The sequence below is a fragment of the Variovorax sp. 770b2 genome, from assembly GCF_900115685.1.
In the GTDB taxonomy this organism is placed as follows: domain Bacteria; phylum Pseudomonadota; class Gammaproteobacteria; order Burkholderiales; family Burkholderiaceae_C; genus Variovorax.
Genome location: NZ_FOXJ01000001.1, coordinates 2,384,344 through 2,439,157, shown reverse-complemented (window position 1 = coordinate 2,439,157; position 54,814 = coordinate 2,384,344). Strand labels below are relative to the sequence as shown.

The window sequence follows — 54,814 nt, the reverse complement described above, 5'->3', positions numbered from 1 at the left end:
TCCGGCATTCTGCGGCAGCAGCACTGCTTGCTGCGCCTGCGCCGTCTCGCGCAGGAAGCTCCACACGGCCTGCATGCGCCCCAGGTGCTTGGTCTCTGCCGGCATCGACATCCAGAACGTGCGCGTGAAGTTCGCCTGGCCCCGCAGCACCGGCTTCAGCGCGCTGTCTTTCTCTGCCACGAACGCCGGCAGCACCGCGATTCCCGCACCCGCCACCACGGCCCGGTGCTGCGCGAGCACGCTGGTGCTGCGCAGCGCGAACGCATCGGGCCGGTGCAGCTCGTCCAGGTACTGCAGCTCCTTGCTGAACAGCAGGTCGTCCACGTAGCTGATGAAGGTGTGGCCGCGCAGGTCTTCGCGCGTCTTGACCGGCTTGTGCGCGGCGAGGTACTGCTTCGATGCATAGAGCCGCAGCGTGTAGTCGGTGAGCTTGGTCACCACCACCGGCCCGCGCGCCGGGCGCTCCAGCGAGATCACGATGTCGGCCTCGCGCCGCGACAGGTGCACCAGCCGCGGCATCGCCAGCAGGTCGATGGTGAGCTTGGGGTGCCGCGCCGCGAAGAGCGCGAGCTGCGGCGCGAGCACCACCGTGCCGAAGCCCTCGGTGGCGCCGATGCGCACGAGGCCCGACAGGCCCTCCTGCGAGGCAGGCGCAGTGCTCTCCACGGCCTGGAAGGCGCTCTCCATCGCCTCGACCTGCGGCTGCAGCCGGCGGCCCGCTTCGGTGAGCCGGTGGCCGCCCGATTCGCGCGAGAAGAGCGGGGCGCCGACTTCCTTTTCGAGTGACTGGATGCGCCGGGCGACCGTGGTGTGGTCCACCTCCAGCCGGCGCGCCGCGCTCATCAGCGTGCCCGAGCGGGCCAGTTCGAGAAAGTAGCGCAGGTTGTCCCAGTCCATGTGCTCGCGTGCCTCCTGGTTGTCGCCGGATCGGGATCTGCATTTTTGCAAAGCCGTGGCGCATATTTGTCTATTGTCATCGCAAATCTGCAAAGCTAGGATGCGGGCTGCACCGGTCCGAACCGGCATCGCCTTCCCGAGATTCACAGGAGACAAACCCCCATGGACGCCACCACCACCCCTTCGACCCAGATCGCCACCGTCAAGCTCTTGATCGGCGGCAAGCTCGTCGAATCCAAGACCACCGAATGGCGCGACATCGTCAACCCGGCCACCCAGCAGGTGCTGGCCCGCGTGCCCTTCGCGACGCAAGCCGAACTCGATGCCGCCGTGGCCTCCGCCAAGGAAGCCTTCAAGACCTGGCGCAAGACCCCCATCGGCGCGCGCGCCCGCATTTTCCTGAAGCTGCAGCAACTCATCCGTGAACACATGGGCGAGCTGGCGGCCATCCTCACCGCCGAACAGGGCAAGACCCTGCCCGACGCAGAAGGCGACGTGTTCCGTGGCCTCGAAGTGGTGGAGCACGCCTCCAACATCGGCAACCTGCAACTGGGCGAGCTGGCCAACAACGTGGCCAATGGCGTGGACACCTACACGCTGCTGCAGCCGCTGGGCGTGTGCGCCGGCATCACGCCGTTCAACTTCCCCGCCATGATCCCGCTGTGGATGTTCCCGATGGCCATCGTCACCGGCAACACCTTCGTGCTGAAGCCCTCCGAACAGGACCCGATGGTCACCATGCGCCTGTGCGAACTGGCGCTCGAAGCCGGCATTCCGCCCGGCGTGCTGAACGTGGTGCACGGCGGCGAGGCCATCGTCAACGGCATCTGCGACCACAAGGACATCAAGGCGATCAGCTTCGTCGGTTCGACCAAGGTCGGCACGCACGTCTACAACCGCGCGACGCTGGCCGGCAAGCGTGCGCAATGCATGATGGGCGCGAAGAACCACGCCATCGTGATGCCCGACGCGAACAAGGAGCAGACGCTCAATGCGCTCGCCGGCGCGAGCTTCGGTGCGGCCGGCCAGCGCTGCATGGCGGTGTCGGTGGCGGTGCTGGTGGGCGAGGCGCGCAACTGGGTGCCCGAGCTGATTGCCAAGGCGAAGACGCTGAAGATCGGTGCCGGCACCGAGAAGGGCGTGGACGTGGGCCCGCTGGTTTCCTGCGCAGCCTATGACCGCGTCAACAGCCTCATCGAACGCGGCGAGGCCGACGGCGCCAAGCTCGTGCTCGACGGCCGCAAGCCCACTGTGCCCGGCTACGAGAAGGGCAACTTCGTCGGCCCGACGATCTTCACGGGCGTGAAGCCCGGCATGACGATCTATGACCAGGAAGTGTTCGGCCCGGTGCTGTGCGTGGCCGATGCCGAGACCATCGACGAAGCCATCGAGATGATCAACAGCAACCCGAACGGCAACGGCACGGCCATCTTCACGCAGTCGGGCGCCGCGGCGCGCCGCTTCCAGGAAGACATCGATGTCGGCCAGGTCGGCATCAACGTGCCGATTCCGGTGCCGGTCCCGATGTTCTCGTTCACCGGCTCGCGCGCTTCCAAGCTCGGCGACCTCGGCCCCTACGGCAAGCAGGTCATCATGTTCTACACGCAGACCAAGACCGTGACGGCACGCTGGTTCGACGACAGCACCGTCTCGCACGGCGTCAACACCACGATCAGCCTCAAATGAGGCACGGGCTTCGCGTCGCGGCCTGGGGTGCCGTTGCTGCGTTCGCATTGCTCGCCGGCGGCGCGCAAGCCGCCGACGCCGGTCCGGACGACTGCGATCCCAACGGGAACCAGCAGCAGATGAACGCCTGCGCGGCGCGCGATTTTCGTGCAGCGGATGCCGTGCTCAACATCCGCTACGGCGAAGCGATGAAGACGCTCTCGCCGCAGATGCGCGTCGCGCTGCGCACCGAGCAGCGCGCCTGGCTCAAGGGCCGCGACCCCGCTTGCAAGCGGGCCGCGAAAGCGAACGAAGGCGGCTCGATCTGGCCGCTGGTGTTCAGCGCATGCCTGGAGAAATCGACCCGCAAACGGACCGACGAACTGGATCGCTGGAAGGGTCGCGAACAATGAACTTCGAACTGTCCGAAGAACAGAACGCCTTTGCACAGACCGCGCGCGACTTCGCACGGGCCGAGTTCGCGCCCCATGCGGCGCAGTGGGACGCGGAAGCCATCTTTCCGAAGGAGGCCATCGCCAAGGCCGGCGAGCTGGGCTTTTGCGGGCTCTATGCGCCCGAGCGCGTGGGCGGTCTCGGCCTGCCGCGGCTCGATGCGGCGCTGGTGTTCGAGGAGATGGCCGCGGTCGACCCCTCGACCACGGCCTTCATCACGATCCACAACATGGCGACGTGGATGCTGGGCACCTGGGCGACCGACGCGGTGGCCGCGCAATGGGGCGAAGACCTCACGAGCGGTCGCAAGCTCGCGTCGTACTGCCTCACCGAACCGGGCGCCGGGTCGGATGCCGGTTCGCTCAAGACGCGCGCCGAACTGCAGGGCCACGAATACGTCATCAATGGCGGCAAGGCCTTCATCTCGGGCGCGGGCGCGACCGATGTGCTGGTGCTGATGGCGCGCACGGGCGGCGGCGGCGCGGGCGGCATCTCGGCCTTCGCGGTGCCGGCCGATGCGCCCGGCGTGAGCTACGGCAAGAAGGAACACAAGATGGGCTGGAACAGCCAGCCCACGCGCACCATCAACTTCGACAACGTGCGCATCCCGGCCGAGAACCTCTTGGGCAAGGAAGGCGAGGGCTTTCGCATCGCCATGAAGGGGCTGGACGGCGGGCGCATCAACATCGCGACCTGCTCGGTGGGCGCGGCGCAGGGCGCGCTCGATGCGGCGCGCCGCTACCTGCACGAGCGCCAGCAGTTCGGCAAGCCGATCGCCAGCTTCCAGGCGCTGCAGTTCAAGCTGGCCGACATGGCGACCGAGCTGGTCGCCGCGCGGCAGATGGTGCGGCTTGCCGCATCGAAGCTGGATGCGGGCCATGCCGACGCCAGCACCTACTGCGCCATGGCCAAGCGCTTCGCGACCGATGCGGGCTTCAACATCTGCAACGACGCGCTGCAGCTGCACGGCGGCTACGGCTACCTCAGCGAGTTCCCTTTGGAACGCTTGGTGCGCGATACCCGCGTGCACCAGATCCTGGAAGGCACCAACGAAATCATGCGCGTGATCGTTGCGCGAAAATTGCTGGAAGGGGACAGCGATATCCGCTGACGCCCCGCATCCGGAACCCCTCAAGACAATGACCGACTCCGTAGTTCTCTTCGACGAAATCAAGACCGCCGGCGGCCAGCGCTTCGCCACCGCCACGCTCAACGCCCCCGCGTCGCTCAACGCACTTTCCGTGGACATGGTTCGCCTGCTCACGCCCAAGCTGCGCGAGTGGGCGAAAGACGACGGCATCGTCGGCGTGCTGTTGCAGGCGGCCGGCGAGAAGGCCTTCTGCGCGGGCGGCGACCTGCGCCAGCTCTACCAGACGCTGCTGGAATGCGGCCCCGCGCGCAACACCTACGCCGAGGACTTCTTCCGCGAAGAGTACGAGCTCGACTACCTGATCCACACCTTTCCCAAGCCCTTCCTCTGCTGGGGCCACGGCATCGTGATGGGCGGCGGCGTGGGCCTGATGTCGGGCTGCTCGCACCGCGTGGTGACGACGCAGAGCCGCATCGCGATGCCCGAGATCGCCATCGGCCTGTACCCCGATGTGGGCGGCAGCTGGTTCCTGCGCCGCACGCCCGGCCGCACCGGGCTGTTCCTGGCGCTCACGGCCGCGAACCTGAACGCCGCCGATGCCATCTTCTGTGGCCTGGCCGACGTGCTGGTGCCGCAGGAGCGCAAGAACCAGGTGCTCGACGCCGTCGCCTCCGCGCCATGGGCGGGCGAGAGCAAGGCCGATCGCGCCACGCTCTCGCGCATCCTCGCGAAGGCGGGCGAGGGCGCCGAGCTGCCGGCGTCGAAGGTGCGCGAGCACTACGACGCCATCAACGCGCTGATGGCCGGCGACGACCTTCTCGACATCGCCAACCGCCTGCGCGGCCTGCAGAGCGAAGACCCGTGGCTGCAGTCCGCTTCCAAGACTTTCGTGAAGGGCGCGCCGAGTTCGGCCGCGCTGAGCTTCGAGCTCTGGCAGCGCGTGCACCGCATGTCGCTGGCCGAGGTGTTCCGGCTCGAGTACTGGGCGTCGCTGGGCTTCTGCGCGCACAAGGACTTCGCCGAGGGCATCCGCGCGGTGCTCATCGACAAGGACCGCAACCCGCGCTGGAACCCCGCGACGATCGAAGAGATCACGCCCGCCTTCATCGACGACCACCTGCGCCCGCGCGGCGAGATGCCGGCCGAACTCGCATCGCTGGTCTGACACCGCATTCACAAAGACAACGGAGACAAACACATGAAGATCGCATTCATCGGCCTGGGCAACATGGGCGGCCCGATGGCCCTGAACCTGCTCAAGGCCGGCCACACGCTCAGCGCCTTCGACCTCTCGGCCGACGCCTGCAGGAAGTTCGGCGCCGAGGGGCTGCCGATTGCCAAGTCGGCCGCAGAGACCGTGGCCGACGCCGAAGTCGTCATCAGCATGCTGCCGGCCAGCGCGCACGTCGAAGGCCTGTACCTGGGCGGCGTGGGCAAGCCCGGGCTGCTCGACAGCATCCGCGCCGGCACGCTCGTGATCGACAGCAGCACCATCGCCGCCGCCACCTCGCGCAAGGTGGCCGAAGCGGCGGAGGCCAAGGGCATCGCGATGATCGATGCGCCCGTCTCGGGCGGCACCGGCGGCGCGATCGCCGGCACGCTGACCTTCATGGTCGGTGGCGAGACGCGCGACCTGGAGCGCGCGCGCCCGGTGCTCGAGAAGATGGGCGCCAACATCTTCCACGCGGGCGCGGCAGGCGCGGGGCAGACTGCCAAGATCTGCAACAACATGCTGCTCGGCATCCTCATGATCGGCACCTCCGAGGCGCTGGCGCTCGGGGTGGCCAACGGGCTCGATCCGAAGGTGCTCTCCGAAATCATGCGCCGCAGCTCGGGCGGCAACTGGGCGCTCGAGAAGTACAACCCGATGCCCGGCGTGATGGAGGCATCGCCCGCCTCGAAGAACTACGTGGGCGGCTTCGGCACCGACCTGATGCTCAAGGACCTGGGCCTGGCGCAGGAGAACGCGGCGGCCGTGCGCGCCGCCACGCCCCTGGGCGGCCTCGCGCGCAGCCTGTATGCGGCGCACAGCCTGGCGGGCCACGGCGCGCTGGACTTCTCCAGCGTGCTGAAGCTGGTGCAGAAGGCGTCCTGATCAGGTGCCGGCGAGGGGCGCAGCGGGAAGGGCATCGAGCTCCTCCTGCAGGTCGATCGCCCACGGCGGCCCGGCCGCCTTGCAGTAGCTGGCCACCACCTCCCGGATGATGGTGTCGACCGCCGTCACGGCGGGCGACGATTCCCGAGGCCGCGTCACCGTCACCACCAGCGGCGGCAGGGCGGGCCCCTCGCAGAGCTTCAGGTCCCCGGCTTCGATTTCGCGCTGCACGAAGATCGGCGGAATCGCCGCCACCCCGAAGCCTTCCTTCACCAGCTGCACGATCGACTGCACCGACGGAAAGCTGCAGATGCGCGGCTCGGCCTCGCGCCCCGCGAACAGCGCGCGCACGTGCGCGTGCGGGCTGGAGGTGCGCACGTAGGTCAGCACGGGAATGCGCTCCAGGTCTTCGAGCGCGAGCACCTCCTGCGTGGGCCACACGTCGGGCCGGGCGATCCAGCGGATCGGAAAGCGCGACAGCGGCGTCACCTCGAGCTCCACGTTGCCGGCCGCTTCTTCCACGGGATCGTTCTGGATCAGCAGATCGAGCTTGTGCTGGCGGAATTGCTCCCTGAGGTTGCGCGCGGGCTCGACGGTGATGTCCGGGTCCACCGCCGGAAAGCGCCGCGTGATGCCGTGGATCAGCGGCGTGAGCCAGGTGTGCACGACCGTCTCGATCACACCGATGCGCACGCGCCCGGCGGGCGGCGCATCGGGCTGCGTCGCGAGCTTGAGCTCGCGCTCCAGCGCCAGCATGCGCTCGGCCTGGCGCACCACCTGCTCGCCCATGGGCGTGAGGGTCAGGGTGCGATTGGAGCGGTCAACAAGGAAAACCCCTAGTTCGTCTTCCAGGGCCGCGATGCGCTGCGATGCGGCCGCCTGCGTGGTGTGCAGCACCTGCGCGGTCTCGCGAAAGCTCTTCAGGCGGGAAAGGACGACCAGCGTCTCCAGAAAGCGTGTGTTCATCGGTCCGTCGGTGTTCGGTGCAAGGCGGTTCTTAAAAAAATCTTATCGAGGGCTCGAACAATTTCTGAGTCGACGTCATCGGCGTGCCGTGATTTCATCGCCCCCCATTGACGGTGTGCCGGCATGCAAGTCCTGCACCAGCACAAAAGCATGACATCAAGAGGTACCCAATGGAATTGGTGGATACGGGCAGTGCGATGCAGGCGCCCGACGAGACTTTCGCAAACGCCTTCGAGGCACGGCAGGCCATCCGGGCGGGCCGCTGGCGCCGCCACACGAGCGGGCTGACTCCGGCGCACGTGCAGGGCAACCTGGCGATCCTGCCGGTGGAGCTGGCCTCGGATTTCATGCGCTTCTGCCAGAGCAACCCGAAGCCGTGCCCGCTGCTGGCGGTCGGCCAGCCCGGCAACCCGCAACTGCCCACGTTGGGCCGCGACATCGACATCCGCACCGACGTGCCCGCCTACCGCGTCTACCGCGAGGGCGTGCTGGTGGACGAGGTGAATGACCTGAAGGCCCTGTGGCAGGGCGATTTCGTGGCGTTCGTGCTGGGCTGCTCGTTCTCGTTCGAGCACGGCCTCATCGATGCGGGCATTCCGCTGCGCCACGTGGAGGAGGGCAAGAACGTGGCCATGTACAGGACGAACATCCAGACCGTGCCGGCCGGCCCCTTCCACGGGCCGATGGTGGTGTCGATGCGGCCGATGAAGGCGGCCGACGCCATTCGCGCGGTGCAGATCACCGCGCGCGTGCCCAGGGTGCACGGCGCGCCGGTGCACATCGGCGACCCCTCGCTCATCGGCATCGCCGACATCGCCCGGCCCGACTTCGGCGACGCGGTGCGCGTCGCGCCCGACGAGCTGCCCGTGTTCTGGGCCTGCGGCGTGACGCCGCAGGCGGTGGTGATGGCTGCCAAGCCCGCGCTGTGCATCACGCACTCGCCGGGGTACATGCTGGTCACCGACCTGCTCAACCGCGACCTTCCGTTCGCCTGAGCGCCGCTCGTTCTTCGACACCCGTCTTTCTGTTTTTCATCACCTAGAGGATTTCCACCATGTGGCTGCAGGAAACCAAACCCCAGGAGCGCCGGACGCTGGTCGCCGCCTTCGCCGGCTACGGCGTCGATGCGTTCGACTACATGATCTACACCTTCATGATCCCCACGCTGATCCTGGTGTGGGGCATGACCAAGACCGAGGCCGGCTACATCGCGACCGGTGCGCTGGTCACCTCGGCCATCGGCGGCTGGCTCGCGGGCATCCTGGCCGACAAATACGGCCGCGTGCGCATCCTGCAACTGACGGTGCTGTGGTTCAGCTTCTTCACCTTCCTGAGCGGCTTCACGCAGTCGCCCGAGCAGCTCTTCGTCACGCGCGCGCTGCAGGGGCTGGGCTTCGGCGGCGAGTGGTCGGTGGGCTCGGTGCTGATCGCCGAGATGATCCAGGCGCGCCACCGCGGCAAGGCGGTGGGGCTGGTGCAGAGCAGCTGGGCGGTGGGCTGGGGCATCTCGGCCATCGCGTTCTGGGCGGTGTATGCCTTTCTGGAGCCGGCGCTCGCCTGGCGCGTGCTGTTCTGGATCGGCGTGCTGCCGGCGCTGTTGATCCTCTACATCCGCCGCAACATCAGCGACCCCGAGGTCTACCACCAGACCCGTGCGCGCATGAAGGCGGAGGGCGACAAGGGCAACTTCCTGGAGATCTTCTCGCCCAAGCTGCTCAAGACCACGATCCTTGCGAGCCTCCTGGCCACCGGCATGCAGGGCGCCTACTACGCGGTGACCACGTGGCTTCCGACGTACCTGAAGATGGAGCGCAACCTCTCGGTGTTCAACACCAGCGGCTATCTCCTGGTGCTGATCCTCGGCTCGTTCGTGGGCTACCTCACGAGCGCGTGGCTCTCGGACAAGCTGGGCCGCCGCCGCTGCTTCATGCTCTTCGCGCTGTGCGCCGGGCTGCTGGTGATTGCGTACACGCAGATCCCGATCACCGACGGGATGATGCTGGTGCTCGGCTTTCCGCTCGGCTTCTTTCTCTCGGGGATTTTCTCTGGCATGGGGGCATATCTGAGCGAACTGTTCCCCAGCCGCGTGCGAGGTTCGGGCCAGGGCTTTTGCTACAACTTCGGCCGTGCCGTCGGCTCGATCTGCCCGGCGCTCATCGGCTACATGAGCACCTCGATGCCGCTGGGCATTGCCATCGGCTACATGGCGGCGGGTGGCTACCTGCTGGTGATCATCGCGTCGCTGCTGCTGCCCGAAACGGGCGGCCTCGAGCTCTCGTCGGAGGACTGACGCGATGAAGCGCATCCTCATCGCCAACCGCGGCGAGATTGCCTGCCGCGTGATTCGCGCCTGCAAGGCACTCGGCATCGAGACCGTCGCCGTGTATTCCGAGGCCGACGCCAAGGCGCTGCATGTGGAGATGGCCGACCGCGCGGTCGCCATCGGCCCCGCATCGCCGGCCGAGAGCTACCTGAACCACGAGCGCATCCTGGCAGCCGCGGTCGCGCAGGGCGCCAAAGGCGTGCATCCGGGCTACGGTTTCCTCTCGGAGAACACGGCCTTCGCACGCGCTGCCGAGGCCGCCGGCGTGGTGTGGATCGGCCCCACGCCGCAGAGCATCGAGGAGATGGGCGACAAGGAGCGCGCCCGCGAAATCGCCAAGGCAGCCGGCGTGCCGACGCTGCCGGGCAGCCGGCGCTTCGCACTCGACGATCTGGCCGGCATCGAGGAAGCGGCCGCGGCCGTGGGTTACCCGTTGCTGGTCAAGGCCACGGGCGGCGGCGGGGGCATCGGCATGCGGCTGGTGGATGCACCCGAGAAACTGCTGGCCTCGGTGGCGGCCACGCAGCAGCTCGCGGCCAAGTCGTTCAAGGACGGCACGATCTACCTGGAGCGCTACGTGCCGCGCGCGCGGCATGTGGAGATCCAGGTGTTCGGCTACGGCGACGGCAGCGCGGTGCACCTGTTCGAGCGCGAGTGCTCGATCCAGCGGCGCTTCCAGAAGATCATCGAGGAGAGCCCGGCGCCGGGGTTGCCGGCCGGGTTGCGCGCGCGCATGGCCAAGGCCGCTGCAGCACTGGCTGCGCATCAGCGCTATCGCGGCCCGGGCACGGTCGAATTCATCGTGGATGCGGACTCGCTCGAATTCTTCTTCCTCGAGATGAACACGCGCATCCAGGTCGAGCATCCGGTCACCGAGATGGTGACGGGTTGGGACCTGGTGCAGCAGCAGATCAAGCTGGCGGCCGCGGGCCCGTCGCTCGCGGGCTTCGAGAAGATCGCGCAGGAGGACATCGCGACGCACGGCGCGGCCATCGAATGCCGGCTCTATGCGGAGAACCCGGCCAAGAACTTCTTTCCGTCGCCAGGCCCGCTCGACGTGTTCGCGCTGCCCCCCGCCGCGCCGCACCTGCGCGTGGACACCGGCGTGCGGCAGGGCGATGTGATCACGCCTTTCTACGACCCGATGATCGCCAAGATGATCGTCTGGGGCGAGAACCGCGACGCGGCGCTCGCCGCCATGCTGGCCGCGCTGGAGACCAGCCGCATCGAGGGCGTGAAGAACAACCTCGCGTTCCTCAAGGCGGTGATCCGCCACGAGGACTTCGCAGCCGGGCGGCTCGATACCGGGCTGGTCGAGCGCGAGCGGGCGCGGTTGCTCGAAGCGATGGCCGCTGCGCCGGCGGTGCGCTGAACCCGAAGGCGCGACCGATGACTTCTTCCAGCACATCGCCCTGGCGCATCGCCCCGGTGGGCGACCGCTGCCTCGTCGTGGAGTTCGGCCAGGCCGTGGAGCCGGCCATCAACGCCACCGTGCGCAGCTTTGCGCGCGAACTGCTCGACGAGCCCATTGCGGGCATCGTCGACGTGGTTCCGGCCTTCACCACCGTGGCGGTGCACTACCGCCCCGAGTTCTTCGCGGAGGGCGCGTCGCCATACGACGTGCTGCGCCGGCGGCTCGACGCCTTGCTCGCGCGCGGCATCCGCCACCACGACGAGGACGCGCGCACGGTCGAGATCCCCGTCTGCTACGGCGGCGAGTTCGGCCCCGATCTCGAAGAGGTCGCGGCCGCCTGCGGTCTGCAGGCTTCCGAGGTGATCGCGCGCCACGTCGCGTCGCAGCACCTCGTCTACATGCTCGGCTTCGCGCCGGGCTTTCCGTACATCGGCGGGCTCGATCCGTCGCTCGCCGTGCCGCGCCGCGGCACGCCGCGCACGCGCATTCCCGCGGGCAGCGTGGCGATCGCGCGCGACCAGACCTCGGTCTATTCGCTGGAAACGCCGGGCGGCTGGAACGTGATCGGCCGCACGCCGCTGAAGCTGTTCGACGCGGCAGCCGAATCGCCGTGCCTGCTGCGCCCGGGCGACCGCATCCGCTTCGTGCCGGCATCGGTCGACATCTTCGGCGGCACGGAGGTGCCTCGATGAGCGGCATCGAAGTCATCAAGCCCGGCGCGCTGTCGCTGCTGCAGGACCGGGGACGCCATGGCTACCAGCACCTGGGCGTGGTGGTGGGCGGCGCGATGGACGAGTGGTCGCACCGCTGCGCCAACGCGCTGCTCGGCAACGACGAAGACGAGGCCACGCTCGAGATCACGCTGATGGGGCCCAGCCTCGTGTTCCACGAGACCCAGGCGATCGCGCTGTGCGGCGCGAACCTGTCGGCGCGCATCGGCGAGGCCGAGCTGCCGATGAACCGCGCCGTGCGGGTGCGCGCCGGTGCGCGGCTGGATTTCGGCAAGCGCATCGACGGCATGCGCAGTTACCTCGCGGTGCGCGGCGGCTTTGCGGTGCCCAGCGTGATGGACAGCCGCAGCACCTATGTGCGCGGTGCGTTCGGCGGGCTGCAGGGGCGGGCGCTGAAGAAGGGCGACGTGCTGGAGGTGGGGGGTGTGCCGCCACTTTGCGCTGCCTCGGTCGCCCGATTGGGCGATAGAGATTTCATCGAGATTCATGAGCCCGAGGTGCATGCGCCGGCCATCGCGCCGCAAACCGCGGGCCCGGCACCGGTGCGCGTGATCGCGGGGCAGCAATGGGCGCTGTTCACCGCCCAGGCGCAAGAGGCCTTCATGCAGGCCGAGTTCCGCGTGAGCCCGCAGTCCGACCGCATGGGCTTCCGGCTCGAAGGACCGGTGCTCGAGCGCCGGCATGCGATGGACATGATCTCCGAGGGCGTGGCCTTCGGCACGGTGCAGGTGCCGCCCGACGGGCAGCCGATCGTGCTGATGGCCGACCGGCAGACCACCGGCGGCTATCCCAAGATCGCCTGCGTGGCCAGTGTCGACCTGCCGCTGGTCGCGCAGCTGGCGCCGCAGCAGGCACTGCGCTTCGAGCCGATTTCGCTCGAGGCGGCGCAGTCGCTCTACCTGGAGCGCGAGCGCGCCCTCGCGCGGCTGCGCAGCCTGGTGCGCGCGGCCGGGGAGGCGCAATGACACAGGCACTTCGCATCGACATCAACTGCGACATGGGCGAGGGCTTCGGCGCCTGGGCGATGGGCAACGACATCGAGCTGCTCGACCATGTGAGTTCGGCCAACATCGCGTGCGGCTTCCATGCCGGCGACCCATCGACCATGCGCCGCGTGGTCGCGGCGGCACTGCACCGCGGCGTGCGCGTCGGCGCGCACCCTGGCCTGCCCGACCTGCAGGGCTTCGGGCGGCGCGTGATGCAGGTGTCGCCGGCCGAGGTCTACGCGATGGTGGTCTACCAGGTCGGCGCGCTGTGGGCCTTCGCGAAGGCGGCCGGCGGCACGCTGAGCCACGTGAAGGCGCACGGCGCGCTCTACAACATGGCCGCGAAGGACCGCGCACTGGCTGATGCCATTGCGCGCGCCGTGCACGAGGTCGATCCGCGGCTGGTGCTGTTCGGCCTCGCCGGCAGCGAGATGATTCGCGCCGCCGAAGCCTTGGGCCTGCCGGCGGTCGCCGAGGTGTTTGCCGATCGCAGCTACCAGGACGACGGCTCGCTGTCGCCGCGCGGCCAGCCCGGCGCCCTGATCGAGGACGCCGACGTGGCCACCGCCCAGGTGCTGCAGATGGTGCAGCACGGCACGGTGCGGGCGGCCAGCGGCAAGGAGGTCGCGCTGCGCGCCGACACGCTGTGCATCCACGGCGACCAGCCGGGCGCGCTCGCATTCGTGCGGCGCATCCGCGGCGCGCTCGACGCCATCGGCGTGCGCGTGGCCGCCCCTGTATTCCCGTCAACGAACCGCACGCATTCAACCGGAGGAAATACCCATGCCTGAACACAACATAGTGGCCGATGTCAGCGGCCGCGTCTGGAAGCTCGAGGTGGCCGAGGGCCAGCAGGTCGAGGAGGGCGCCACGCTGCTGATCGTGGAGTCCATGAAGATGGAAATCCCGGTGGAAGCGCCGGCCGCGGGCACGGTGCTGCGCATCCTGGCCGCCGAAGGCGACATGGTGACCGACGAGCAGGTGCTGGTCGTGCTGGCCTCCGCGTAAAGACATTTCCCCTGCAACACACCAAGGCCACACCATGCCCATCTCGTCTTTTCGCCGCATCTGCACCGTGGCCGCCTGCGCCGCGCTCGCCGCGGGTTGCTCGACCCTGCCGCCGCCGGCCACCGAAGGCCCCGGCAAATTCGCCGACGCGCACTTCCACATCGCCAACTACGCCTACCAGGGCGCGTCGCTCAAGCAGCTGCTGCGCGACTACATGAAGGACGACATGGTGCGCTCCACCGTCATGCCCCTGCCGCTGCAGCAGAAGTGGGACGGCTTCGAGCAGTACGCGGGCGACAAGGTCGCGCCCACCTACTACCTCGGGCCGAAGGCCGAGCTGTACTACTACGCTTTTGCCGATGCGATGTACGCGAAGGAATACCTCACGCTGACACCGGCCGAGCAGGGCCGCCTCGACCTGATGATCACCGGCTTCAACCCGATGGACCGCTATGCGGCGCAGCACATCAAGCGCGCGCTGCTGACCTTCCCCGGTGCCTTCACCGGCATCGGCGAGTTCACGGTGCACAAGGAGCTGGTGTCGCGCAAGATCGCCGGCGACCCGATCAGCTACACCGCCGTGGGTGGCAGGCAGCCTCCGGACACGACCGAGAAGGACGGCAAGCTCTCGCTCTACAGCCCCGCGCTGGTGGACATCCTGAAGACGGTGGCCGAGACCGGCCTGGTCGCCACGCTGCACAACGACATCTACCCGGCCGATGTGACCTACGACGGCACGGTGGAGGCGCTGCGCCCGCAGAACAACTACGAGGCGGGCCTCACGCAGCTGTGCGTGCAGGCGCCGGGTGCCAGCGTGATCTGGGCGCACACGGGGCTCGGACGCTTCGTGAAGCCGACGCGCGACCATCTGCAGATGGTGTCGCGCGTGCTCGATGCCTGCCCCGGATGGAGCGTCGACATTTCATGGGACATCGTGCAGGAGCGCTTCATCAAGCCCGAGCCGGGCATGCCGAGCACCGACGAGTGGGCGCAGTTCGTCACCCGCTACCAGGACCGCGTGCTGTGGGGTTCGGACACCGTGATCTACAGCCGCAACGTGGTCGATGCCAAGGGCGTGCCGGTCTCGATGGGCAAGCGCATGACCTTCGACCAGTACATGGCCGTGCCGAAGATCACGTCGCCGTTGTTCGAGAAGGTGGGCCCGCAGATCAGCCAGAAGGTGCGCGTGGGCAACTACGTGAAGCTGTTCGACGGTGCGAAGAAGAAGGTGCGCGCCTGGGAGGCAGCGCATGCCGCGGACGACGTGTGGGACCTGAGCGCCCGCTAGGCCTTCAGATGAAGTAGGCCTTCACGGCCCACAGGACGCCCAGCACGACAGCGACCAGCACGACGAAGAGCACCCAGGCCTGGGCGAACGCCTGGGCCTCCGTGATGGGGACGGAGGCTGCCGCTGGAGGCGGGCTAGGGGCGGCGGGCGGTTGTGGGTTCATTCCCGACTGTACCCCGCGCGGGTCCGGCCGCGGCCGGTTTTACCGAAGCGTCCCGCCGGGCCATCGCCAGCAGGATGCCGGCCGCGACGAGGTTCGCGCCGATGCTGGCCACGATCGGCAGCAGGTAGCTGCGGCTGACGTCGAACGCAAAGCCCGCCGCGCTCGGCCCCACCAGGGTGCCCACGGCCACGCTGGTGTAGAGCACGCCGATGATCGCGCCGATGTTGCGTCCGCCGAAGCAGTCCATCACCAGCGCCGGCAGCAGCGCAACGAAGCCGCCGTAGAACACGCCGTAGGCGAACGCGAACGCGGCCAGCCCCCAGAACCCGCCGGACACGGCCCACACCACCAGCGAAAGCGCCATGCCCGCGGACATCAGCGGCAGTGCCAGCTGGCGGCCGATGCGGTCGGCCAGCCTGCCGAGAAAGAAGCGGCCCGCCGTGCTGCCGACGCCGATGGCGCCCAGCAGCAGCACCGCGGAGGTCGACGGCACGCCATGGTCGAGCGCATAGGGCACGAGGTGGACGAAGGGCACGAACAGGCCGAACGAACTGATGAGGCATGCCGCATAGAGGCCGGCGAAGCGCCGCGACGTGACCGCCTCCCGCACCGTCGCGCCTGCGGGCCTGGCCGATGGGGCTTGCGGCTGCGGCGGATCGCCATCGGGACCGAGCCCGCGATCGCGCGGGTCGTTCTCGATCAGCAGCGCCATGCCGACGCCCACCACCACGGCGAGCACGCCGAGCGCCAGGTAGGCGTGGCGCCATCCGATGCCATCGATGAGGAACGATGCCAATGGCGGCATCACCAGCGTGCCCACGCCGATGCCGCTGACCGCAAGCCCCGACGCGAATCCGCGCCGCTTGACGAACCAGCGCTGCACCGCGCCGAGCACCGGCACGTACGACGCGCCGACGCCCAGGCCAACACCCAGCCCATATGCGAGGTAGATCTGCGTGAGGCTCCGCGCCTGCCCCGCGAGGGCCAGACCGAGCCCGACCAGCACCATGCCCCCGACCGCGAGCCGCCGTGAACCCCAGCGGTCCGCCAGCGGGCCGCTGATGACGCCCAGCCCGAAGTAGAGAAAGCCCGCGAGCGAGAACACCAGCGAGACCGAGCCGCGCGAGGCGCCGAAGTCGCGCTGCAGCGATTCGAGAAAGGCGCTGAAGGTGTAGGCGCTGCCGAAGCCCACGAGGGTCACGGCGAAGGCGCCCGCGACCACGAGCCAGCCACGGAAGAGGCGTGCGCGCGGCGAAGTGGATGAAGGGGGTGAAGGGGGTGAAGGGGATGAGGGGGATGAAGGGGTCAAGGGGGAGGTCTCCATGGTCTTCTTCAGTCCAGCGGATGGCGGCGGTGCCATGCGGTCACGCCCTGGAACGCGGTGCCGGCGCGGACCAGCGTGGCTTCGTCCATGTGCGCTGCGACCAGCTGGAAGGCGAGCGGCATGCCGGCATCGGTGAACCCGCCGGGCAGCGTGATCGTGGGGTGGCCGGTCATGTCGAAAGGTGCGGTGTAGCGCAGCAATGCGGACACCAGTGTCGGCGTTTCGCCCAGGGTCTGCATCGTCGCGACAGTGGGCGATGCGAAGGGATGCACCGGGATCAGCAGCAGGTCGATGCCGGCGAACAGCGCCGAGACACGGCCGCGCAGGGCCATGCGGCGCAGTTGGATTTTCTGGAATCCGGTTCCGCTCGCGGCATGGCCGGATTCGATGACCGAGGCGAGCACGGGACCATACGCGTCCTTGCGCGACGGCCAGGTCGCTTCGTGCGCCACGGCGGCTTCCACCGCGCAGAGCGCAAACCAGTCCGCCACCGCCTGCGTCACGTCGGGAAAGCGCAGGTCGACAAGGCGGGCGCCGAGGGCGCGCAAGGTCTCGGCGCCGCTCTTCAGCATGGCCTGCGTCGCGGGGTCCACGCCGTTGCCATTCCATGCGGCATCGATGCCGATGCGCAGGCCGCGCACGCCGTGGTCCGCCGTCGCAAGGTAGTCGGGCACCGGGTCGCGTGCGGCGGTCGGATCGTTCTCGTCGCTGCCCGCGATCGCGCCGAGCAGCATGCCGGCATCGAGCGCGCTGCGCGCCATCGGGCCGACGTGGTCCAGCGAGGCCGCGAGCTCGAACACGCCGTGCCGGCTCACGCGGCCCCAGCTCGGCTTGATGCCGGTGAGGCCGTTGGCCGCGCAGGGAAAGCGGATCGACCCGCCTGTGTCGGAACCTAGCGAGCCATAGCAGAGGCCCGCAGCCGTCGCCACGCCCGAGCCGCTGGACGACATGCCGGGCCAATGGTCCGCATGCCATGGATTGCGCGGCGGCGTGATGGACGGGTGGTGATCGGAATAGGCGCCTTCCGTCAGCTGCAGCTTGCCCAGCAGCACCGCGCCGGCCTCCTTCAGGCGGCGCACCACGGTCGCATCCTCGGCGGGGATGTGGTGCTTGTGGATCGCCATGCCGCCCGCGGTGGCGAAGCCGGCGGTGAAGCACAGGTCCTTCACGGCGATGGGCACGCCGTGCAGCGGGCCGCGGTACCGGCCCGCGGCGATCTCTGTTTGCGCCGCTTCGGCCTGCGCCATCGCGGCGTCGGCCATCACCAGCGCGTAGCTGTGGAGCGCGCCGTCCAGCGCACGGATGCGGTCGAGCTGGGCGCGGAGCACTGCAACCGGAGAGACCTGGCGCGTGCGGATGCGCGCGGCCAGTTCCGTGAGTTCCAGGTAGTGCATGGCGTCTCTCGAACGATCAGAATATCTAAGGTCATGGGGACCTGGTGCGTGCAGCAAGGTGGTTTCTCTTTTCGGCTTCGTTGTGCCAATATTCCCCTCTATGGCATCGCCTCGCAAACCAGATTTTCTGAAGATTCCGGATCAGATTAACTAAATGATGGAACACCAACTTCCACCGCTCAACGCGCTGCGTGCCTTCGAGGCCACCGCCCGCCATCTCTCGGTCAAGAACGCGGCGGACGAGCTGTGCGTGACGCCCGGCGCGGTGAGCCAGTTGATCAAGACGCTGGAGCTGCACCTGGGCGTTCCGCTCTTTCGCCGCGTGAACCGCGGCATCTTCCTCACCGAGGTCGGCCAGGCCTACCTGCCGCCGGTGCGCAATGCCTTCCGCCAGATCAGCGACGCCACGCGCCGCGTCGCGGTGCCCGAGGACACGGGCATCCTCACCGTGAGCGCCACGCCGTTCTTCGCTTCCGCGTGGCTGGTGCCGCGGCTCAAGGGCTTCCAGGACGCGCATCCCGACATCGACCTGCAGGTGGTGAGCAGCAGTGCGCTGGCCGACTTCTCGCGCGATGGCGTGGATGTCGCGATCCGCCACGGGCTGGGCCGCTACCCGGGGTTGAGCAGCCAGCGCGTGTTGACGGTGGAGATCGTTCCTGTCGCGGCGCCCGCATTGGTCAAGCGCCTCGGCATGCCGGAAGCGCCGGCCGATCTCACGCGCTGGCCGCGCGTGAACGATGCCGAGCGCAAGGCCTGGGCGCTGTGGTTCGAGGCGCAGGGCATCCAGAGCGCCGGGCCGGTGCGAGGCCCGTCCTTCGACGATTCGGGCCTGCTCCTGAAGGCCGTGCTCACGGGGCAGGGTGCCGCCTTGCTGCCCGCCGCAGTGGTGGCCGACGACCTGGCGGAAGGCCGGCTCGTGCAGCTCTCGGATGCGAGCTGGATCGAAGACTTCGCCTACTACCTCGTCTGCCCGGAAAACAGCCACGACCGTCCGAAGGTCGCGGCCTTTCGCGAATGGGTCTTGAGCGAGGCGAGCAGGAAAGCCACCCGTCCGCGCAAGAGAGCGCCCGCTAGAGCAACTCGATCCCGGGCAGGCTCTTGAAGCAGCTCTCGCGCGTGATGTGCACGAAATCGGCGAGCCACGGCTGATCGGAGGTCGCCTGCGTGCAGGCCATGTAGAGCCGCCCCGTCAGCCCCTTGCTGCCGACGCGTCGCGCCGTGACGTAGCCGCGGTCCAGGTAGTTCTGCACCGCCCACAGCGGGAGGGTCGCCACGCCGCGCCCGCTCGCGACCAGCTGCAGCATCGCCACCGTGAGCTCTGTCGTGCGCCGGTGCGCGGGCTCCACGCCGGCCGGTGCGAGCACCTGCCGCACGATGTCCAGCATCTCGTCGGGCACGGGGTAGGTGATCAGCGTCTGGTCGGCGAAATGCCGGGCCGTGAGATGCGCCTTGGCCGTGAGCGCGTGGTCGTTGGCGAGCAGCGCGACGATCTCGAAGCGGAAGAGCGCGTGGTAGTCGACCGTTTCATCCGGGTCTTCCTCGGAGACGATGGCCACCTCGGCGCGGTTCTGCATCACCAGCGCGATCGGGTCGGGGTGGAAGCCCGAGACGATGTCCAGCTCGATCTCGGGCCAGCGCTGGCGGAAGGCGTCCATCGCGGGCATCAGCCAGTCGAAGCAGGTGTGGCACTCGACCACGATGCGCAACTGGCCGCTGCGCCCGAGCGCGAGCCGCGCCACGTCGCGCTCTGCTTCTTCGATCAACGGCATTGCGGTGTCGGCCAGTTGCAGCAGCCGCAGGCCCGTGGTGCTGAACTGCGGCGGCACCGACTTGCGCTCGAAGAGTTGCGCGCCATAGCGGTCTTCGAGCAGCTTGATCTGGTGCGACAACGCCGACTGCGTGAGGTTGAGCAACTGCGCCGCGCGCACCAGGCTGCCGGTGTCGCGCAGCGCGATGAGCGTGCGCAGGTGGCGGATTTCGAGGATCGACTGCAACATGAATGAGATTCAAGTGAATGGGCAAAACGTTTCGTTTGAATCATAGACCCCAAACCGTGACCATTGCAGGCTCTCAAGATTCACGCGACCGGATTACCTGCAATGACCACCCGTACCCACACCCTCGGCTTTCCGCGCATGGGCGCCAACCGCGAACTGAAGTTCGCACTCGAAAAGCACTGGCGCGGCGAGATCGACCGTGCAGCGCTCGAGGCCGTCGGCGAGGAATTGCGTGCGCGCCACTGGCAGGCCCAGCGCGATGCGGGGCTCGACTGCGTGACCGTGGGCGACTTCGCCTACTACGACCAGGTGGCCAACCACATCCAGCTGCTCGGCTGCGAGCCGGCGCGCTTCGACTTCTTCGGCGACGAGCCTGAACTTTCGCGCTACTTCAAGATGGCGCGCGGTGTGGAAGACGAGATTGGCCATGTGCACGACGAGAGCTGCAACCACGGCGCCGAAGGGACCTTCGCGCTGGAGATGACCAAGTGGTTCGACACCAACTACCACTACCTCGTGCCCGAATTCACCGCGGCCACGCAGTTCGCGCTGGCCTCGACGCGCCTCTTCGACGAAGTGGCGCAGGCGCAGCAGGCCGGGCATGCGGTCAAGGCCGTGCTGCTCGGGCCGTTGAGCTTCCTGTATCTCGGCAAGGAGAAGGAGGCCGGGTTCGACCGCTTCTCGCTGCTCGATGCGCTGCTGCCCGTGTACGAGCAGGTGCTCACGCGCCTGAAGCAGCAGGGCGTGGAGTGGGTGCAGATCGACGAGCCCATCCTCGGCCTGGACCTGCCCGATGCATGGCGCAATGCCTTCGAGCGCGCCTACTGGCAGCTCGCACGCAGCGCGCCCAAGCTGCTGCTGGCGACGTATTTCTCGCCGCTCTCCGACAACCTGCGCCTGGCCTGCCAACTGCCGGTCGCCGGCCTGCATGTGGACGCGGTGCGCTCGCCGCAGGAGCTGACGGGCGTGGCCGACTGGCTCCCGGCGCACAAGGTGCTGTCGGTCGGCATCGTCGATGGCCGCAACATCTGGCGCACCGATCCCGATGCCGCGCTCGCCACGCTGCGCCCGGTCGTCGACAAGAACCGCGGCGAACTGTGGATCGCGCCGTCGTGTTCGCTGCTGCATGTGCCGTTCAGCCTCGCGGCCGAGACGAAGCTCGATGCCGAGCTCAAGTCGTGGCTGGCGTTCGCCGTCGAAAAACTCGATGAGCTGCGCGTGCTGCGTGCCGTGCTGGATGGCCGTGAAGCATCGGTTGCGAACGAACTCAAGCTCGCCCGTGCAGCCGTCGCAGCGCGCCGCAGCAGCCCGCGCGTGCACCGCGCCGACGTGGCGCTGCGCCTGGCGCGCAGCGTGGCCGGCGACGACGCCCGCACCTCGGTCTTCCCGCAGCGCCAGTCGGTGCAGCGCACGCGCTTCGCGTTGCCCGCGCTGCCGACCACCACCATCGGTTCGTTCCCGCAGACCTCGGACATCCGCGCCGCGCGCGCCGCCTTCAAGCGCGGCGAACTCGATGCGGCCGGCTACCGCGAGAAGATGCGCGCCGAGATCGCGCTGGCTGTGCGCAAGCAGGAAGAACTGGGCATCGACGTGCTGGTGCATGGCGAGGCCGAGCGCAACGACATGGTCGAATACTTCGGCGAACAGCTGGACGGCTTTGCCTTCACGGCCAACGGCTGGGTGCAGTCGTACGGTTCGCGTTGCGTGAAGCCGCCGGTGATCTTCGGCGACGTGGCGCGCCCGGCCGCGATGACGGTCGAGTGGACCGCCTATGCGCAGAGCCTCACCAGGCTGCCGATGAAGGGCATGCTGACCGGCCCGGTCACCATCCTGCAATGGTCCTTCGTGCGCGACGACCAGCCGCGCGCCACCACCTGCGAGCAGATCGCCTGGGCGATCCGCGACGAGGTGGTGGACCTCGAAGGCGCGGGCATCGGCATCATCCAGATCGACGAGCCCGCGATCCGCGAAGGCCTGCCGCTGCGCCGTGCCGGTTGGCCCGCGTACCTGAAGTCGGCCACGCGCGCCTTCCGCATCAGCGCCTCGGGCGTGCGCGACGAGACGCAGATCCACACGCACATGTGCTATTCGGAATTCAACGACATCCTGCCGGAGATCGCGGCCATGGATGCCGACGTGATCACCATCGAGACCAGCCGCTCGGACATGGAGTTGCTGCGCGCGTTCGGTGGACCAGGGGGCGAGAACAACGCGGGGGGCTTCCGCTACCCGAACGAGATCGGCCCGGGCGTGTACGACATCCATTCGCCGCGCGTGCCCTCGGTGGACGAGATCGTGCGGCTGATGCGCAAGGCCGCGGGCGTGGTGCCGCACGAGAACCTCTGGATCAACCCGGACTGCGGCCTGAAGACCCGCGGATGGCCCGAGACCGAGGCGGCGCTGTCGAACATGGTCACGGCCGCGAAGCTGCTGCGCAGGGAACTGGCGGCCGCCTGATGAAGGCCCGGGAGGAAGGGCGGTCGTGGCGAGCGCCAATAATGGCGCCATGACTTTCTCTCCTCTCGCAGCCCAACGTCTTGCCCTCGTCCTTTCATTGCTGCTCGCGCCGGCCGTGGCCTGGGCGCAGGACCGTGCGCAGGCACTGCTGCAGTTCGAAGGCGTTCAGGCGCGCTACCAGGCCGCGTATGCGCCCGGCGCCGTATCGCGCGATGCGCGGCAGCTGCTGGCCCCGCCGGACCAGGCCATCGCCGACAAGGCGCTCGCGGCGCTGGACACGGCCGCGTCGCGCTCGTTCGACGTCAAGGCCTCGGTGGCTGCGATCCAGCAGGAGGTGGCCGCTGCCGGCAAGGGCGGCGCCGCGCCGAGCCCGCAGGTGCTGGAGGCGGTGGCGCGCTTCGCGAAGCTGCGCGCCGACTATGCGGCGATGGACGATGCCGGCAAAGTCGAATTTTTCAACCGCGAGCGCGCGAAGCCGGCCGACCCCGCGCGCACCGAACTGCTCGAACGCATGGCCGTGGCCGACACGCGCGAAGTCGATTTCTCCAGCCAGCTGCTGCTGAGTTCCGTCGTCAAGCAACTGGCCCGCGGCAATGCGGGCCAGTTCACCTCGCTGCCCGATCGCACGCTGGACATGGCGGTCGACACGCTGTGGTCGCGCGGCATCACCTCGCCGCGTCCGCGCAACCTGCTGACCGTGGCGCGCGAATTCGAGAAGCAGGTCACGCAGGCCTTGCTCGCGGCACTGCCCGATGCGGACGTGGCGGCCTTGCTCGCCTGGCGCAACGAGCCGCAGGCCGCGGCCGAACGCGAGGCGCTGGTGGGCACCTACCGGGCCGAGGTCAAGGGGAGCGGCGCCGTGGCGATCCGGACGCTGGTGCGCGGCTGGCCCCGCTCCTGAGCGCCGCGAGAGCGGTGCGAGACCCCATCTGGCGCAGCCCGCGCGGCGCCGTACCTGTCGGGCGCCGCGGCGTAGGGCATGAAGCGGCTCTGGTTCTCGTCCACGTCGAGCGGCCGGCCGACGAAGGGAAAGGCGCGCTGCGGGCAGGCTTCGCGCTCGCACACCTTGCAGCCCGCGCCGATGGGCGTCGGCACCTCGGGGTCGCGCAGGTCCAGGCCCTTGGAATAGACGAGCCGCGTCGCGTGGCTGATGTCGCAGCCCAGGCCGATCGAGAAGGTCTTGTTGGGCGAGCCGTAGCCGCGAAAGCCGTGGGACACCGTGCGTGCGATCCAGAGGTAGGCGCGCCCGTCGGGCATGCGCGCAAGCTGCGTGAGCACGCGCCCCGGTTGCGCGAAGGCCTCGTACACGTTCCATAGCGGGCAGGTGCCGCCGGTCTTGGAGAAGTGGAAGTGCGTGGCCGACTGGCGCTTGGAGATGTTGCCCGCGCGGTCGACGCGGATGAGAAAGAAGGGCACGCCCCGCGCTTCGGGCCGCTGCAGCGAACTCAGCCGGTGGCAGATCGTTTCGAAGCCCACGCCGAAGCGGCGCGCGAGCTGGTCGATGTCGTAGCGCAACTGCTCGGCGGCTTCGAGGAACACGCCATAGGGCAGCAGCAGCGCGGCCGCGAAGTAGTTCGCCAGGCCGATGCGCGCGAGCGATCGCGCGGTGTCGCTCGACAGCGGCGCCTCGGCAACCAAGGTGTCGATCGTGTCGCCAAGTTCGAGAAAGGCCAGTTGCGTCGCGAGCTGGAAGGCGTGCTGGCCCGGCTCCAGGTAGCGCGAGAGCCTGAGCACGCGCGTGGCCGGATCGAAGCGGCGTTGCGCGCCGCCCTCGTCGTCTTCGGCCGGAATCACCTGCACGCCGTGGGCTTCGAGCAGGCGGTGCGCGAGCCGGTCGCCGGGGTTGCCTTCGCGCAGGCGCCACCCGGTGGAGAACGCCTCGGCGGCGTTGTCCAGCGGGGCGATGTGGTTCTGGTGCGCGAAGAAGAAGTCGCGCACTTCCTCGAAGGGCATCGGCCGTGCCTGCGGCAGGCGCGCGAGGTCGCCGCGGCCATCGCCGAGCTCGCCGGCCAGTGCCTCGAGGCGCTCCATCGCGTCGCGGTGGCGTTGATGCAGCGCGATCAGTGCGCGGCCCACCGCGGGCATCTGCGTGGCGACTTCTCGCAGCTCGGCGAGCGCGACCGCATCGCCGCCCGGGTTGTCGGCCAGCGCCTCGCGCAGGCTCGCGACGAGGCGCGCTTCCTCGTCTTCCGAGAAAGCCTGGATGTCCACGCCCAGCGTGGCGTGCAGGCGCAGCAGCACCGGCACGGTGAGCGGCCGCTGGTTCTGCTCGATCTGGTTGAGGTAGCTGGGCGACAGGCCCAGCTGCTGCGCGAGCGCGAGCTGGCTCAGGCCGCGCGCTTCGCGGAGGCTCCGCAGCCGCACGCCCATGAAGGTCTTCTTCATCGTTCGATCCGTTCTTCGATGTTCGCAAGATTCGCAAATCTGGCGCGCCGTCTTCGCAATCATTCGCCAATTCAGCCCTTCATTATGGGCGCGGTCTTGCGTAAATTGCGAATCATGCAAAACGCTCGCGGCACGGTCCGGTTGATCGAGGTGGTGTTCCCCGAACACACCAACCACTACGGCACGCTGTTCGGCGGGCAGGCGCTGCAGCTGCTGTCGAAGGCCGCATTTCTCGGCGGCCGCGGCTTCGTGCGCGGCGACGTGGTGATGGCGCGCTGCGGCGAGGTGTTGTTCCATGCGCCGGTGCGGTTGGGCAGCACGCTGGTGCTCGATGCGCATGTTTCACGCGTGGGCCGCAGCTCGCTCACCGTGCGGGTCGCAGGCAGCGTGCAGGACGTGGCCACCGAGGCGCTCACGCGCGTGCTCGACGGCGAATTCGAGATGGTGGCCGTGGACGCCGCCGGACGCCCGGTGCGGCTGGCGAACCCGCCGCGCCTTCAAGAACAGACATTCGAGGAGACCGTATGACCCTGACCGCAGACAGCCTTCAAGCCAGTGGCTTCAAGCCCAAGAAATCCGTCGCGCTCTCGGGCGTGACCGCGGGCAACACCGCGCTGTGCACCGTGGGCCGCAACGGCAACGACCTGCACTACCGCGGCTACGACATCCTGGACATCGCCGATGTCTGCGAGTTCGAGGAGATCGCGCATCTGCTGGTGCATGGCAAGTTGCCGACCGCCTCCGAACTGCGCGCCTACAAGGGACGTCTGAAGGCGATGCGCGGCCTGCCCGCGAGCGTGAAGGAGGCGCTGGAGCGCCTGCCCGCCAGCGCCCACCCGATGGACGTGATGCGCACCGGCGTCTCGGCCCTGGGCTGCGTGCTGCCCGAGAAGGACGACCATTCGCTGCCCGGCGCGCGCGACATCGCCGACCGCCTGATGGCCTCGCTCGGTTCGATGCTGCTGTACTGGTACCACTGGTCCACGCAGGGCCGGCGCATCGAGGTGGAGACCGACGACGAATCGATCGGCGCGCATTTCCTGCATCTACTGCATGGCTGCACGCCCTCGGCGAGCTGGGAGCGCGCGATGCACACCTCGCTCAACCTCTATGCCGAGCACGAGTTCAATGCCTCGACATTCACCGCGCGCGTGGTGGCGGGCACGGGCTCCGATGTGTACTCGGCCATCACCGGCGCCATCGGCGCGCTGCGCGGCCCGAAGCACGGCGGCGCCAACGAGGTGGCCTTCGAGATCCAGAAGCGCTACGACACGCCCGACGAAGCCGAGGCCGACATTCGCCGCCGCGTGGAGGCCAAGGAGGTCGTGATCGGTTTCGGCCACCCCGTGTACACCGTGTCGGACCCGCGCAACGTGGTCATCAAGCGCGTGGCGAAGAAGCTCTCCGACGAGGCCGGGTCCACCCGCATGTACGACATTGCCGACCGGCTGGAAACTGTCATGTGGGACGCGAAGAAGATGTTCCCGAACCTGGACTGGTTCAGCGCCGTGAGCTACCACATGCTGGGCGTTCCGACCGCGATGTTCACGCCGCTCTTCGTGATCGCGCGCACCAGCGGCTGGGCGGCGCACATCATCGAGCAGCGGCAGGACAACAAGATCATCCGGCCCAGTGCCAACTACACCGGGCCCGAAGACCTGATCTTCGTGCCCATCTCGGACCGCCGCTAACGCCTGCGCACCATTTACCGCAACAGAGAAGAACCATGTCCGCTTCCGTTTCCGCTTCCATCAGCAACGTCCGCCCCGAACCCGACCAGGTGCTGGTCGACATCGTCGACTACGTGCTCGCGCACCAGCAGATCACCAGCGCGCTGGCCTATGAGACCGCGCGCCATTGCCTGATCGATACGCTCGGCTGCGGCCTCGAGGCGCTCGAGTACCCGGCCTGCACCAAGCTGCTCGGCCCGGTCGTGCCCGGCACGGTGGTGCCCCACGGCGCGAAGGTGCCCGGCACGCCGCACCAGCTCGACCCGATCCAGGCCGCCTTCAACATCGGCACGATGATCCGCTGGCTCGACTTCAACGACACCTGGCTCGCGGCGGAGTGGGGCCATCCGAGCGACAACCTGGGCGGCATCCTGGCCACGGCCGATTGGCTCAGCCGCAACGCGGTGGCTGCCGGCCGCGCGCCGCTCACGATGCGCGACGTGCTCACCGGGTTGATCCAGGCGCACGAGATCCAGGGCTGCCTCGCGCTGGAGAACTCGTTCAACAAGGTCGGGCTCGATCACGTCGTGCTGGTGAAGGTGGCGTCGACCGCGGTAGTGGCGCGCCTCATGGGCCTCTCGCGCGAGGAGATCGTCAACGCGGTGTCGCTCGCGTGGGTCGATGGCCAGAGCCTGCGCACCTACCGCCATGCGCCGAACACCGGCAGCCGCAAGAGCTGGGCCGCGGGCGATGCCACGAGCCGCGCGGTGCGCCTGGCGCTCATCGCCAAGACCGGCGAGATGGGCTATCCGAGCGTGCTCACCGCCAAGACCTGGGGCTTCTACGACGTGTTGTTCAAGGGGCAGCCGTTCAGGTTCCAGCGGCCTGCATCCGAATGGGGAAGCTACGTGATGGAGAACGTGCTGTTCAAGATCAGCTTTCCGGCCGAGTTCCACAGCCAGACGGCGGTGGAGGCGGGCATGGCGCTGCATGCGCAACTGCAGAAGTCCGGCAAGACGGTGGACGACATCCGGAAGGTGACGATCCGCACGCACGAAGCCTCGATCCGCATCATCGACAAGAAGGGGCCGCTCGACAATCCGGCCGACCGCGACCACTGCATCCAGTACATGGTGGCGGTGCCGATGATCTTCGGGCGCCTGACGGCCGGCGACTACGAGGACAGCGTGGCGAACGACCCGCGCATCGACGTGCTGCGCGACAAGATCGTCTGCGTGGAAGACCCGAAGTTCACCGCCGACTACCACGACCCCGAGAAGCGCAGCATCGCCAATGCGCTGACCGTCGAGTTCAAGGACGGCACGAGCTTCTCGGAGATCGTGGTCGAGTACCCGATCGGGCACAAGCGCCGCCGCGCGGACGGCATCCCGCTGCTCGAAGCGAAGTTCCGGACCAACCTGGCACGCCGCTTCGCGCTGAAGCAGCAACAGGCAATCCTGGATGTGTCGCTCGATGCGAAGAAGCTCGAAGCGATGCCGGTGCACGCGTACGTCGACCTGTACGCGTCGGCCGCCTGATTCGCCCCGTGGGAAGCCCCGGAAAGAGGGGCGTGGCATCATGAAAAAGCCCGGTCCGCCGGGCTTCTTCACACCCCACTACAACACAGGAGAACAGCATGATTTCATTCCGTCTCGCCTCGCTGGCCATCGGCCTCGCGGCGTCGGTGCTCGCCCAGGGCGCTGCTGCGCAGGCGTGGCCGACCAAGCCGATCCGCCTGGTCGTTCCGTTCTCGGCCGGCGGCGCCAACGACCTGATGGCACGTGCCGCGGCCGAGGGCGCGTCCAAGCAGCTGGGCCAGCCCGTCGTCATCGACAACAAGCCGGGTGCCGGCGCCATCCTCGGTGCCGACGTGGTCGCCAAGAGCGCGCCCGATGGCTACACCTTCCTCGTGAGTGCCGCGGGCGTGGTGTCCAACAGCATGATCAAGAAGAACATGCCGTACAAGGACGATGCGCTGGTGCCGGTGGCCATGATCGCGCTCGCGCCCTCGGTGGTGGTGGTGCCGGCCAATGCGCCCTACAAGGACCTGAAGGAGTTCGTCGCCGCATCGAAGAAGTCGGCCAACGGCTTCCATTGGGCGACGGCGGGCACCGGCAGCACGCCGCATTTCGTCGAGGGCATCCTGGAGACGAAGTACGGCGGCAAGCTCGACGTGGTGCCCTACAAGAGCGGCTCCGAGTCGATCACCGCGGTGCTGGGCAACCAGGTCGAGGCCACGTCGGAGGCCAGCATCGTGGTGCTGCCGTACATCAAGAGCGGCAAGCTGCGCGCGCTCGCGGGCACGTGGACGCAGCGCATCTCGGCGTATCCGCAACTGCCGACCGCGGCGGAGGAGGGCTTTCCCGAGATCCGCATCGCGCACTGGGCCGGCGTGCACGCGCCGCGCGGCACGCCCGATGCCATCCTCGACAAGATGGCCGCGGCCATCGACGCCGCGATGAAGACACAGGCCACGGCCGAGCACCTCAAGGGCATGGGCATCGAGCCCATCGGCGGCACGCGCGCCTCGTTCACCCAGTTCGTCGACGAAGAGCGCGCGCGGCTGGGTGGCGTGGTCAAGGCGACCGGCATGAAGGAAGACTGAGAACCCAATGAGCACCAACAACGACGAATCCACCAAGAAGACCCTGCGCCGCCTGGCCGAGGCGCGCCGCGGCGTGCTGGTGCCGGGCGCGTTCAACGCGATGTCGGCCCGCGTGGTCGAAGACCTCGGCTTCGAGGCGATCTACATCACGGGCGCCGGCGTGACCAACATGTACCTCGGGCTGCCCGACCAGGCCTTCATGGGGCTGCATGAAATCGCCGAGCACACCGCGCGCATCCGCGATGCGGTGAGCCTGCCGCTGCTGGTCGATGCCGACACGGGCTTCGGCAATGCGCTCAATGTGCGGCACACGGTGCGCGTGCTCGAGCGGGCAGGGGCCGACTGCATCCAGCTCGAAGACCAGGTGAGCCCCAAGCGCTGCGGCCACTTCTCGGGCAAGGCGGTGATCGACACCGACGAGATGCTCGGCAAGATCAAGGCGGCCGTCGATGCGCGGCAGGACAGCGACCTGCTCATCATGGCGCGCACCGATGCGGCGGCCGTGCATGGCTTCGAGGCGGCGATCGAGCGCGCGCAGAAGTTCAGCGAGGCCGGGGCGGACATCCTGTTCGTCGAGGCCGTGACGCTGGCCGACGAAGTTCGCGCGATGCCCAGGCGCCTGGGCAAGCCGCAGCTCATGAACATGGTGATCGGCGGCAGGACGCCGACCTTCGGCGCCGAGGAGCTCGGCCAGCTGGGCTACGGCTTCGTGCTGTACGCCAATGCCGCATTGCAGGGCGCGGTGGCTGGCATGCAACGTGCATTGAGTGTGCTGCGCGACACCCGGCGCCTCGATGAAGACCCCGCGCTGGTCGCACCGTTTGCGGAGCGGCAGCGTCTGGTTGGCAAGCCTTTGCTTGACGAACTAGAGAAAAAGTACGCAGACTAGGGGGTTTTCAGCGTCGGAACGGCCAGTTGACTTAGCCTCGTCACAAAGTTCCCGGCCATTGTTTCAGTTTCATGAACACTGCGATTCGATTGAGTAGGGTTTTCCCTTGGAATCGTGGTGCAAACTTCAGGGCATCCAAAGCCCAATCAAGAAGGAAATTGAAATGAAGACCTCGAACATCCTCGCCGCCGCCGCTCTCTCCCTGCTCGCCGTCGCTGGCGCCCATGCAGAAACCTACGAAGGCGTGCAACCCCTGACCTCCGGCTACAGCCGCGCCGACGTGGCGCCCCAGGCCGCCGCTGCTGCCCGCGCCGGCAACGAATACAGCGACGCTGCTTCGTCCACCGTGACTCCTGCGCTGACTGCTTCGACCACCGACCGCGCCACCGTTCGCGCCCAGGCTGTTGCCGCAGCGCACGCCCCGGGCCAGAACCTGCGCCCCGAAACCTTCGCTGGCAGCGTGATCCCCTCGCAAGCGAAGAGCCTGACCTTCACGCGTCAAGCCGGCCTGTAATTTGACGGCGGCGCAAGCCGCTTCAGGTCACCAGCCAAACAAAAAACCGGACCGTGCGAAAGCGCGGTCCGGTTTTTTATTGGGCGTTTACTTGCGCTTCGATCCGTGCCGGTGGCAATCCGGCGCATGGTCGTCCACGATGCCCGTGGCCTGCATCCACGCATAGACGATCACCGGCCCGACGAACTTGAAGCCGCGCTTCTTGAGCGCCTTCGAGATCTCTTCCGACAGCGGCGTCTGCGTCGGCACCTTGCCGGTCTTGTTGACGATGGGCTTGCCGCCCGCCATGCCCCAGATGAATTCCGAGAAATCCTCGCCCGCCGCCTGCATCGCCAGGTAGGCGCGCGCATTGCCGATGGTGGCTTCGATCTTGGCGCGCGCACGCACGATGCCCGCGTCCTGCATCAGCCGTTCGACATCGTCTGCTGTGAATCTGGCAACCTTCTCGGGCACGAAGCCCTTGAAAGCCTTGCGGAAGGCATCGCGCTTGCGCAGGATGGTGATCCACGCGAGGCCGGCCTGGAAGCCGTCGAGCATCAGCTTTTCCCACAGGGCGCGGCTGTCGTATTCGGGCACGCCCCATTCGGCGTCGTGGTAGGCGCCCAGCAGCGGGTCGGTCTGGGCCCAGGCGCAGCGCGTTGGCGTGATGGTGGTGGCGGTGCTGTTCATTGTTCGGTTCTTCGCTCGGCTATCGTCTGGAGATGTTTTCAGAATGAGGGAGTCACCCTGATGCAGCAAATTCGATTTTCATTGTCGGCCCTTTCGTTGGGCATCGCGCTCGGTCTCGGTGCACCGGCCTTCGCCGAAACGCTCCAGAAACCGGCGCTTGACCAGTTGGCTGCGGCATGGAAAAGCAGCGGCAAGGCGCCCGCCGACTTCAACGCCTTCCTGGCGCAAGCCGCGAAGGCAAACCCTGCGTTGCAACCGGCCGTTGCCGCGTATCGAAGCAAGAAGCCGCTGGCGGGCGATGACCTCGTCAACATTGCGCGCCTGCTCGGCCTCTACAACCGCCTGCAGAACCAGCAGGCCGTGATCGCGAGCATCGGCACGATGGTGGCGATTCCCACGGTGCGCAACGTGCAGGTGCTGCCGCACGAAAGCCCGCAGATCATCGACTTCGGCAAGCTGGTGGAGAAGATGGCGAAGGACTTCGGCCTGGCCTACCGCAACGTCGACAACCGCATCTTCGAGGTCAGCCTCAAGGGCAAGGGCAGCGAGGAGTTCGGCATCCTCACGCATGCCGACGTGGTGCCCGCGGTGCTCTCCGAATGGGTGCTGGACGACGGCACGAAGCTCGACCCCTTCACGATGACCCGCGTGGGCGACTTCCTCTACGGCCGCGGCACCATCGACGACAAGGGCTCGATCGCCGCCGTGCTCTACGCGATGAAGGCCGTGAAGGACAGTGGCCTGCCCATCGACCGCAGCATCCGCCTGATGATCGAGACCACCGAGGAAACCGGCGGCGATGCGATGGTGTACTACCGCAGCAAGACGCAGCTGCCGGCCTACAACATCGTGCTCGACAGCAAGTACCCCGCGGTCGTCGCGGAGAAGGGTTCGGGCGCGCTCAAGGTGCTCTTTCCCGCGGAGACCACGGACGGCGCTTCGACCGCGATCACCGCGATGAGTGGCGCCGCATCGGCCAACGCTATCTCGCAAACGGCGACCGCGACGTTGAAGGGCGGCGACCTCGCCGCAGTGGCCGCGAAGCTGGAAGCTGCGAAGCCGGCCTTCCTGCAGACATACGAACCGCAAGGCGGCAAGTTCGCGATCGACATCGCGCGCGGCGCCGACGGCATCGACATCAAGGTCACAGGCACTTCGGCCCACGGCTCGCGTCCGGAAGAAGGCGTGAACCCGCTGCCGCGCCTGGCGCTCTTCCTGCAGGAGTCGGGCGCACCGCTTGCTGCCAACCACTACCTGAAGGCCGTGAAATACATCGACGCGCTCTACGGCACCGGCTACCTCGGCGAGAAGATGGGCCTCGCCTACAAGGACGACTTCATGGGCCCGCTGACCTTCTCGCCCAACCTCGTCCGCATGGGCGCGGACGGCAAGCTCGAGATGACGACCAACGTGCGCATGCCGCGCGGCCGCACGCCCGACGAACTGAAGTCGCAGGTCACGGCCAAGGTCAACGCATGGGCCGCGGCAAACCAGGTGAAGCTGGACGTCAACTACGACCAGGGCAACTGGATGGCCCGCGACCCCAAGGGTGCGTGGCTCTCCACATTGCTCGACATCTACGGCAGCACCACCGGCCTCGAAGCCAGGCCCGTGCCCACGGCGGGCAGCACGACCGCCAAGCTGATGCCCAACGCGATCAACTTCGGCCCCGCGATGCCGGGCAAGAAATACACCGCGCACAACGCCAAGGAATACAAGGAAGTGCCGGACCTCGATGCCGACATGCAGATGTTCACCGAGATGCTCGTGCGCATCGGCAACCTGCAGCAAATGCAGTGACGGCGCGCAGTCTGCAAACCTAAAGCCGCACCTTTCCCCTCGTGCGCTACGTTTCTTCGTAGCGCGACGAGGCATGCCGGCCTGCATGCCTCGGGTATCGTCGAAGGCTCCATTTTTTGTGAACCGGGAGTCACCCTCATGCAGCAATTTCGCGTCTCGTTGTCGGTCCTTACCATGGGCCTGATGGCAGCAGGCCTCACCGCACCGGCCTTCGCAGACACGCTCAAGAAACCCGCGCTCGACCAGTTGGCCGCGGCCTGGCAGAGCGGCAAGCCGCCGTCCAGTTTCAATGCGTTCCTCGCCCAGGCAGAGAGGGCCGACCCCACGCTCAAACCCGCCGTGGCTGCCTACCGCAAGAAGGCGCCGCTGACTGGCGACGACCTCACCAACATCGGGCGGCTGCTCGGCCTGTACAACCGCCTGCACAACCAGAAGGCGGTGATCGCGAGCCTGGGCACCATGGTGGCGCTGCCGACGGCGCGCAACGTGCAGATTCCGCCGCACGAGAACCCGGCGATCATCGACTTCGGCAAGCTCGTCCAGAAGATGGCGAAAGATTTCGGGCTTGCCTACCGCAACGTCGACAACCGCATCTTCGAAGTCAGCCTGAAGGGCAAGGGCACTGAAGAGTTCGGCATCCTCACGCATTCGGACGTGGTGCCCGCGGTGCTCTCCGAATGGGTGCTGGACGACGGCACGACGCTCGACCCCTTCACGATGAAGCGCGTGGGCGATCGTCTCTACGGCCGCGGCACCATCGACGACAAGGGCTCGATCGCCGCCGTGCTCTACGCGATGAAGACGGTGAAGGAAAGCGGCATCCCGATCCAGCGCACCATGCGCCTGATGATCGAGACCACCGAGGAAACCGGCGGCGATGCGATGGAGTACTACCGCGGCAAGACCAAGCTGCCCGACTACAACATCGTGCTCGACAGCGGCTACCCGGCTGTCGTGGCCGAGAAGGGCGCGGGCTCGCTGAGCGTGTTCTTCCCCGCCGAGAAGACCGAGGGCACCGTCACCGCGATCACCGACATGGGCGCGGCCGCCGCGGTCAATGCGATCTCGCAGACCGCCACTGCCACGCTCAAGGGCGGCGATCTCGCGGCCGTGCAGGCGAAGCTCGACGCCGCGAAGCCAGCGTTCCTGCAGAAGTACGAGCCGCAGGGCAAGTTCGCGATCGCCGTCACGCGGAGCGCCGACAGCATCGACATCAAGGTCACCGGCACATCGGCCCACGGCTCGGAGCCGCAGAACGGCGTGAACCCGCTGCCGCGCCTGGGCCTGTTCCTGCAGGAGTCGGGCGTCGCGCTGGCCGACAACCAGTTTCTGAAGGCGGTCAAGTACATCGACGGTCTCTACGGCACCGGCTACCTCGGCGAGAAGTTGGGCGTGGGCTACAAGGACGACTTCATGGGCCCGCTGACTTTCTCGCCCAACCTGATCCGCACCGGCGCCGACGGCCGGCTGGTCATGGCGGTCAACACGCGCATGCCGCGCGGCCGCACGCCCGAGGAGCTGAAGGCGCAGGTGGAAGCGAAGATCAACGAATGGGCCGCGGCGAACAAGGCCAAGGTCGAGATCAAGTACGACCAGGGCAACTGGATGGCGCGCGATCCCTCGGGCCAGTGGCTCTCGACATTGCTCAACATCTACGGCGACACCACCGGCCTGGAGGCCAAGCCCGTGTCCGCGGCCGGCGCCACCACGGCCAAGCAGATGCCCAACGCGATCAGCTTCGGCCCTGGCATGCCCGGCAAGAAATACACGGGGCACAACGCCAAGGAATACAAGGAAGTGCCCGACCTGGAGGCCGACCTGCAGATGTTCACCGAAATGCTGGTGCGCATCGGCAACCTGCAGCAGATGCAGTAAGCGCAGCGCGGCCGGCCTCCGGCCTCTGCTCAGCGAACGCCGTGCGCCTGCAGCACGGCCTTCAGCCGCCGCACCTCGTGCTGAAGGTCGAGTATCAGCGCGGCGGCATCCAGGCCCACGCCGAAGTCGCGCTCCAGCCGGCGCGCCTCCAGCGCGCACTGCAGGTCGGTGCTGGAGAACTCCCAGCGCTCGGGCGGCGCCTCGGCCGTGGTGACCTGCACGATGCCGACCTCGACCAGCTGCACCACCCAGGCGGTGTCGGCGCCCACGGCATGGGCCAGTTCGTTCAGCGCGAGCGGCTGCGAGGCGCTGATGGCGGTTGCGGTTGTGACGGAAACAGTCGCCATGCTCAGACTCCCAGGTGCTGGCGCGGGTTGAACGAAGAGGCCGCCTGCGCGAGTTGCTCGTAGGCCGCGCGCGTGGCGTCGCTGTCGGCGGGCGGCAGCGCGATCTCGATCAGCAGGTACAGGTCGCCGGGCGTCTTGCCCTTGAGGCCACGGCCCTTCAGGCGCAGCTTCATGCCGCCGCGCGCATTGCGCGGCACCGTGACCTCGACCACGCCGCCGCCCGGTGTAGGCACCTGCACCTGCGCGCCGAGCGCAGCCTCGGTGGGCGTGACGGGCAGCGTCATGTAGATGTCGCGCTCCTCCACGCGGTAGAGCTTGTGCGGCGCGATGCGCACTTCCAGGTACAGGTCGCCGGCCGCCTCGCCGCCATGGCCGGGCATGCCTTGCCCCGCGAGGCGGATGAACTGGCCCGGGTGCACGCCCGGCGGGATCTTCACGCTGAGCGTGCGGTTCTCCAGTTGCGAATGGCCCTGTGCATCGACCGTTTGCGCACGCAGCGTGATCTCGCGCTCGGCGCCGTTGAGCGCGTCTTCCAGCGCGATCTCGATCGCCGCGTGGTGGTCTTCGCCGCGCGCGCGGTAGTTCTGGCGCGCGGCGCCGCGCCGCTCGGCCTCGCCGAACATCGACGAGAAGAACTCGCTGAAGTCCGCATGGTCGGCCGGCCCCTGGCGCGGGCCGCGGTGGAACTCGAAGCCCGAGTCCCACCCTGGCGGCGGCTGGAAGTCGCCCTCGGGGCTGCCGCCGCGCGCGACGCGATCGGCCAAGGCATCGTAGGACGCGCGCTTTTCCTTGTCGCCCAGCACGTCCTTGGCCTCGTTGATCTCGCGCATGCGCTTCTCGGCGTCGGGCTCCTTGCTGACGTCGGGGTGGTATTTGCGGGCGAGCTTGCGGTAGGCCTTGCGCACCTCGTCGTCCGACGCGGTGCGCTCGATGCCCAGTGCGCTGTAGTAGTCCTTGAATTCCATGGTGTCGGTGGTTTCGATGGACGGCGTACCGGGCGGCCCGGCTAGGCCAGGGCTGCCTCGCCGCCCGCATGCCGCAGAAGCGGCGTTACGGCCCATGCAAGGCCGTTGCGCGCACGCGAAAAACGCAATGGCTGCGCGTTGCCCAGCACGGTGACGTCGATGGGCACGCCCAGCAGCGCGGCCAGCGCGTACAGCGTGCCGCCGTGCGCCACCACCAGCACCGGCGCGGGCTGCTTCAGGGCCGCGTCCAGCGCCGCGCGCTTGCGGGCGACGAACTGCGTGAGCGTCTCGCCGCCCTCGGGCTCGCAGGCCCAGTCGATGTTGGCGGACGAGGTGCCGATCAACGCGCCGAAGTTGCGCTCGCGCAGTTCGGCCTGTGCCGTGGGTGTGAGCCGCAGCGCGGCGGCCACCGTGTGGGCGGTGTCGAAGGCGCGGCGTGCGTCGCTGCAGACGATGGTGCGAATGGGCTCGCCCGCCAGCAGTTCGGCGGCGTGCGCGGCCTGCTGGAGGCCCAGTTCGCTCAACGGTTCATCGACCGCCTGGAAGATGCGCAGCGCATTGCGTCCGGTCTGGCCGTGGCGCAGGAAATAGAAGTGGTCGCAATCCGGCGCGAGCGATTGGGTCGCGGCGATGCGCACCAGCGCATCGAGGCCGCCGACGGCGGTGTGAGGGGAGGGGGAGGGCGTGGCCTGTGACATGCGTTCGATGCTCATTGCGCCTCAGCCGAACTTCATGCCCTTGGGGCGCGCCTTCAGGCGGTCGATGTAGGCGTCCAGCTTCGGGCGGTTCAGCTTGCCGCCGAACGCGCGGTGCCAGATGAGGCACGAACCGATCATCACGTCGGCCGCGGTGAACTGCTTGCCGAAGAGGTACGGGCCGTAGCCCAGTTCGCGTTCGACCGCGTCCTTGGCCTCCTCGAAATTCGTCCACCCGCGCGCGCTGTTGTTGCTGCGGATCTTCATCAGGTCGTCGCCCATGGCGGGTTCGAACTGCGCGGTCGAATAGACCATCAGCGACAGGTAGCGGCCACGCTCGGGCGTGCCTATATAAGGAGCGAGCCGCTTCCCGGGAAACTTCTCGGCGATGTACATGCAGATGGCCGCGTTCTCGAAGATGCGCGTGCGGCCATCGACCAGCGCGGGCAGCTTGCCGGCGGGGTTGATCTTCAGGTATTCGGGGCGCTTGTGCGCCTTGTCCTTGATGAGGGTGGGCACGATCTCGTAGTCGACCTCGGCCTCGTCGAGCATCCACTTGGCAACCTGCGAACGGCTTCGCGGGTCGAAATACAGCTTCATGGTCATGGGCGTGTCTCCATTTCCTGGATGGATTCAGAACTTGGGAATGCGCAGGGTCTTGCTGATCATCAGCGTGCCCGACAGCGCGAACAGCAGCGCGAGCGGGTGCAACAGCCACGGGCCGATGGCCCAGGCCCCGCCCCACACGGCCTCGCCGATGCGGCCCTGCCACGCCGCATACGCCAGCACGCCCACCAGCACCACGCTGGTCGGGATCGGCGTGCCCTCGAAATACTTCACCTTGTCCGCGCCCTCGGACAGGGCCTCGGCCGTGACGTTGTAGCGCGCGAGCCGGCTCACGCCGCAGCCCACGAAATAGATGAGAAGAACACAGTCCCCCCCGCCGTTCAGGCCGGCCGCGAAGGCCAGCGCGGCGGGTGCGACGCCGAACGAGATCACGTCGGCCAGCGAGTCGAGTTCGCGGCCGAGTGCGGAGTGCGTCTGGCGCCAGCGCGCGATGCGGCCGTCGAACACGTCGAAGATGAAGGCCGCCGGCGCGAGCGCGGCCGCCCAGAGGAACTGCGCGAGCGACTGGCTCGCCATGTAGGCCATCGCCAGGAACACCGCGCCGACGCCGCAGGCCGCATTGCCGAGCGTGAACACGTCGGCCAGGTGGAAGCCGCGGATCATCGAGAAATGCCTGCGGGCCGGAACGGGGGAGGGGGTGGTCATGAAGAGACTTCGGAATCGACGGATGGACCGCACCTTAACCCAAGCGCGGGCCCCTTCTTGTAGTCGCGCTCCGACTCCGTGAAGGTGTGAAGGCGTCCGCCGGAGGCCCTGCCGTGCCCCTCAGCCGCCGGGCTGGCGCGCCTCGACGATGCGGGCGAAGCGCCCGAGCAGCGCGGCGGCCGTGTCGGTGTCGCTCACGCCGCTGCGCAGTGCGGTGGGGTCGGCGCCGCCGGCCTTCAGCTCGCTGGCCAGCATGTCGATGTAGCCGCGCATCGTCTCGGCATCGAATTCGGGGTGGAACTGCACGCCCCAGGCGCTGTCGCCGACGCGGAAGGCCTGCACGGGCTCGTGCGCGTTGCCGGCCAGCCGCACGGCGCCTTCGGGCAGGCGCAGCGCGCTCTGCAGGTGCACCACGTGGGCCGGGAACTCGGTCGGCAGGCCCTGCAGCAGATGGTCGGTGGCGGCGGCTTCCTCGAGCGCGACGGTCACCGTGCCGATCTCGATGCCTTGCGGATGGTCGCCCGCCTCGCCGCCCAGCGCGTGGGCGAGCAACTGGTGGCCGTAGCAGATGCCCAGCACCGGGGTGTTCCGCGCCACGAGCTGGGCGAGCCATTCGGCGGTGCGCTCGCTCCAGGGCTCGCGGTGCGACACCATCGCATGCGAGCCGGTGACCACCACGCCCGACACCGTGCCCGGTGCGGGCAGCGTGTCGCCGCGGCGTGGATCGACCACGAGAAGGGGCAGGGTCTGCACGCCGAGGCCGTCGGCGATCCAGTGCTCGAAATCGCCGCGGCGCTCGCGCAGCGTTGCATGGGTGTCGCCGAGCTTGACGATGACCAGCGGATGAGGGCGGTGGTTGTCCATGCCGGGATCATGCCGCAGCGCGAATGCGCAGGAAATGCTCAGGGAATACTGGCTTCGTAGGCCTTCTCGACCGCTTCGAGGTTCGTCCAGAACCCGTGCGGCTGGCGTCCGTGGAGAACGTCGTCGAGCACGTCCAGGTGGGCATGCCATCCGCTCGAAACGCTCACCGTTTCCTTGCGGTCGGGCAGGCGCCGGTGCGTGAGCACGAGCTGCGTGCCGTCGCCCCGCGGCGCGAGTTCGAAGGTGACTTCGGAGGCGGTATCGCTCTCGCTGCCCCAGCTGATCGTCAGGAGCTTCGGCGGCTCGATGCGCACCACGCGCGACTTCTGGATGTGCGTCTTGCGATAGGCCGCGTAGTGCTCGGGCGCTTCCTCGCCGGAGAGTTCGGTGTGCTGGAAGCGCAGTTCGAACACGCCGCCCGGCGCCTGCGCCATCGTGCCGCCGGCCAGCCAGGTCCTGCGCTTCTCGGGGTCGACCAGGTAGGCCCACACGCGCTCCACGGGCGCGGGCAGGGTGCGCTCCACGCGCAGGGTGGCAGGTTCGATCAACGTGCCGAGGTTGTGCTTGAGTGTCATGAGGTTGCGCTCCTTGAGGGGTCGTTCGTTCACTTGCCGGATGTGTCGCGCCGCAGTTCCTCTGCCAGCGCGTCGAGGTGGGTGTTCCAGAAGCCTTCGTAGTGGCGAAGCCACGCATCGGCCGTGGCCAGCGCCGCCGGTTCGAGCCGGCAGACGTGCGCCCGGCCGAGCACGGTGCGCGAGACCAGGCCCGCGCGCTCCAGCGTCTTCACGTGCTTGGAGGCGCCCGCGAAGGACATGCGGAACGGCGCGCCGAGTTCGCCCACGCTGCAGTCGCCCTGGGCCAGCAGTTGCAGCATGGTGCGGCGCGTGCCGTCGGCGAGAGCGTGGAACACGGCGTCGAGCCGTTCGTCATCTAGTTCAACCATGAAGTTGAATATAGATGGCTTTCGGAAATTATTCAACCATAAGGTTAAATATATAGATCGGAGCCGTTACACCCGATACACGCGAGACGCCGATGCGCCCCGGCGCGCTTGGGTCTGCGCGATGGCGCTCCTACGATGAGGGCTCGTTCCATTCACTTGCCACACAACCCATGAATCCTCTCGTACATCGCCGCACCCTGTTGCTCGCCGCCTCCGTTCTTCCGCTGGCGAGCGCCTGCACCGCGTGGTCCGCCAAGGCGGGGCAGCAGGAGGCGTCGGCGCAAATCGCCGCGCTCGAAAGCGCATCGGGCGGCCGGCTGGGCGTCGTCGGCTTCAACACCGCCACCGGGGCGCGCGTGCAGCATCGCGCGGACGAGCGCTTTCCGTTCTGCAGCACCTTCAAGCTCATGCTGGCCGCAGTCGTCCTGGAGCGCAGCGCGAAGGAGGGCGGCCTGCTGGCGCGGCGCGTCAGCTACAGCAAGGGCGATCTGGTCACCTACTCGCCCATCACCGAGAAGAACATCGCGACCGGCATGACCGTGGCCGAACTGTGCGCCGCCGCCGTCCAGTACAGCGACAACACCGCGGCCAACTTGCTGATGAAGATGCTGGGCGGACCGCCCGCGGTGACGGCCTTTGCGCGGTCATCGGGCGACGACGCCTTCAGGCTCGAACGCTGGGAGACCGAACTCAACACCGCCATCCCCGGCGACCTGCGCGACACCACCACGCCCGCGGCCATGGCGGCCAGCGTCGAGCGGCTGGTGCTGGGCAACGCGCTCGGCGCGGCGCAGCGCCAGCAGCTCAAGACCTGGTTGCTGGGCAACACCACCAGCACCGAACGCTTCCTGGCCGGCGTGCCCGCGGGCTGGAAGGTGGGCGACAAGACCGGCTCGGGCTCCTACGGCACGACGAACGACGTCGGCGTGCTGTGGCCGCCGGCCGGCGCACCGCTGGTGCTGGCTGTCTACCTGACGTTTCCGGAGAAGGATGCGAAGGGGCGCAACGATGTCGTGGCGTCGGCGACGCGCATTGCAGTGGGGGCGTTGGCCTGATCCGCGCCGCTACAGCACGAACCACCCCACCGCCACATAGTGGCTCGCCGTCCCCGCCAGCACGAACAGGTGCCACGCACCGTGCGCATGCCGCAGACCGAAGCGGTTGCGATAGAACACGGTGCCGGCGGTGTAAAGCACGCCGCCGATCAACAACCACGCGAGCCCGCCGCCTTCCAGCCGCGCCGCCAGCGGCACGGCCGCCAGCACGCCGAGCCAGCCCATGCCGATGTACAGCGCCAGCGGCGGCTTCTGTGGCGCGCCGGTCTTGGGTGGTTGGAGCTCGCGCCAGATGCCGTAGAACGCGGCGCCCCAGATCGTCGCGAGCAGCAGCCAGCCCCAGAAGCCCTGCAGCGTGACGAGCGCGAAGGGCGTGTACGTGCCCGCGATCAGCAGGTAGATCGCGCAGTGATCGGCCCGCTCCCACACGCGCTTGAAGCGCCCGCGCGTGCTGTGGAACAGCGTCGAGGCCGCATACAGCGCCACGGCCGAGAGCGAAAAAACCAGCGCCCCCACGATGCGCGCGGGGTCGCCGGTCGGCAGGGTCTTGGCCAGCAGCAGCGCGGCCGCGGGCAGCGCGAGCACCAGCCCGAGCAGGTGGCTGTATCCGTTGAGTCGTTCGCCCGGATACATGCGTGCCGCCTGCCTTGCCGATGCCCCGGCCTCAGCGGCCGGTTTCCTTCAGGTAGGCCTGGCGCGCCGCGAAGGCCGTGTTCGCGAAGTCCGAGAACACGCCATCGATGCCCGCGCGGAAGTACGCGAGGTACTCGGCCGCCGGGTCGCCCTTGAAGACGCCCGCCAGGTACTTGGCTTCGTTGCGGAAGGTGTAGCTGTGCACGATGAGGCCGGCCTTGTGCGCGTCGGCGATCAGGGGCGTGGGCTTGATGGTGTTCACGTCGGCCAGCGTGCCCTTGTCCTTGAACGGCACGATGGTGTGCGCCATGACCTGCGGCTTCCAGGGGCCGACGCCGTCGGCGTAGGTCTTGACCTCGGCCAGGCCCGCCGGCGTGAGCATCTCGCCGAACCACTTCGGGTTGCCGGCCAGCGTCCAGCTGTAAGGGCGGCCGTCCACGAAGGTGTAGACGTCGTTGGTGACGTAGATCATCTCGCCGGTCTTGAAGTCGATGGCGTTGCCGTCCACCAGCTGCACCGCGCGGGCCTTCAGGCCGGCCGTGCGCAGGTACTTCAGGCTCTCGGGCTCGAAGCTCTGCACGAAGATCGGCGCGTCCTTCCTGTTGAGGTCGTTGGCGGCCATGATCTTCAGGAGCGCGTCCTCCAGCGGGTGGCTGCCGGCGGTGCCGCAGCCGTTGGCGATGGCCTGCGCGTTGTTCCAGATCGGGTTCTTGGTTTCCGGATAGATGGTGAGCGCGCGCCCGGTGGACTTGGACTTGGCCTTGGCGATGTCGATCACTTCCTGGAAGCTCAGGATCGGCAGCTTGCCGTTCAGCTCGGTGGGGCGCTGGTCGGCGGCGTCGTAGGTGGTGCCGGCGATCCACTGCTTGAGCTCGGCCATCGTGAAGTCGGTGATCGACCAGTCGTTGGTGTGGTCCTCGCCGTCGACGATCAGCGACTTGAGCACCGACTTCGGATCCTTGGGATCGGTCAGGTCGCTCAGGTACTGCGGCGGGCCGTTGTCGGCCACGGGCGGGTACTTCACATCGACCAGCACGCCCGGCACGGTGCGCTTGCGGCCGGCCACGGTGGGGTTGGTCTTGGCCACGTCGGCCACGTTCGTGTTGTCGCTCAGCCAGGGGTTGTGGCGCGCGACGAGCACGCAGTCCTTGGTGAGGTGCAGGTCGGTCTCCAGCGAATCGGCGCCGGCATCGGCCGCGGCCTCGTAAGCCTTTTGCGTCTCTTCGGGGAACAGGCCCGGCAGACCGCGGTGGCCGATGACCAGCGGCACGGAACCGTCGAGCGTGCCCAGCGGCGACGGCTGCGGAGCCGGGGCGGGCGCAGGCGCAGGTGCGGGCGCCGGCGGGATGATCGGGAACACCGGGCCGTCGTTGCCGCCGCCTCCGCAGGCTGCGATCACGAGGCTGCCGCCCAGGGCGACGAGGGCCGCGCGCAGCGGACGGGGAGCGGGCGCAGGAACGTTCTTTGTCATGTTTGTTTTCGAGTGTTTTGCAGGGACGAAGGCCGGCGGATGCTAGGTTTGGCCCGTGACGGCACGGTGACCGCCGGAGGCTCGCGCTTCAGAGGGTGTGTGCGTCGATCGTGCGCCGGACCTGCGCGAGCGCGTCGTGCAGCGTGTCCAGGTGGACCGACCCCAGTGCCAGGCGGATCGCATGCGGCACCTGGGCGGAGGTCGCGAACGGTTCGGCCGTCGACACCGAGATTGCGTCGCGCATCAGCGCCTTGGCCACCTGGTCGGCGCGCACCTCTTCCCCGAGCGGCAGCCACACGAAGTAGGACGACGGATGGCGCACGCACCGCATGCCGGCGAAGACGTCGGCGGCAATCGCCTGCCGGGCCATCGCATCGCTGCGTTTCTCTGCCTCCAGGCGGGTGACGGTGCCGTCCTCGAGCCAGCCGCAGGCAATGGCCGTCATCACGCTGGGCGTGTTCCAGGTGGTGGCGCGAATCGCGCGCTCGATGCCGGGCACCCACGCGGTGGGCGCGGCGACGAAGCCGACGCGCAGCCCGGTCGCGATGCTCTTGGAAATCCCCGAGACATAGACCGTCGATTCCGGCGCCAGCGCGGCGAGCGGCGCGGGCGCATCCTCGGCGAGAAAGGCGTAGGCCGCGTCCTCGATGATGAGGAGGCCATGCCGGCGGGCGATCGCCACCATCTGCCGCCGCCGGCTCGCGCCCATCACCCAGCCGAGCGGGTTGTGCAGCGTGGGCATCGCATAGATCGCGCGCACCCGGCGGCTCTTGCACAGCCGCTCCAGCGCATCGAGGTCGGGGCCGTGGCCGGCCGCGAGAATCGGCGCCAGCTCCAGCCGGTGCGCTTCGGCCAGCACCTTGAACCCTGGATAGGTGAGCGCATCGGTCGCGACCACGTCGCCCGGTTGCAGCAGCGCCATGACGGTCGTGGCCAGCCCGTGCTGGGCGCCGCTGACGATCATCACCTGGTCCGCATTCACGGCGAGGCCACGCAATGCGAGATGGCTGGCCACGATCGCACGTTCGTGCGGGCGACCGCCGTGCGGCTGGTAGCGCAGCAGGGCCTCCAGGTCACCCGAGGCGGCGAGCTGGCGCAGGCCCGCGCGCAGCATCTCGGCCTGGCCCGGCAGCGACGGATAGTTGAAGTTCAGGTCCACCATGCCCGACGCCGCGGCGTGCTGGTCGATGCCCAGGCCCCGGGGCAGCAGGCTCTCCCGCACGAAGGTGCCGCGGCCGGTCTCGCCGCTCACGAGGCCCATCGCCTGCAACTCTGCGTAGACGCGGCCTGCGGTGACGAGGGCCAAGCCCTTCTGTGCCGCGAGTTTGCGAACGGTCGGCAGGCGCGTGCCCGGCGGCAGGCTGCCCTCGCGAATCTGCGCGGCGAACGCATCGACCAACTGCTTGTAGCGGGCTTGAGGCATGCGGCAATGTATCCATGACAATTTTTTGATTGTATTGATCACTGTGTCTACGATGCGGCCCATGCACATCGCCATCCTCACCTTCGAAGGCTTCAACGAGCTCGACTCGCTCATCGCGCTCGGCATCCTCAACCGCATCAGGACGCCGGGCTGGCGCGTGTCGATCGCCAGTCCCTCCGCGCGCGTCCGGTCGATGAATGGCGTGGTGCTCGAGGCCCAGGCGTCCCTTCGCGAGGCCAGCGAGGCCGACGCGGTGATCGTCGGCAGCGGCACGCAGACGCGCGAGGTCGTCGCCGATGCGGCCTTGATGGCGCAACTGCAGCTGGACCCATCGCGGCAACTGTTGGGTGCGCAGTGCTCCGGCGCACTGGTACTGGCGAAGCTGGGGCTGCTCGATGGCGTGCCGGCCTGTACGGATCTGACGACCAAGCCGTGGGTCCAGGCCGCGGGCGTTGCCGTGTTGAACCAGCCCTTCGTTGCGAATGGCAACGTGGCGACTGCCGGTGGCTGCCTGGCGTCGCAATACCTCGCTGCCTGGGTCATTGCCCGCCTTGCGAGCGTCGAGGAGGCCCGCAGCGCGATGCACTACGTGGCGCCCGTCGGAGAAAAGGAAGAGTACGTCGCGCGCGCGATGCGGAACATCACGCCGTTCCTGGCGCCGGCACCCCTCGCCGCCTGAGACCCGGGCCGGGCGGCGCGGCGCAGGGCGGCGCGTACATTCGCGCGCATGGATACGCGATACCTGCAGAGCTTCGTCGCCGTGGTCGAGCTGGGCTCGATGGCCGAGGCCGCGCGCCGGCTCGACCTGACGCCCGCCGCGATCGCCGCGCGCGTGAAGTCCCTCGAAGACGACATCGGCGTGCCGCTGGTGCAGCGCGCCGGCCGCTCGGTGCGCCCCACCGAGGCGGGCCTGAAGATGCTCGACCGCGCACGCAACGTGCTGCGCGATGTGCGCGACCTGCGCGCCGCAACCAGCGGCGGCGTCTCGCTCGGCGAGCTGCGGCTGGGCGTGTTCATCTCGGCGCTCACCGGCGTGCTGCCGCCGGTGCTCGAGCGCCTCTACGCGCGCTTTCCCGATCTCTCGGTGTTCGTGGCGCCCGGCAGTTCGGTGGAGCTGTGCCGGCAGGTGGCGAGCGGCGCGCTCGATGCGGCCATCGTGGTCGAGCCGCAGTTCGCCGTCGGCAAGGGCTGCAGTTTCGAGACGCTGCTCGAGGAGCCGCTGGTGGTGGTGGCGCCCGAGGCCATGGCGCACCGCGCGGCGCACGAGCTGCTGGCCGCGGAGCCCTTCATCCGCTACGACCGCTCGGTGCTGGGCGGCCAACTTGCCGACCGGTACCTGCGCGACCACGGCATCCGCGTGCGGCAGCGGCTGGAGATCGACAGCTTGATGGCCGTCGCCGCGCTCGTGGGGCGGGGCCTGGGCGTGGCGCTGCTGCCCGACTGGGCGCCGATGTGGCGCGCCGGCATGAACATCGCGCGCGTGGCGTTGCCCGAGCGTGCGCCGGTGCGGCGCGTGGGGCTCATCTGGGCGGCGCAGGGGCCGCGCGCGGCGCTCGCGCAGGCGCTGCTGGCCGAAGCGAAAGCGGTCTTCAGCTGATCAACGCGGCACCTTGCCGACCGTGTTCGGCGCGCGCAGGAAGTCGAAGTCCACGCCCTTGTCCGCCTGCGTCACCGTCTGCAGGAAGAGCTTCTTGTAGCCGCGGTCGGCGGTCGGCTCGACCACCACCGTTTCCTTCGCGCGGCGCGCGAGTTCGTCGTCAGACACCAGCAGCGCGATCTCGCGATTCGCCACGCTGAGCCGGATGCGGTCGCCGCTCTGCACATAGGCCAGCGGCCCGCCGATGGCCGACTCCGGCGTCACGTGCAGCACGATGGTGCCGAAGGCCGTGCCGCTCATGCGACCGTCGGAGATGCGCACGATGTCCTTCACGCCGGCTCGCGCGAGCTTGCGCGGAATGGGGATGTAGCCCGCCTCGGGCATGCCCGGCGCGCCCTTGGGGCCGATGTTCTTGAGCACCAGGATGTCATCGGCCGTCACGTCCAGGTCGTCGCTGTCGATGCGCGTCACCAGGTCCTCGGCGTTCTCGAACACCACGGCGCGGCCTTCGTGCTCCATGAGCTTCACATCGGCGGCCGACTGCTTGATGATCGCGCCGCCCGGGGCGAGGTTGCCCCACAGCACCGCGATGCCGCCCTGCGGATAGATCGGCTGGCTCGCGGGCCGCACCACGTCCTGCCTGAAGCCCGGCCCGGCGCGTTCGATCTCCTCGCCGAGCGTGCGGCCCGTGACCGTGAGCGCGTCCAGGTGCAGCAGGGGCTTCAATTCGCGCAGCAGTGTCGCCATGCCGCCCGCGGCGTGAAAGTCTTCCATGTAGTGCTGGCCCGAGGGCTTCAGGTCGAGCAGCACCGGCGTCTCGCGGCCCATGCGGTCCAGCGCGAGCAGGTCGATGTCCAGGCCCATGCGCCCCGCGATGGCCGCCAAGTGCACGATGCCGTTGGTCGAGCCGCCGATGGCCAGCAGCACGCGCATCGCGTTCTCGAAGGCGGCGGGCGTGAGCACCTTGTCGATGGTGAGCCGGTCGCGCGCGATCTGCACCGCCTGCGCGCCGGTCTCTTCGGCGATGCGGATGCGGTCGGCCGTCACGGCGGGCGGCGATGCGCCGCCCGGCATCGTCATGCCCAGCGCCTCGGCGATGCAGGCCATGGTGCTGGCCGTGCCCATCACCGAGCAGGTGCCCACGCTGGCCACGAGCTGGTTGTTGACGTCGGCGGTTTCCTCGATGTCGATCTCGCCCGCGCGGTACTTGCCCCAGTAGCGGCGGCAGTCGGTGCAGGCGCCCACGCGCTCGCCGCGGTGGCTGCCGGTGAGCATCGAGCCGGTGATGAGCTGGATCGACGGCAGCCCCGCCGAGGCCGCGCCCATCAGCTGCGCGGGCACGGTCTTGTCGCAGCCGCCGATGAGCACCACGGCGTCCATGGGCTGCGCGCGGACCATCTCTTCCGTGTCCATCGACATCAGGTTGCGCAGGTACATGCTGGTCGGCGCGGCGAAGCTCTCGTGCACCGAGATCGTCGGAAAGTCCATCGGCAAACCGCCCGCGAGCATCACGCCGCGCTTGACCGCCTCGATGAGTTGCGGCGCATTGCCGTGGCACGGGTTGTAGGCGCTGCCTGTGTTGGCGATGCCGACCACGGGCCGGTCCAGCGCCGCGTCGGTGAAGCCCGCGCCCTTGATGAAGGCCTTGCGCAAAAAGAGCGAGAAGCCGCGGTCGCCGTAGCTGGTCAGGCCCTTGCGCATGCCGGCGTTGTTGTCGGGGGCGGTGTCGTCGGGCTCGAAAGGGGAATCGGACATGGGTGCTCGTGGGTTGTTATTCGTCGGACTTGATATTGGACTCGGTGATGACTTTTTTCCAGCGCGCCACCTCGGCCCGGATCTGTTCGCCCGATTGCGCGGGCGTGGTGGGCGGCGCCGCGTACACGCCTTGCTTGAGCAGCATTTCCTTCGCCTCGGGCGACTGCACGACCTTGGCCAGCGCCTCGTTCAGCCGCGCGACGATGGCCGCGGGCGTGCCCGCCGGCGCGAGCACGCCGAAGGTGGAGCTCACCTCCAGGTTCGGCACGCCGGCTTCGACCGCCGAGGGCACGTCGGGCAGCATCGAGATGCGCTGCGGCGTGGCAACGGCCAGCGCGCGCAGCTTGTTCGCGGTGATGAAGGGCAGGGACGCCGGCGCGGTCTCGACCATCGTGTTGACCTGCCCGGCGACCATGTCGGTCATCGCGGGGCCGCTGCCCTTGTAGGCGATGTGCGTCATGCGGATGCCGGCCTCGCGCTGGAACAGCTCGGCCGCCATGCGCTGCGGCGAGCCCGCGCCCGACGAGGCGTAGTTGAGCTTGTCGGGGTTGGCCTTGGCGTAAGCGATGAATTCCTTCAGCGTCGTCGCGGGCACCTGCGGATTCACCACGATCACCAGCGGCACGGAGCCCACGACCATCACGGGCGCGAAGTCCTTCGTGAGGTCGTAGCGCAGGCGCCCTTTCTCCAGCGTCGCCATGGTCGCGTGCGAGGTCAGCGCGCCCATCAGCAGCGTGTAGCCGTCGGCCGGCGCACGCGCCACCGCCTCGGCGCCGATGTTGCCGCCCGCGCCGCCGCGGTTGTCGACCACCACCTGCTGGCCCAGTTGCTCGCCGAGCTTGAGCGCGACGATGCGCCCGATCACGTCGGTGGCACCGCCGGGCGGGTAGGGGATCACGAGCTTCACGGGCTTGTCGGGGTAGGCGGCCAGCACGGCCGGGGCGCATGCCGCGAGGGCCGCGGCCAGGCAGACCTGCAGCGCCCTACGGCGCGGGAATCGAGGGGTTTTCATCTTGTGTTGTCTCCAGTTCGCTCTCGGTGCGCAGTGTTGCCTGCGAGGCGTGACCGTTGAAGCGGCTGGGGCAAGGACACAAGATAAAGATTCTTGCGTGTGCAGGGGCGCATGCCCGCAGTCGGGCAAACCCCGGTTACCACCTTTGTTTCAAATCCTTACGATCCGTTCGCCGGGCTTCTTCCGGTGGCTGACCTGTGCTCTGGCGCGCAATTTGCACTGTGTTGACCTTCTCAAACCGAGGGAGAGTTCATGAAATGCTTCTTGCCGTGGCGCCGGGCGGGCGTCCTGCTGATGGCACTGGGTGGCGTTGCCGCGAGCGCGGCCGCCCAGGCGCAGGTGCTGCAGTTGAAATGGGGCCACGTCTTCGAGCCCGGCAGCATCTTTCACCAGCAGGCGGAGCTGGCGGCACGCAAGATCGGCGAGCAGTCCGAAGGCAAGATCAAGATCGAGGTGGTGCCCTCGTCCAAGCTGGGCCAGGAGGGCGACTTCGCCCTGATGCTCGCCAACGATTCCATGCAGATCGCCTACGTCGGGCAGGCCACGCTGGCCGAGGGCTATCCGCCGCTGCGGCTGGGCAGCTATCCCTTCGCCTTCAAGGACCTCGCCCACATGCGCAAGTACCTCGCGAGCCCGCTGCTCGCGGAGCTGATGAAGGGCTACGACGAGAAGAGCGGCAACCACATGGTCGCCTCGGTGTACTACGGCGCGCGGCAGGTGACCTCGAGCAAGCCGCTGCTGCGCCCCGAGGATTTCCGCGACCTGCGCCTGTACGTGCCCGATGCCTCGGCCTACCAGCTGTTCGCCACCGCGCTGGACGCCAAGCCCATCACGCTGCCCTTCATGAGCCTCTACGGCTCGCTCAAGAAGGGTGAGGTCGAAGCGCAAGAGAACCCCTTAGGCACGGTGAAGGACAAGCGCCTCTACGAGGTGCAGAAATACGTGCAGCTGACCGGCCACATCTACGACACGCTGGGCATCGTCATCGGCAAGGCCGCGTGGGCGAAGTTGACGCCGGCGCAGCAGGCGATGGTCGAGAAAACGCTCGTTGAAACCGCCAAGTGGACCAACGTGGGCGTGATCGCCGGCGAGCTGGAAGACGAGCAGTTCCTGCGCAGCAAGGGCATGACCGTCTCGCCGGTCAACCGGCAGGCGTTTCTCGAGCGCATCGCCAAGCGCTCGACGCCCGAGCAGTTCGGCGCGCGGCCGGGCGACTACGCGAAGCTGCAGGCGCTGGGCGGCGGCGCGAACTGATCCGCTACCTGAGCGCCCCGAAGCGGTCCACGTACACCTGCGTCACCCAGTCGATGAACACCCGCACCCGCGGCGAGAGCTGCCGGTGGTGCGGGTACAGCACTGAATGCGGCAGCGGCGGGCAGGGCGCGTGGGCGAGGATCTCCACCAGCGTGCCCTCGCGCAATTGCCGCTCGATGCCATAGCGCGGCACCTGGATGATTCCGCAGCCCTGCTCGGCGCAGATCTTGTAGCTGTCGGCGCTGTTGACGCTGATCCAGCCCTTGAGCGTGTGTTCCTCGACCTTGCCGTCGACCTCGAAGAGGTAGGGGAACACGTCGGGCCGTGAGGCCGAGAAGAAATTGACGCCCGTGTGCTGCGCGAGGTCGGCCGGCTGCAGCGGCGTGCCGTGCGCCGCGAGATAACCCGGGCTCGCGCAGGTGACCTGCGGCACCAGCGCGAGCCGCCGCGTGACCAGCGACGAATCGCGCGGCTCGCCGGCGCGCACCACGCAATCCACGCCCTCGCGCACGAGATCGACCAGCCGGTCGCCGCTGCCCATCGCCAGTTCGATGTGCGGATAGCGCGCATGGAATTCGCCGATGCGCGGCAGCAGCAGGTCGTTGGCGGGCGCGCCGTGGATGTCGATGCGCAGCCGCCCGCGCGGGTTCACGGCCAGTTGCGCGAGCGAGGACTCCGCATCTTCCAGGTCGCGCAGCAGATGGCGGCAGCGCTCGTAGAAGGCCTGGCCGTCGACCGTCGTGCGCACCTGCCGCGTGGTGCGTTCGAGCAGCCGCACCTGCAGCCGCGCTTCCAGCGCCTTGATGGCGTGCGTGGCGGTGGCGCGCGGAATGTCGAGTGCGGTGGCAGCCTGCACGAAGCTGCCCAGCTCGACGATGCGGGTGAACAGCCGCATGGCATCGAAACGGTCCATCGGGCGTCTGTCCTCGGTGTTGATTGTTGAGTTCTGTTGGATTGTATTGGCAGGTTTTTGGTCTTTATTCAACTGTGAGGAATAGAGAGACTCGCCCCGAACCACCACGGAGCGACGCATGCCACTGATCTTTCCGCGCCTCAAGGGCCTCTACGACCGGCTCGAGCCCTTGAGCTACCTGCTCTTGCGCATCGCCTTCGGCCTCATGCTCATGACGCACGGCGTGCCCAAGCTGCTCGGCCGCAGCCACGGCAGCATGGCCGACCCGATGGCGGGCTCGGTCAACCTGATCGCCAACGTGCTGCACCTGCCGGCCGCGCCGCTCGTCGGCTGGTTCATCGCGCTGCTCGAAGGCGTGGGCGGGCTGATGCTCGTGGTGGGCTTTCTCACGCGCCTGGTCGCACCGATGGTGACGGTGCAGATGCTGGTCATCAGCTGGCTGCTGGCGCCGACTTTTCCCTGGATCGATCACGGCTTCGAGTACCCGCTGATGCTGGTCTTCGTCGCGCTCTTCATCACCGCGCGCGGCAGCGGCCCGGGCTCGGTCGATGCCTGGCGCGGCCGCGAGTTCTGACGTTCCCCCTCCGATTCCCTCCCCAGAAGAAAGCCCACGATGAACGACACCCCGACATTGCGCGCGGCGGACGGCAAGCCCGCCCTCAGCCGACGGACCTTCATGATGACCACGGCGGCCGGCGCCGGCGTGGCCGCCGCCGGCGGCGCGGTCGCCGCAACGCCCGAAGCGCCTGCGAACCCGCACGCCGGCTCGCAGGCCACCCGCGTCACCGTCAACGGCAAGCCATACGAACTGGCACTGGAGCCGCGCGCCTCGCTGCTCGACGTGCTGCGGGAGCAACTGGGCCTCACCGGCGCCAAGAAGGGTTGCGACCACGGCCAGTGCGGCGCCTGCACGGTGCACGTCGACGGCCGCCGCGTGGCCTCGTGCCTCACGCTCGCAGTGAAGACCGACGGCTGCGCCGTCACTACCATCGAAGGCATCGAGTCGCCCGACGGCACGCTGCATCCGATGCAGCAATCCTTCGTCGACCACGACGCGCTGCAATGCGGCTACTGCACGCCGGGCCAGGTGATGGCGGCGATTGCCTGCGTGCGCGAAGGCCACGCCACCAGCGACGCGCAGATCCGCGAATACATGAGCGGCAACATCTGCCGATGCGGCGCCTACGCTGGCATCCTCGAAGCGATCCGCGAAGCCGCGCCGCAAATGCGCCGCATGGAGGGCGCACGCCATGCATGACTTCGCCTACCTTCGCCCCCGCAGCACCGGCGAGGCCGTGCAGCTGCTCGTTCAGCACCAGCCCGGCGCGCGCTACTTTGCAGGCGGCACCACGCTGTTCGACCTGATGAAGCTCGGCGTGGAAGCGCCGGCCACGGTGATCGACATCACCCGCATCGAAGGGCTGGCCCGCATCGACGCGAGCGACCGCACGGAACTGCGCATCGGCGCGCTCGCCGCGATGAGCGACGTGGCGGAGCACGCGGTGGTGCTGCGCGAGTTTCCGGCGCTGTCCGAATCGCTCTGGAAAGCGGCCTCGCAGCAGCTGCGCAACATGGCCACCGTGGGCGGCAACCTGCTGCAGCGTACGCGCTGCGCCTACTTTCGCGGCAGCCCCGAGTTCGCCTGCAACAAGCGCGTGCCCGGCAGCGGCTGCGCGGCCATCGGCGGCGCGAACCGCGGGCATGCGGTGCTCGGCGGGAGCGAGGCCTGCGTGGCGATCTACCCGGGCGACATGGCCATCGCGCTCACGGCCTTCGACGCGGTCGTCGACACCCTGAGCCCGCGCGGCGAGCGCACGGTGGCGGTGCGCGAGCTGCACCGCGAGCCCGGCGCCACGCCGCACCTGGAGACGGTGCTGGCGGCCGACGAGCTGATCGTGCGCATCCGCATTCCGCGCGGGCCCGTGGGCCGCGCCTCGACGTACCACAAGATCCGCGACCGCGAGTCGTACGCCTTCGCGCTCGCCTCGGCGGCGGTGGCGGTGCACATCCGCGGCAACCGCGTGGCCGATGCGCGCATCGCGCTCGGCGGCGTGGCCACCCGGCCGTGGCGGGCGACGGAGGCCGAGCGCAGCCTCGTTGGCCTGCCGCTCACGCGGGCTGCCGCACGGCGCGCGGCCGAGCTGGCTTTCGCGGGCGCGAAGCCGCTCGAACACAACGCGTTCAAGGTGGCGCTCGGCATCGAGACGGTGACCGACGCGCTCATGCTGGCCAAGGACAGGAGCTGAAGATGGCAAACCCCACGATCACGACGAAGAAGAACATCCCTCGTGCAGGCGCTGAGCGCGTCGATGCGCACGACAAGGTGCGCGGCGTCACGCGCTATGCGGCCGACGACGCGCGCCCGGGCCTGCTGCATGCCGCGCTGGTGCCTTCGCGCATTGCGCGCGGCAGCATCACGCGCATCGACACCTCGGCCGCGCAGCGCGTGCGCGGCGTGCGCACGGTGCTCACGCACGAGAACGTCGGCAGCTTCGACACGGGCGGCTTCCTGATGGGCGGCGGCTTCGGCTTCCAGAGCTTCTACCCGCTGCGCTCGGCGCAGATCGCCTACCGCGGCCAGAGCGTCGCGGTGGTGGTGGCCGACACGCTCGAAGCGGCGCGCGAGGCGGCCGCGCTGGTGGTGGTCGCGTATGAGGCGACGCCGTTCGTCGCGACCCTCGATGCCCCCGATGCCGAGCCGCTCGCGCAAACGGCGGTGCTGCCGCAGCCCATGTTCGCCGACCGGCGCGTGGGCGATCCGGAAGGCGCGCTCGCGGGCGCGGCCGTGACGGTGGACCTGCGCTACACGCTGCCCGCGCAGCACCAGAATCCGATGGAGATCATCGCGACCGTGGCCGAGTGGGAGGACGGCGTGCTCACCGTCCGGGAGCCGACGCAGAACGCCGAGGGCGTGCGCCACGGCCTTGCCAGGCAGCTGGGCATCGAGCCCGCCAAGGTGCAGGTGCTGTCGCCCACGCTGGGCGGTGGCTTCGGGCAGAAGAACTCGCTGCAGTCGCACACCGCCCTGGTGGCAATCGCCGCGCGTGCGTTGCAGCGGCCGGTGAAGCTGGTGATGACGCGCGCGCAGCTCTTCCACAACGCGAGCTTTCGCCCCGCGAGCCGGCACCATGTGCGGCTCGGCGCGGACCGCGACGGCCGGCTCGTCGCGGCGGTCCACGAGATCGACCAGCAGACCTCGCGGCACGACCTGTTCCCCTCGTTCGGCACCGAGATCACGTCGCGGCTCTACGGCATCGGCAACTACCAGGGCCGCGAGCGGCTGGTGCGCACCGACGTGCAGACGCCGGGCTACATGCGCGCGCCGTTCGAGCACCCGGCGGCCTTCGCCTTCGAGAGCGCCATCGACGAGATGGCCTATGCGCTCGGCCGCGACCCGGTGGCCTTCCGGCTCGCGAACGACGCCACGGCCGATCCGCTCACCGGCAAGCCGTTCTCCTCGCGCCATGTGGCCGAGTGCCTCATCAAGGGCAGCGAGACCTTCGGCTGGGCGCGCCGCACGATGGCGCCGGGCTCGATGCGCGCGCCCGACGGCAGCCTGGTCGGCTGGGGCGTGGCCATCGGCACGTACAAGGCGGCCGTCGCGCCGGCCATCGCGACCGTGCGGCTGAACACCAGCGGCACGGTGCGCGTGGCGGTCGGCGGGCACGAGATGGGGCAGGGCATGCGCACGGCGATTGCCGTGACGGTGGCGCGCGCGCTCGGTGCACCGGTGGCGGCCGTCGAGGTCGCGCTGGGCGACACGCGCGCCGCGCCGCAGCACCTCACGGCCGGTTCATGGGGGACGGCCACGGCGCTGCCGCCGGTGCTGGAGGCAGCGCAGCGGCTGATGGAAGACCTGCGCAAGAACGCGGGCAGCACGGCCAGCGAAAGCGGCGTGACCGCGCTCGCCTTGCTGCGCGCCTCGGGCCGGCCGTTTGCCGAGGCGGAGAGCCGCCG

General features: G+C 68.5%; 54 protein-coding genes (2 of these 54 running past the window's edge). 32 read left to right on the top strand and 22 right to left on the bottom strand.

The window, feature by feature from the left end; all coding sequences use genetic code 11:
* Positions 1-897: the 5' portion of a LysR family transcriptional regulator gene (locus BM133_RS11115; RefSeq protein WP_093433682.1), read on the bottom strand. It extends 63 nt beyond the left edge of the window; 897 of the gene's 960 nt are visible here — the first part of the coding sequence; its start codon is at positions 895-897; its stop codon lies off the left edge, out of view.
* 162 nt (positions 898-1,059) lie between these two features.
* On the opposite strand from BM133_RS11115, the gene BM133_RS11110 reads away from it, so the two are divergent.
* The 5 genes from BM133_RS11110 to mmsB are packed head-to-tail and all read left to right on the top strand — an operon-like array spanning position 1,060 to position 6,200.
* Positions 1,060-2,583 (top strand): CoA-acylating methylmalonate-semialdehyde dehydrogenase, encoded by a 1,524-nt coding sequence (locus BM133_RS11110; RefSeq protein ID WP_093433680.1) that lies wholly within the window; start codon positions 1,060-1,062, stop codon positions 2,581-2,583.
* Between the two features lie 47 nt (positions 2,584-2,630).
* Entirely contained in the window at positions 2,631-2,975 is a 345-nt protein-coding gene (locus tag BM133_RS11105; protein WP_256219138.1) for a lysozyme inhibitor LprI family protein, read from the top strand.
* On the top strand, positions 2,972-4,126 hold the full coding sequence (locus tag BM133_RS11100) for an acyl-CoA dehydrogenase family protein (protein ID WP_093433678.1): 1,155 nt from the start codon (positions 2,972-2,974) through the stop codon (positions 4,124-4,126). The genes BM133_RS11105 and BM133_RS11100 overlap by 4 nt, the downstream gene beginning before the upstream one ends.
* A 28-nt stretch (positions 4,127-4,154) precedes the next feature.
* Entirely contained in the window at positions 4,155-5,270 is a 1,116-nt protein-coding gene (locus BM133_RS11095) for an enoyl-CoA hydratase/isomerase family protein (RefSeq protein ID WP_093433677.1), read from the top strand.
* 33 nt (positions 5,271-5,303) lie between these two features.
* A complete protein-coding gene (mmsB, locus tag BM133_RS11090; RefSeq protein ID WP_093433675.1) occupies positions 5,304-6,200 on the top strand; it encodes a 3-hydroxyisobutyrate dehydrogenase in 897 nt (298 codons plus the stop codon).
* On the opposite strand, the gene BM133_RS11085 is transcribed toward mmsB, so the two are convergent.
* Positions 6,201-7,166, bottom strand: coding sequence for a LysR family transcriptional regulator (locus BM133_RS11085; RefSeq protein ID WP_093433673.1), 966 nt, complete (start codon positions 7,164-7,166; stop codon positions 6,201-6,203).
* A 197-nt stretch (positions 7,167-7,363) separates the two neighbouring features.
* On the opposite strand from BM133_RS11085, the gene BM133_RS11080 reads away from it, so the two are divergent.
* Genes BM133_RS11080 through BM133_RS11045 form a run of 8 tightly spaced genes read left to right on the top strand, consistent with a single transcriptional unit; the run spans position 7,364 to position 14,916 of the window.
* On the top strand, positions 7,364-8,161 hold the full coding sequence (locus tag BM133_RS11080) for a putative hydro-lyase (protein ID WP_371286334.1): 798 nt from the start codon (positions 7,364-7,366) through the stop codon (positions 8,159-8,161).
* A 59-nt stretch (positions 8,162-8,220) separates the two neighbouring features.
* The gene (locus BM133_RS11075) at positions 8,221-9,456 is read left to right on the top strand and encodes an MFS transporter (protein ID WP_093433669.1); all 1,236 of its coding nucleotides are present in this window, start codon (positions 8,221-8,223) and stop codon (positions 9,454-9,456) included.
* Positions 9,457-9,460: 4 nt separating this feature from the next.
* A complete protein-coding gene (locus BM133_RS11070) occupies positions 9,461-10,861 on the top strand; it encodes an acetyl-CoA carboxylase biotin carboxylase subunit (RefSeq protein WP_093433667.1) in 1,401 nt (466 codons plus the stop codon).
* 17 nt (positions 10,862-10,878) lie between these two features.
* Entirely contained in the window at positions 10,879-11,595 is a 717-nt protein-coding gene (gene pxpB, locus BM133_RS11065) for a 5-oxoprolinase subunit PxpB (RefSeq protein ID WP_093433665.1), read from the top strand.
* On the top strand, positions 11,592-12,599 hold the full coding sequence (locus BM133_RS11060) for a 5-oxoprolinase subunit C family protein (RefSeq protein ID WP_093433663.1): 1,008 nt from the start codon (positions 11,592-11,594) through the stop codon (positions 12,597-12,599). Before pxpB ends, BM133_RS11060 begins: the two co-directional genes overlap by 4 nt.
* Positions 12,596-13,411, top strand: a complete 816-nt coding sequence (locus BM133_RS11055; RefSeq protein ID WP_093433661.1) for a LamB/YcsF family protein — start codon at positions 12,596-12,598, stop codon at positions 13,409-13,411. Before BM133_RS11060 ends, BM133_RS11055 begins: the two co-directional genes overlap by 4 nt.
* A complete protein-coding gene (locus tag BM133_RS11050; protein WP_093433659.1) occupies positions 13,404-13,628 on the top strand; it encodes an acyl-CoA carboxylase biotin carboxyl carrier protein subunit in 225 nt (74 codons plus the stop codon). The genes BM133_RS11055 and BM133_RS11050 overlap by 8 nt, the downstream gene beginning before the upstream one ends.
* A 34-nt stretch (positions 13,629-13,662) precedes the next feature.
* On the top strand, positions 13,663-14,916 hold the full coding sequence (locus tag BM133_RS11045; RefSeq protein WP_093433657.1) for a hypothetical protein: 1,254 nt from the start codon (positions 13,663-13,665) through the stop codon (positions 14,914-14,916).
* Between the two features lie 4 nt (positions 14,917-14,920).
* On the opposite strand, the gene BM133_RS35135 is transcribed toward BM133_RS11045, so the two are convergent.
* Genes BM133_RS35135 through BM133_RS11035 form a run of 3 tightly spaced genes read right to left on the bottom strand, consistent with a single transcriptional unit; the run spans position 14,921 to position 17,797 of the window.
* Entirely contained in the window at positions 14,921-15,079 is a 159-nt protein-coding gene (locus BM133_RS35135; RefSeq protein WP_177224782.1) for a hypothetical protein, read from the bottom strand.
* Positions 15,051-16,403: an MFS transporter gene (locus BM133_RS11040; protein ID WP_371286317.1), complete on the bottom strand. Its 1,353-nt coding sequence runs from the start codon at positions 16,401-16,403 to the stop codon at positions 15,051-15,053. Before BM133_RS11040 ends, BM133_RS35135 begins: the two co-directional genes overlap by 29 nt.
* 8 nt (positions 16,404-16,411) lie before the next feature.
* Complete coding sequence (locus BM133_RS11035) at positions 16,412-17,797, bottom strand: amidase (protein ID WP_093433654.1); 1,386 nt, start codon at positions 17,795-17,797, stop codon at positions 16,412-16,414.
* A gap of 154 nt (positions 17,798-17,951) precedes the next feature.
* On the opposite strand from BM133_RS11035, the gene gcvA reads away from it, so the two are divergent.
* Positions 17,952-18,899 (top strand): transcriptional regulator GcvA, encoded by a 948-nt coding sequence (gene gcvA, locus BM133_RS11030; protein WP_177224781.1) that lies wholly within the window; start codon positions 17,952-17,954, stop codon positions 18,897-18,899.
* On the opposite strand, the gene BM133_RS11025 is transcribed toward gcvA, so the two are convergent.
* A complete protein-coding gene (locus BM133_RS11025) occupies positions 18,868-19,794 on the bottom strand; it encodes a LysR family transcriptional regulator (RefSeq protein WP_093433653.1) in 927 nt (308 codons plus the stop codon). The genes gcvA and BM133_RS11025 overlap by 32 nt on opposite strands.
* Before the next feature lie 102 nt (positions 19,795-19,896).
* On the opposite strand from BM133_RS11025, the gene metE reads away from it, so the two are divergent.
* Both metE and BM133_RS11015 read left to right on the top strand, forming a co-directional pair.
* The gene (metE, locus tag BM133_RS11020; RefSeq protein ID WP_093433651.1) at positions 19,897-22,251 is read left to right on the top strand and encodes a 5-methyltetrahydropteroyltriglutamate--homocysteine S-methyltransferase; all 2,355 of its coding nucleotides are present in this window, start codon (positions 19,897-19,899) and stop codon (positions 22,249-22,251) included.
* A gap of 49 nt (positions 22,252-22,300) precedes the next feature.
* Entirely contained in the window at positions 22,301-23,152 is an 852-nt protein-coding gene (locus BM133_RS11015; protein ID WP_093433650.1) for a hypothetical protein, read from the top strand.
* On the opposite strand, the gene BM133_RS11010 is transcribed toward BM133_RS11015, so the two are convergent.
* The gene (locus BM133_RS11010; RefSeq protein WP_093433648.1) at positions 23,080-24,636 is read right to left on the bottom strand and encodes a short-chain fatty acyl-CoA regulator family protein; all 1,557 of its coding nucleotides are present in this window, start codon (positions 24,634-24,636) and stop codon (positions 23,080-23,082) included. The genes BM133_RS11015 and BM133_RS11010 overlap by 73 nt on opposite strands.
* Before the next feature lie 114 nt (positions 24,637-24,750).
* Between BM133_RS11010 and BM133_RS11005 the strand changes: the two genes are divergently transcribed.
* The 6 genes from BM133_RS11005 to BM133_RS10980 all read left to right on the top strand — a co-directional run bounded on the left by BM133_RS11005 (position 24,751) and on the right by BM133_RS10980 (position 30,314).
* Complete coding sequence (locus tag BM133_RS11005) at positions 24,751-25,164, top strand: acyl-CoA thioesterase (RefSeq protein ID WP_256219137.1); 414 nt, start codon at positions 24,751-24,753, stop codon at positions 25,162-25,164.
* Positions 25,161-26,327: a bifunctional 2-methylcitrate synthase/citrate synthase gene (prpC, locus tag BM133_RS11000; protein ID WP_093433645.1), complete on the top strand. Its 1,167-nt coding sequence runs from the start codon at positions 25,161-25,163 to the stop codon at positions 26,325-26,327. Before BM133_RS11005 ends, prpC begins: the two co-directional genes overlap by 4 nt.
* 35 nt (positions 26,328-26,362) lie before the next feature.
* On the top strand, positions 26,363-27,844 hold the full coding sequence (locus BM133_RS10995; protein WP_093433643.1) for a bifunctional 2-methylcitrate dehydratase/aconitate hydratase: 1,482 nt from the start codon (positions 26,363-26,365) through the stop codon (positions 27,842-27,844).
* A 98-nt stretch (positions 27,845-27,942) separates the two neighbouring features.
* Positions 27,943-28,911: a Bug family tripartite tricarboxylate transporter substrate binding protein gene (locus tag BM133_RS10990; RefSeq protein ID WP_093433642.1), complete on the top strand. Its 969-nt coding sequence runs from the start codon at positions 27,943-27,945 to the stop codon at positions 28,909-28,911.
* Between the two features lie 7 nt (positions 28,912-28,918).
* On the top strand, positions 28,919-29,800 hold the full coding sequence (locus BM133_RS10985) for an isocitrate lyase/PEP mutase family protein (protein WP_093433640.1): 882 nt from the start codon (positions 28,919-28,921) through the stop codon (positions 29,798-29,800).
* 163 nt (positions 29,801-29,963) lie between these two features.
* Positions 29,964-30,314 carry an alpha/beta hydrolase gene (locus BM133_RS10980; RefSeq protein ID WP_093433639.1) on the top strand — a complete coding sequence of 117 codons (351 nt, stop codon included), beginning with the start codon at positions 29,964-29,966 and terminating at the stop codon, positions 30,312-30,314.
* An 87-nt stretch (positions 30,315-30,401) separates the two neighbouring features.
* Here the strand turns inward: BM133_RS10980 and BM133_RS10975 are convergent, their stop codons facing one another.
* On the bottom strand, positions 30,402-30,983 hold the full coding sequence (locus BM133_RS10975; RefSeq protein WP_093433637.1) for a DNA-3-methyladenine glycosylase I: 582 nt from the start codon (positions 30,981-30,983) through the stop codon (positions 30,402-30,404).
* Between the two features lie 60 nt (positions 30,984-31,043).
* Between BM133_RS10975 and BM133_RS10970 the strand changes: the two genes are divergently transcribed.
* Together BM133_RS10970 and BM133_RS10965 are read left to right on the top strand one after the other, a co-directional pair.
* Positions 31,044-32,783: a dipeptidase gene (locus BM133_RS10970; RefSeq protein ID WP_093433636.1), complete on the top strand. Its 1,740-nt coding sequence runs from the start codon at positions 31,044-31,046 to the stop codon at positions 32,781-32,783.
* A 138-nt stretch (positions 32,784-32,921) separates the two neighbouring features.
* Positions 32,922-34,658, top strand: coding sequence for a dipeptidase (locus BM133_RS10965; RefSeq protein WP_093433634.1), 1,737 nt, complete (start codon positions 32,922-32,924; stop codon positions 34,656-34,658).
* A 29-nt stretch (positions 34,659-34,687) separates the two neighbouring features.
* On the opposite strand, the gene BM133_RS10960 is transcribed toward BM133_RS10965, so the two are convergent.
* From BM133_RS10960 to BM133_RS10925, 8 genes are all read right to left on the bottom strand, one after another.
* Positions 34,688-35,005, bottom strand: coding sequence for a chaperone modulator CbpM (locus BM133_RS10960; protein ID WP_093433633.1), 318 nt, complete (start codon positions 35,003-35,005; stop codon positions 34,688-34,690).
* A 2-nt stretch (positions 35,006-35,007) separates the two neighbouring features.
* Positions 35,008-35,970 carry a DnaJ C-terminal domain-containing protein gene (locus BM133_RS10955; RefSeq protein ID WP_093433631.1) on the bottom strand — a complete coding sequence of 321 codons (963 nt, stop codon included), beginning with the start codon at positions 35,968-35,970 and terminating at the stop codon, positions 35,008-35,010.
* Between the two features lie 41 nt (positions 35,971-36,011).
* Positions 36,012-36,683, bottom strand: coding sequence for a histidine phosphatase family protein (locus tag BM133_RS10950; RefSeq protein WP_256219136.1), 672 nt, complete (start codon positions 36,681-36,683; stop codon positions 36,012-36,014).
* A 6-nt stretch (positions 36,684-36,689) separates the two neighbouring features.
* Positions 36,690-37,271 (bottom strand): glutathione S-transferase family protein, encoded by a 582-nt coding sequence (locus BM133_RS10945; RefSeq protein ID WP_093433630.1) that lies wholly within the window; start codon positions 37,269-37,271, stop codon positions 36,690-36,692.
* A gap of 27 nt (positions 37,272-37,298) precedes the next feature.
* On the bottom strand, positions 37,299-37,937 hold the full coding sequence (locus BM133_RS10940) for a CDP-alcohol phosphatidyltransferase family protein (RefSeq protein WP_093433628.1): 639 nt from the start codon (positions 37,935-37,937) through the stop codon (positions 37,299-37,301).
* Positions 37,938-38,057: 120 nt separating this feature from the next.
* The gene (locus tag BM133_RS10935; RefSeq protein ID WP_093433627.1) at positions 38,058-38,801 is read right to left on the bottom strand and encodes a glutamine amidotransferase; all 744 of its coding nucleotides are present in this window, start codon (positions 38,799-38,801) and stop codon (positions 38,058-38,060) included.
* A gap of 38 nt (positions 38,802-38,839) precedes the next feature.
* Positions 38,840-39,409 (bottom strand): SRPBCC family protein, encoded by a 570-nt coding sequence (locus tag BM133_RS10930; RefSeq protein ID WP_371286316.1) that lies wholly within the window; start codon positions 39,407-39,409, stop codon positions 38,840-38,842.
* Entirely contained in the window at positions 39,406-39,744 is a 339-nt protein-coding gene (locus BM133_RS10925) for an ArsR/SmtB family transcription factor (protein WP_093433625.1), read from the bottom strand. The genes BM133_RS10930 and BM133_RS10925 overlap by 4 nt, the downstream gene beginning before the upstream one ends.
* Before the next feature lie 170 nt (positions 39,745-39,914).
* On the opposite strand from BM133_RS10925, the gene bla reads away from it, so the two are divergent.
* A complete protein-coding gene (bla, locus tag BM133_RS10920) occupies positions 39,915-40,799 on the top strand; it encodes a class A beta-lactamase (protein WP_093433624.1) in 885 nt (294 codons plus the stop codon).
* Positions 40,800-40,808: 9 nt separating this feature from the next.
* Here bla and BM133_RS10915 read toward each other — a convergent pair whose 3' ends face one another.
* The 3 genes from BM133_RS10915 to BM133_RS10905 all read right to left on the bottom strand — a co-directional run bounded on the left by BM133_RS10915 (position 40,809) and on the right by BM133_RS10905 (position 44,326).
* Positions 40,809-41,432 carry a PAQR family membrane homeostasis protein TrhA gene (locus BM133_RS10915; protein WP_093433622.1) on the bottom strand — a complete coding sequence of 208 codons (624 nt, stop codon included), beginning with the start codon at positions 41,430-41,432 and terminating at the stop codon, positions 40,809-40,811.
* 31 nt (positions 41,433-41,463) lie between these two features.
* The gene (locus BM133_RS10910; RefSeq protein ID WP_093433621.1) at positions 41,464-42,903 is read right to left on the bottom strand and encodes a glycerophosphodiester phosphodiesterase family protein; all 1,440 of its coding nucleotides are present in this window, start codon (positions 42,901-42,903) and stop codon (positions 41,464-41,466) included.
* Positions 42,904-42,991: 88 nt separating this feature from the next.
* On the bottom strand, positions 42,992-44,326 hold the full coding sequence (locus BM133_RS10905) for an aminotransferase-like domain-containing protein (protein WP_093433619.1): 1,335 nt from the start codon (positions 44,324-44,326) through the stop codon (positions 42,992-42,994).
* 61 nt (positions 44,327-44,387) lie between these two features.
* Here BM133_RS10905 and BM133_RS10900 point away from each other — a divergent pair, with 61 nt between their 5' ends.
* Together BM133_RS10900 and BM133_RS10895 are read left to right on the top strand one after the other, a co-directional pair.
* Positions 44,388-45,005: a DJ-1/PfpI family protein gene (locus BM133_RS10900; RefSeq protein WP_093435254.1), complete on the top strand. Its 618-nt coding sequence runs from the start codon at positions 44,388-44,390 to the stop codon at positions 45,003-45,005.
* 48 nt (positions 45,006-45,053) lie between these two features.
* Positions 45,054-45,923 carry a LysR family transcriptional regulator gene (locus tag BM133_RS10895; protein ID WP_093433618.1) on the top strand — a complete coding sequence of 290 codons (870 nt, stop codon included), beginning with the start codon at positions 45,054-45,056 and terminating at the stop codon, positions 45,921-45,923.
* Here BM133_RS10895 and BM133_RS10890 read toward each other — a convergent pair whose 3' ends face one another.
* Entirely contained in the window at positions 45,924-47,678 is a 1,755-nt protein-coding gene (locus tag BM133_RS10890; protein ID WP_093433617.1) for an IlvD/Edd family dehydratase, read from the bottom strand.
* A gap of 16 nt (positions 47,679-47,694) precedes the next feature.
* Complete coding sequence (locus BM133_RS10885; protein WP_093433616.1) at positions 47,695-48,690, bottom strand: Bug family tripartite tricarboxylate transporter substrate binding protein; 996 nt, start codon at positions 48,688-48,690, stop codon at positions 47,695-47,697.
* Positions 48,691-48,942: 252 nt separating this feature from the next.
* Between BM133_RS10885 and BM133_RS10880 the strand changes: the two genes are divergently transcribed.
* Positions 48,943-49,944: a sialic acid TRAP transporter substrate-binding protein SiaP gene (locus tag BM133_RS10880; RefSeq protein WP_093433615.1), complete on the top strand. Its 1,002-nt coding sequence runs from the start codon at positions 48,943-48,945 to the stop codon at positions 49,942-49,944.
* Positions 49,945-49,948: 4 nt separating this feature from the next.
* Here the strand turns inward: BM133_RS10880 and BM133_RS10875 are convergent, their stop codons facing one another.
* Positions 49,949-50,857, bottom strand: coding sequence for a LysR family transcriptional regulator (locus BM133_RS10875; protein ID WP_093433614.1), 909 nt, complete (start codon positions 50,855-50,857; stop codon positions 49,949-49,951).
* Positions 50,858-50,975: 118 nt separating this feature from the next.
* Between BM133_RS10875 and BM133_RS10870 the strand changes: the two genes are divergently transcribed.
* The 4 genes in view from BM133_RS10870 to BM133_RS10855 are tightly spaced (at most 39 nt apart) and all read left to right on the top strand, a layout consistent with a single transcriptional unit that may run on beyond the window.
* On the top strand, positions 50,976-51,431 hold the full coding sequence (locus BM133_RS10870) for a DoxX family protein (RefSeq protein WP_093433613.1): 456 nt from the start codon (positions 50,976-50,978) through the stop codon (positions 51,429-51,431).
* Between the two features lie 39 nt (positions 51,432-51,470).
* Entirely contained in the window at positions 51,471-52,115 is a 645-nt protein-coding gene (locus BM133_RS10865; protein WP_093433612.1) for a (2Fe-2S)-binding protein, read from the top strand.
* Positions 52,108-53,103 carry an FAD binding domain-containing protein gene (locus BM133_RS10860; RefSeq protein WP_093433611.1) on the top strand — a complete coding sequence of 332 codons (996 nt, stop codon included), beginning with the start codon at positions 52,108-52,110 and terminating at the stop codon, positions 53,101-53,103. Before BM133_RS10865 ends, BM133_RS10860 begins: the two co-directional genes overlap by 8 nt.
* Positions 53,104-53,105: 2 nt before the next feature.
* On the top strand, positions 53,106-54,814 hold the 5' portion of the coding sequence (locus tag BM133_RS10855) for a xanthine dehydrogenase family protein molybdopterin-binding subunit (RefSeq protein ID WP_093433609.1). 526 nt of this gene lie beyond the right edge of the window; only the first 1,709 of its 2,235 coding nucleotides appear in the window; it begins with the start codon at positions 53,106-53,108; the stop codon falls past the right edge of the window.

Excerpts from the sequence above, each read along its gene's own strand:
- BM133_RS11110 (WP_093433680.1), top strand. The coding sequence starts at position 1,060 with ATGGACGCCACCACCACCCCTTCGACCCAGATCGCCACCGTCAAGCTC.
- BM133_RS11100 (WP_093433678.1), top strand. The coding sequence starts at position 2,972 with ATGAACTTCGAACTGTCCGAAGAACAGAACGCCTTTGCACAGACCGCG.
- BM133_RS11095 (WP_093433677.1), top strand. The coding sequence starts at position 4,155 with ATGACCGACTCCGTAGTTCTCTTCGACGAAATCAAGACCGCCGGCGGC.
- mmsB (WP_093433675.1), top strand. The coding sequence starts at position 5,304 with ATGAAGATCGCATTCATCGGCCTGGGCAACATGGGCGGCCCGATGGCC.
- BM133_RS11085 (WP_093433673.1), bottom strand. The coding sequence starts at position 7,166 with ATGAACACACGCTTTCTGGAGACGCTGGTCGTCCTTTCCCGCCTGAAG.
- BM133_RS11080 (WP_371286334.1), top strand. The coding sequence starts at position 7,364 with ATGCAGGCGCCCGACGAGACTTTCGCAAACGCCTTCGAGGCACGGCAG.
- BM133_RS11075 (WP_093433669.1), top strand. The coding sequence starts at position 8,221 with ATGTGGCTGCAGGAAACCAAACCCCAGGAGCGCCGGACGCTGGTCGCC.
- BM133_RS11070 (WP_093433667.1), top strand. The coding sequence starts at position 9,461 with ATGAAGCGCATCCTCATCGCCAACCGCGGCGAGATTGCCTGCCGCGTG.
- pxpB (WP_093433665.1), top strand. The coding sequence starts at position 10,879 with ATGACTTCTTCCAGCACATCGCCCTGGCGCATCGCCCCGGTGGGCGAC.
- BM133_RS11060 (WP_093433663.1), top strand. The coding sequence starts at position 11,592 with ATGAGCGGCATCGAAGTCATCAAGCCCGGCGCGCTGTCGCTGCTGCAG.
- BM133_RS11055 (WP_093433661.1), top strand. The coding sequence starts at position 12,596 with ATGACACAGGCACTTCGCATCGACATCAACTGCGACATGGGCGAGGGC.
- BM133_RS11050 (WP_093433659.1), top strand. The coding sequence starts at position 13,404 with ATGCCTGAACACAACATAGTGGCCGATGTCAGCGGCCGCGTCTGGAAG.
- BM133_RS11045 (WP_093433657.1), top strand. The coding sequence starts at position 13,663 with ATGCCCATCTCGTCTTTTCGCCGCATCTGCACCGTGGCCGCCTGCGCC.
- BM133_RS35135 (WP_177224782.1), bottom strand. The coding sequence starts at position 15,079 with ATGAACCCACAACCGCCCGCCGCCCCTAGCCCGCCTCCAGCGGCAGCC.
- BM133_RS11040 (WP_371286317.1), bottom strand. The coding sequence starts at position 16,403 with ATGGAGACCTCCCCCTTGACCCCTTCATCCCCCTCATCCCCTTCACCC.
- BM133_RS11035 (WP_093433654.1), bottom strand. The coding sequence starts at position 17,797 with ATGCACTACCTGGAACTCACGGAACTGGCCGCGCGCATCCGCACGCGC.
- gcvA (WP_177224781.1), top strand. The coding sequence starts at position 17,952 with ATGATGGAACACCAACTTCCACCGCTCAACGCGCTGCGTGCCTTCGAG.
- BM133_RS11025 (WP_093433653.1), bottom strand. The coding sequence starts at position 19,794 with ATGTTGCAGTCGATCCTCGAAATCCGCCACCTGCGCACGCTCATCGCG.
- metE (WP_093433651.1), top strand. The coding sequence starts at position 19,897 with ATGACCACCCGTACCCACACCCTCGGCTTTCCGCGCATGGGCGCCAAC.
- BM133_RS11015 (WP_093433650.1), top strand. The coding sequence starts at position 22,301 with ATGACTTTCTCTCCTCTCGCAGCCCAACGTCTTGCCCTCGTCCTTTCA.
- BM133_RS11010 (WP_093433648.1), bottom strand. The coding sequence starts at position 24,636 with ATGAAGAAGACCTTCATGGGCGTGCGGCTGCGGAGCCTCCGCGAAGCG.
- BM133_RS11005 (WP_256219137.1), top strand. The coding sequence starts at position 24,751 with ATGCAAAACGCTCGCGGCACGGTCCGGTTGATCGAGGTGGTGTTCCCC.
- prpC (WP_093433645.1), top strand. The coding sequence starts at position 25,161 with ATGACCCTGACCGCAGACAGCCTTCAAGCCAGTGGCTTCAAGCCCAAG.
- BM133_RS10995 (WP_093433643.1), top strand. The coding sequence starts at position 26,363 with ATGTCCGCTTCCGTTTCCGCTTCCATCAGCAACGTCCGCCCCGAACCC.
- BM133_RS10990 (WP_093433642.1), top strand. The coding sequence starts at position 27,943 with ATGATTTCATTCCGTCTCGCCTCGCTGGCCATCGGCCTCGCGGCGTCG.
- BM133_RS10985 (WP_093433640.1), top strand. The coding sequence starts at position 28,919 with ATGAGCACCAACAACGACGAATCCACCAAGAAGACCCTGCGCCGCCTG.
- BM133_RS10980 (WP_093433639.1), top strand. The coding sequence starts at position 29,964 with ATGAAGACCTCGAACATCCTCGCCGCCGCCGCTCTCTCCCTGCTCGCC.
- BM133_RS10975 (WP_093433637.1), bottom strand. The coding sequence starts at position 30,983 with ATGAACAGCACCGCCACCACCATCACGCCAACGCGCTGCGCCTGGGCC.
- BM133_RS10970 (WP_093433636.1), top strand. The coding sequence starts at position 31,044 with ATGCAGCAAATTCGATTTTCATTGTCGGCCCTTTCGTTGGGCATCGCG.
- BM133_RS10965 (WP_093433634.1), top strand. The coding sequence starts at position 32,922 with ATGCAGCAATTTCGCGTCTCGTTGTCGGTCCTTACCATGGGCCTGATG.
- BM133_RS10960 (WP_093433633.1), bottom strand. The coding sequence starts at position 35,005 with ATGGCGACTGTTTCCGTCACAACCGCAACCGCCATCAGCGCCTCGCAG.
- BM133_RS10955 (WP_093433631.1), bottom strand. The coding sequence starts at position 35,970 with ATGGAATTCAAGGACTACTACAGCGCACTGGGCATCGAGCGCACCGCG.
- BM133_RS10950 (WP_256219136.1), bottom strand. The coding sequence starts at position 36,683 with ATGAGCATCGAACGCATGTCACAGGCCACGCCCTCCCCCTCCCCTCAC.
- BM133_RS10945 (WP_093433630.1), bottom strand. The coding sequence starts at position 37,271 with ATGACCATGAAGCTGTATTTCGACCCGCGAAGCCGTTCGCAGGTTGCC.
- BM133_RS10940 (WP_093433628.1), bottom strand. The coding sequence starts at position 37,937 with ATGACCACCCCCTCCCCCGTTCCGGCCCGCAGGCATTTCTCGATGATC.
- BM133_RS10935 (WP_093433627.1), bottom strand. The coding sequence starts at position 38,801 with ATGGACAACCACCGCCCTCATCCGCTGGTCATCGTCAAGCTCGGCGAC.
- BM133_RS10925 (WP_093433625.1), bottom strand. The coding sequence starts at position 39,744 with ATGGTTGAACTAGATGACGAACGGCTCGACGCCGTGTTCCACGCTCTC.
- bla (WP_093433624.1), top strand. The coding sequence starts at position 39,915 with ATGAATCCTCTCGTACATCGCCGCACCCTGTTGCTCGCCGCCTCCGTT.
- BM133_RS10915 (WP_093433622.1), bottom strand. The coding sequence starts at position 41,432 with ATGTATCCGGGCGAACGACTCAACGGATACAGCCACCTGCTCGGGCTG.
- BM133_RS10910 (WP_093433621.1), bottom strand. The coding sequence starts at position 42,903 with ATGACAAAGAACGTTCCTGCGCCCGCTCCCCGTCCGCTGCGCGCGGCC.
- BM133_RS10905 (WP_093433619.1), bottom strand. The coding sequence starts at position 44,326 with ATGCCTCAAGCCCGCTACAAGCAGTTGGTCGATGCGTTCGCCGCGCAG.
- BM133_RS10900 (WP_093435254.1), top strand. The coding sequence starts at position 44,388 with ATGCACATCGCCATCCTCACCTTCGAAGGCTTCAACGAGCTCGACTCG.
- BM133_RS10895 (WP_093433618.1), top strand. The coding sequence starts at position 45,054 with ATGGATACGCGATACCTGCAGAGCTTCGTCGCCGTGGTCGAGCTGGGC.
- BM133_RS10890 (WP_093433617.1), bottom strand. The coding sequence starts at position 47,678 with ATGTCCGATTCCCCTTTCGAGCCCGACGACACCGCCCCCGACAACAAC.
- BM133_RS10885 (WP_093433616.1), bottom strand. The coding sequence starts at position 48,690 with ATGAAAACCCCTCGATTCCCGCGCCGTAGGGCGCTGCAGGTCTGCCTG.
- BM133_RS10880 (WP_093433615.1), top strand. The coding sequence starts at position 48,943 with ATGAAATGCTTCTTGCCGTGGCGCCGGGCGGGCGTCCTGCTGATGGCA.
- BM133_RS10875 (WP_093433614.1), bottom strand. The coding sequence starts at position 50,857 with ATGGACCGTTTCGATGCCATGCGGCTGTTCACCCGCATCGTCGAGCTG.
- BM133_RS10870 (WP_093433613.1), top strand. The coding sequence starts at position 50,976 with ATGCCACTGATCTTTCCGCGCCTCAAGGGCCTCTACGACCGGCTCGAG.
- BM133_RS10865 (WP_093433612.1), top strand. The coding sequence starts at position 51,471 with ATGAACGACACCCCGACATTGCGCGCGGCGGACGGCAAGCCCGCCCTC.
- BM133_RS10860 (WP_093433611.1), top strand. The coding sequence starts at position 52,108 with ATGCATGACTTCGCCTACCTTCGCCCCCGCAGCACCGGCGAGGCCGTG.